Source organism: Fangia hongkongensis FSC776 = DSM 21703, assembly GCF_000379445.1.
GTDB classification, from domain to species: Bacteria; Pseudomonadota; Gammaproteobacteria; order Francisellales; family Francisellaceae; genus Fangia; species Fangia hongkongensis.
This window is the reverse complement of the sequence record NZ_KB902246.1, coordinates 1-56293: the sequence shown is the minus strand read 5'-3', so window position 1 is coordinate 56293 and position 56293 is coordinate 1. Positions and strand designations below refer to the sequence as shown.

The 56293-nt window shown below is 37.9% G+C and carries 49 protein-coding genes and 2 tRNA genes; 30 read left to right on the top strand and 21 right to left on the bottom strand.

Translation table 11 applies throughout. The features are described from left to right. The first annotated feature begins 222 nt into the window (after nucleotides 1-222). The gene (locus tag A37Q_RS0105240; RefSeq protein ID WP_476702575.1) at nucleotides 223-1704 is read left to right on the top strand and encodes a hypothetical protein; all 1482 of its coding nucleotides are present in this window, start codon (nucleotides 223-225) and stop codon (nucleotides 1702-1704) included. 1 nt (nucleotide 1705) lies between these two features. Here the strand turns inward: A37Q_RS0105240 and murJ are convergent, their stop codons facing one another. Next, the gene (gene murJ / locus A37Q_RS0105235) at nucleotides 1706-3250 is read right to left on the bottom strand and encodes a murein biosynthesis integral membrane protein MurJ (protein ID WP_018299230.1); all 1545 of its coding nucleotides are present in this window, start codon (nucleotides 3248-3250) and stop codon (nucleotides 1706-1708) included. A 2-nt stretch (nucleotides 3251-3252) separates the two neighbouring features. Continuing rightward, nucleotides 3253-4656: an asparagine--tRNA ligase gene (asnS, locus tag A37Q_RS0105230; RefSeq protein ID WP_018299229.1), complete on the bottom strand. Its 1404-nt coding sequence runs from the start codon at nucleotides 4654-4656 to the stop codon at nucleotides 3253-3255. Nucleotides 4657-4873: 217 nt separating this feature from the next. Here asnS and prpB point away from each other — a divergent pair, with 217 nt between their 5' ends. Both prpB and acnA read left to right on the top strand, forming a co-directional pair. Beyond that, entirely contained in the window at nucleotides 4874-5737 is an 864-nt protein-coding gene (gene prpB / locus A37Q_RS0105225) for a methylisocitrate lyase (protein ID WP_018299228.1), read from the top strand. Nucleotides 5738-5842: 105 nt separating this feature from the next. Then, complete coding sequence (acnA, locus tag A37Q_RS0105220) at nucleotides 5843-8533, top strand: aconitate hydratase AcnA (RefSeq protein WP_018299227.1); 2691 nt, start codon at nucleotides 5843-5845, stop codon at nucleotides 8531-8533. A 52-nt stretch (nucleotides 8534-8585) separates the two neighbouring features. Here the strand turns inward: acnA and A37Q_RS0105215 are convergent, their stop codons facing one another. The 5 genes from A37Q_RS0105215 to A37Q_RS0105195 form a co-directional block, all read right to left on the bottom strand. Then, nucleotides 8586-8810, bottom strand: a complete 225-nt coding sequence (locus A37Q_RS0105215) for a DUF378 domain-containing protein (protein WP_018299226.1) — start codon at nucleotides 8808-8810, stop codon at nucleotides 8586-8588. A 203-nt stretch (nucleotides 8811-9013) separates the two neighbouring features. Beyond that, on the bottom strand, nucleotides 9014-9502 hold the full coding sequence (gene lspA / locus A37Q_RS0105210; RefSeq protein ID WP_018299225.1) for a signal peptidase II: 489 nt from the start codon (nucleotides 9500-9502) through the stop codon (nucleotides 9014-9016). Further along, nucleotides 9489-12293 (bottom strand): isoleucine--tRNA ligase, encoded by a 2805-nt coding sequence (gene ileS, locus A37Q_RS0105205; protein WP_018299224.1) that lies wholly within the window; start codon nucleotides 12291-12293, stop codon nucleotides 9489-9491. The genes lspA and ileS overlap by 14 nt, the downstream gene beginning before the upstream one ends. Before the next feature lie 97 nt (nucleotides 12294-12390). Beyond that, nucleotides 12391-13344: a bifunctional riboflavin kinase/FAD synthetase gene (gene ribF / locus A37Q_RS0105200; RefSeq protein WP_018299223.1), complete on the bottom strand. Its 954-nt coding sequence runs from the start codon at nucleotides 13342-13344 to the stop codon at nucleotides 12391-12393. Between the two features lie 194 nt (nucleotides 13345-13538). Continuing rightward, complete coding sequence (locus tag A37Q_RS0105195) at nucleotides 13539-15254, bottom strand: NAD-dependent malic enzyme (RefSeq protein ID WP_018299222.1); 1716 nt, start codon at nucleotides 15252-15254, stop codon at nucleotides 13539-13541. A 214-nt stretch (nucleotides 15255-15468) separates the two neighbouring features. On the opposite strand from A37Q_RS0105195, the gene A37Q_RS0105190 reads away from it, so the two are divergent. The 3 genes from A37Q_RS0105190 (at nucleotide 15469) to cmk (ending at nucleotide 18770) form a co-directional block, all read left to right on the top strand. Further along, complete coding sequence (locus A37Q_RS0105190) at nucleotides 15469-16875, top strand: DUF3573 domain-containing protein (RefSeq protein ID WP_018299221.1); 1407 nt, start codon at nucleotides 15469-15471, stop codon at nucleotides 16873-16875. Nucleotides 16876-17071: 196 nt separating this feature from the next. After that, nucleotides 17072-18115, top strand: a complete 1044-nt coding sequence (gene serC, locus A37Q_RS0105185; RefSeq protein WP_018299220.1) for a 3-phosphoserine/phosphohydroxythreonine transaminase — start codon at nucleotides 17072-17074, stop codon at nucleotides 18113-18115. Further along, complete coding sequence (cmk, locus tag A37Q_RS0105180; RefSeq protein ID WP_018299219.1) at nucleotides 18108-18770, top strand: (d)CMP kinase; 663 nt, start codon at nucleotides 18108-18110, stop codon at nucleotides 18768-18770. Before serC ends, cmk begins: the two co-directional genes overlap by 8 nt. Before the next feature lie 39 nt (nucleotides 18771-18809). Here cmk and A37Q_RS0105175 read toward each other — a convergent pair whose 3' ends face one another. The 8 genes from A37Q_RS0105175 to A37Q_RS14670 form a co-directional block, all read right to left on the bottom strand. Further along, complete coding sequence (locus A37Q_RS0105175; RefSeq protein ID WP_018299218.1) at nucleotides 18810-19256, bottom strand: GNAT family N-acetyltransferase; 447 nt, start codon at nucleotides 19254-19256, stop codon at nucleotides 18810-18812. Further along, nucleotides 19219-19836 carry an LPS-assembly lipoprotein LptE gene (locus A37Q_RS0105170; protein WP_018299217.1) on the bottom strand — a complete coding sequence of 206 codons (618 nt, stop codon included), beginning with the start codon at nucleotides 19834-19836 and terminating at the stop codon, nucleotides 19219-19221. The genes A37Q_RS0105175 and A37Q_RS0105170 overlap by 38 nt, the downstream gene beginning before the upstream one ends. 3 nt (nucleotides 19837-19839) lie before the next feature. Beyond that, nucleotides 19840-22278, bottom strand: a complete 2439-nt coding sequence (gene leuS, locus A37Q_RS0105165; protein WP_018299216.1) for a leucine--tRNA ligase — start codon at nucleotides 22276-22278, stop codon at nucleotides 19840-19842. Between the two features lie 129 nt (nucleotides 22279-22407). Continuing rightward, nucleotides 22408-23382 carry an FUSC family protein gene (locus A37Q_RS0105160; protein WP_018299215.1) on the bottom strand — a complete coding sequence of 325 codons (975 nt, stop codon included), beginning with the start codon at nucleotides 23380-23382 and terminating at the stop codon, nucleotides 22408-22410. Nucleotides 23383-23481: 99 nt separating this feature from the next. Then, a complete protein-coding gene (locus tag A37Q_RS0105155) occupies nucleotides 23482-24774 on the bottom strand; it encodes an aspartate aminotransferase family protein (protein ID WP_018299214.1) in 1293 nt (430 codons plus the stop codon). Between the two features lie 40 nt (nucleotides 24775-24814). Then, on the bottom strand, nucleotides 24815-25615 hold the full coding sequence (locus A37Q_RS0105150) for a DUF1338 domain-containing protein (protein WP_154648629.1): 801 nt from the start codon (nucleotides 25613-25615) through the stop codon (nucleotides 24815-24817). Next, nucleotides 25605-27104, bottom strand: a complete 1500-nt coding sequence (gene amaB, locus A37Q_RS0105145) for an L-piperidine-6-carboxylate dehydrogenase (RefSeq protein ID WP_035404788.1) — start codon at nucleotides 27102-27104, stop codon at nucleotides 25605-25607. The genes A37Q_RS0105150 and amaB overlap by 11 nt, the downstream gene beginning before the upstream one ends. 21 nt (nucleotides 27105-27125) lie before the next feature. Beyond that, complete coding sequence (locus A37Q_RS14670; RefSeq protein WP_018299211.1) at nucleotides 27126-28298, bottom strand: saccharopine dehydrogenase family protein; 1173 nt, start codon at nucleotides 28296-28298, stop codon at nucleotides 27126-27128. Between the two features lie 373 nt (nucleotides 28299-28671). Here A37Q_RS14670 and A37Q_RS0105135 point away from each other — a divergent pair, with 373 nt between their 5' ends. After that, entirely contained in the window at nucleotides 28672-30036 is a 1365-nt protein-coding gene (locus A37Q_RS0105135; RefSeq protein ID WP_325148045.1) for an MFS transporter, read from the top strand. A 16-nt stretch (nucleotides 30037-30052) separates the two neighbouring features. On the opposite strand, the gene A37Q_RS0105130 is transcribed toward A37Q_RS0105135, so the two are convergent. Both A37Q_RS0105130 and A37Q_RS0105125 read right to left on the bottom strand, forming a co-directional pair. Beyond that, a tRNA-Arg gene (locus tag A37Q_RS0105130) sits at nucleotides 30053-30127 on the bottom strand. Between the two features lie 45 nt (nucleotides 30128-30172). Beyond that, entirely contained in the window at nucleotides 30173-30619 is a 447-nt protein-coding gene (locus A37Q_RS0105125; protein ID WP_154648627.1) for a hypothetical protein, read from the bottom strand. Between the two features lie 83 nt (nucleotides 30620-30702). Here A37Q_RS0105125 and secA point away from each other — a divergent pair, with 83 nt between their 5' ends. Beyond that, the gene (gene secA / locus A37Q_RS0105120) at nucleotides 30703-33420 is read left to right on the top strand and encodes a preprotein translocase subunit SecA (protein ID WP_018299208.1); all 2718 of its coding nucleotides are present in this window, start codon (nucleotides 30703-30705) and stop codon (nucleotides 33418-33420) included. On the opposite strand, the gene A37Q_RS0105115 is transcribed toward secA, so the two are convergent. Together A37Q_RS0105115 and A37Q_RS0105110 are read right to left on the bottom strand one after the other, a co-directional pair. Continuing rightward, a complete protein-coding gene (locus tag A37Q_RS0105115) occupies nucleotides 33402-34622 on the bottom strand; it encodes an MFS transporter (protein ID WP_018299207.1) in 1221 nt (406 codons plus the stop codon). The two genes, secA and A37Q_RS0105115, sit on opposite strands and share 19 nt — an antisense overlap. A 9-nt stretch (nucleotides 34623-34631) precedes the next feature. After that, the gene (locus A37Q_RS0105110; protein ID WP_018299206.1) at nucleotides 34632-35069 is read right to left on the bottom strand and encodes a nuclear transport factor 2 family protein; all 438 of its coding nucleotides are present in this window, start codon (nucleotides 35067-35069) and stop codon (nucleotides 34632-34634) included. 124 nt (nucleotides 35070-35193) lie between these two features. Here A37Q_RS0105110 and A37Q_RS0105105 point away from each other — a divergent pair, with 124 nt between their 5' ends. Beyond that, nucleotides 35194-36087, top strand: coding sequence for a LysR family transcriptional regulator (locus A37Q_RS0105105; RefSeq protein ID WP_018299205.1), 894 nt, complete (start codon nucleotides 35194-35196; stop codon nucleotides 36085-36087). 15 nt (nucleotides 36088-36102) lie between these two features. On the opposite strand, the gene A37Q_RS0105100 is transcribed toward A37Q_RS0105105, so the two are convergent. Then, nucleotides 36103-37509: a leucyl aminopeptidase gene (locus tag A37Q_RS0105100; RefSeq protein ID WP_018299204.1), complete on the bottom strand. Its 1407-nt coding sequence runs from the start codon at nucleotides 37507-37509 to the stop codon at nucleotides 36103-36105. A gap of 346 nt (nucleotides 37510-37855) precedes the next feature. Between A37Q_RS0105100 and A37Q_RS0105095 the strand changes: the two genes are divergently transcribed. From A37Q_RS0105095 to A37Q_RS14650, 21 genes are all read left to right on the top strand, one after another. Further along, complete coding sequence (locus tag A37Q_RS0105095) at nucleotides 37856-38224, top strand: four helix bundle protein (RefSeq protein WP_018299203.1); 369 nt, start codon at nucleotides 37856-37858, stop codon at nucleotides 38222-38224. A 186-nt stretch (nucleotides 38225-38410) separates the two neighbouring features. Further along, nucleotides 38411-39826, top strand: coding sequence for a mannose-1-phosphate guanylyltransferase/mannose-6-phosphate isomerase (locus tag A37Q_RS0105090; protein WP_018299202.1), 1416 nt, complete (start codon nucleotides 38411-38413; stop codon nucleotides 39824-39826). 12 nt (nucleotides 39827-39838) lie between these two features. Continuing rightward, nucleotides 39839-40948, top strand: coding sequence for a GDP-mannose 4,6-dehydratase (gene gmd, locus A37Q_RS0105085; protein ID WP_018299201.1), 1110 nt, complete (start codon nucleotides 39839-39841; stop codon nucleotides 40946-40948). Between the two features lie 22 nt (nucleotides 40949-40970). Continuing rightward, nucleotides 40971-41984, top strand: coding sequence for a GDP-L-fucose synthase family protein (locus tag A37Q_RS0105080; RefSeq protein ID WP_018299200.1), 1014 nt, complete (start codon nucleotides 40971-40973; stop codon nucleotides 41982-41984). A gap of 4 nt (nucleotides 41985-41988) precedes the next feature. Beyond that, nucleotides 41989-43221: an oligosaccharide flippase family protein gene (locus A37Q_RS0105075; RefSeq protein ID WP_018299199.1), complete on the top strand. Its 1233-nt coding sequence runs from the start codon at nucleotides 41989-41991 to the stop codon at nucleotides 43219-43221. A gap of 31 nt (nucleotides 43222-43252) precedes the next feature. After that, a complete protein-coding gene (locus A37Q_RS0105070; protein ID WP_018299198.1) occupies nucleotides 43253-43993 on the top strand; it encodes a hypothetical protein in 741 nt (246 codons plus the stop codon). A gap of 24 nt (nucleotides 43994-44017) precedes the next feature. Further along, complete coding sequence (locus tag A37Q_RS14665) at nucleotides 44018-44800, top strand: glycosyltransferase family 2 protein (protein ID WP_018299197.1); 783 nt, start codon at nucleotides 44018-44020, stop codon at nucleotides 44798-44800. Nucleotides 44801-45153: 353 nt separating this feature from the next. Continuing rightward, on the top strand, nucleotides 45154-46200 hold the full coding sequence (locus tag A37Q_RS0105060; RefSeq protein ID WP_018299196.1) for an O-antigen ligase family protein: 1047 nt from the start codon (nucleotides 45154-45156) through the stop codon (nucleotides 46198-46200). Continuing rightward, nucleotides 46193-47311 (top strand): glycosyltransferase family 4 protein, encoded by a 1119-nt coding sequence (locus A37Q_RS15810; RefSeq protein ID WP_169710237.1) that lies wholly within the window; start codon nucleotides 46193-46195, stop codon nucleotides 47309-47311. The genes A37Q_RS0105060 and A37Q_RS15810 overlap by 8 nt, the downstream gene beginning before the upstream one ends. Then, complete coding sequence (gene rfbA / locus A37Q_RS0105050; RefSeq protein WP_018299194.1) at nucleotides 47308-48177, top strand: glucose-1-phosphate thymidylyltransferase RfbA; 870 nt, start codon at nucleotides 47308-47310, stop codon at nucleotides 48175-48177. The genes A37Q_RS15810 and rfbA overlap by 4 nt, the downstream gene beginning before the upstream one ends. A gap of 10 nt (nucleotides 48178-48187) precedes the next feature. After that, nucleotides 48188-48763, top strand: coding sequence for a dTDP-4-dehydrorhamnose 3,5-epimerase (gene rfbC, locus A37Q_RS0105045; protein WP_018299193.1), 576 nt, complete (start codon nucleotides 48188-48190; stop codon nucleotides 48761-48763). Between the two features lie 3 nt (nucleotides 48764-48766). After that, a complete protein-coding gene (gene rfbD / locus A37Q_RS0105040) occupies nucleotides 48767-49627 on the top strand; it encodes a dTDP-4-dehydrorhamnose reductase (RefSeq protein ID WP_018299192.1) in 861 nt (286 codons plus the stop codon). Between the two features lie 13 nt (nucleotides 49628-49640). Further along, complete coding sequence (rfbB, locus tag A37Q_RS0105035) at nucleotides 49641-50645, top strand: dTDP-glucose 4,6-dehydratase (RefSeq protein WP_018299191.1); 1005 nt, start codon at nucleotides 49641-49643, stop codon at nucleotides 50643-50645. A gap of 3 nt (nucleotides 50646-50648) precedes the next feature. After that, nucleotides 50649-51440 (top strand): 2OG-Fe(II) oxygenase, encoded by a 792-nt coding sequence (locus A37Q_RS0105030; RefSeq protein ID WP_018299190.1) that lies wholly within the window; start codon nucleotides 50649-50651, stop codon nucleotides 51438-51440. Between the two features lie 9 nt (nucleotides 51441-51449). Beyond that, complete coding sequence (locus tag A37Q_RS0105025) at nucleotides 51450-52262, top strand: glycosyltransferase (RefSeq protein WP_018299189.1); 813 nt, start codon at nucleotides 51450-51452, stop codon at nucleotides 52260-52262. A gap of 176 nt (nucleotides 52263-52438) precedes the next feature. Continuing rightward, the gene (locus A37Q_RS16095) at nucleotides 52439-53548 is read left to right on the top strand and encodes an exopolysaccharide biosynthesis polyprenyl glycosylphosphotransferase (protein WP_205617785.1); all 1110 of its coding nucleotides are present in this window, start codon (nucleotides 52439-52441) and stop codon (nucleotides 53546-53548) included. 28 nt (nucleotides 53549-53576) lie between these two features. After that, nucleotides 53577-54317, top strand: a complete 741-nt coding sequence (locus A37Q_RS14660; protein ID WP_169710235.1) for an HI0074 family nucleotidyltransferase substrate-binding subunit — start codon at nucleotides 53577-53579, stop codon at nucleotides 54315-54317. Nucleotides 54318-54393: 76 nt separating this feature from the next. Next, nucleotides 54394-54795, top strand: a complete 402-nt coding sequence (gene mntA, locus A37Q_RS0105010; RefSeq protein WP_018299186.1) for a type VII toxin-antitoxin system MntA family adenylyltransferase antitoxin — start codon at nucleotides 54394-54396, stop codon at nucleotides 54793-54795. A 24-nt stretch (nucleotides 54796-54819) separates the two neighbouring features. Next, nucleotides 54820-55404 (top strand): M15 family metallopeptidase, encoded by a 585-nt coding sequence (locus tag A37Q_RS14655; protein WP_018299185.1) that lies wholly within the window; start codon nucleotides 54820-54822, stop codon nucleotides 55402-55404. Between the two features lie 67 nt (nucleotides 55405-55471). Beyond that, nucleotides 55472-55549, top strand: a tRNA-Val gene (locus A37Q_RS0105000). Nucleotides 55550-55823: 274 nt separating this feature from the next. Then, nucleotides 55824-56042: a transposase gene (locus tag A37Q_RS14650; RefSeq protein WP_018299184.1), complete on the top strand. Its 219-nt coding sequence runs from the start codon at nucleotides 55824-55826 to the stop codon at nucleotides 56040-56042. A gap of 14 nt (nucleotides 56043-56056) precedes the next feature. On the opposite strand, the gene A37Q_RS0104990 is transcribed toward A37Q_RS14650, so the two are convergent. Further along, nucleotides 56057-56293: IS3 family transposase (locus A37Q_RS0104990; RefSeq protein WP_018299183.1), on the bottom strand; the 237-nt coding region annotated here is incomplete at its 5' end.

The window sequence follows — 56293 nt, the reverse complement described above, 5'->3', positions numbered from 1 at the left end:
AGTGTGAGTGTTTTAAATGGTACGGCCACGGTTAGCTTTAGTGGGGCGAGTTTATCTACNGCTGCAGTTGAGACATTGATTGATGGTTTAGCATTTAGTCATAGCTCAGAAGATCCAAGTACAACAAGCAGAGTAGTAACCATTACCAGTTTGACAGACAGTGGGAGTAATGTTGGAAATAATGATAATGTCTCTGCACCCAATATCAGCTCAACGGTGAGTATGACTGCGGTGAATGATGCTCCGGTGAATACGGTTCCTAGTTCACAGAGTGTAGATGAGGATACTGCATTGAGTATCAGTGGTATTAGTGTCTCGGATGTTGAGGGCATGGCCTCGACACAATTAAGTGTGAATGATGGGACATTAACGGTGAGTTTATCGGGAAGCGCGAGTATTAGTAGTGGTGCAAATGGTAGTAGCAGTTTAACGATCAGTGGTAATCAAAGTGATATTAATGCGACTTTGTCGAGTTTGAGTTATCAAGGGGACTTAAACTTTAATGGCAGTGATACCTTAACCGTATTGTCGACAGATAATGATGGCACGCCTTTAACGGATAGTGATACGGTATCGATTACAGTGAATGCGGTGAATGATGAAAACACTCCACCAACTGCAGAGAATAATACAATCAATATTAATGAAGATCAACGTTATATCTTTTCTGCTAGTGATTTCAACTTCTCAGATATTGATAATGGAGATACGCTTGAAAGTATTCAAATTACCTCTTTGGTAACGCAAGGTACGTTGCAATATGATGTCAGTAACCAAGATGCTTGGCAAGATCTAGTCACTGGTCAAATTATCAGTGCAGATCATTTAAATGAAGGACGTTTTCGTTTTGTGTCAGGTGAAAATGAGCATGCTGATAATTACGCAAGTTTTAATTTTAAAGTAAGTGATGGAGAGAGTTATAGTGAAACAGCCTATCTAATGACAATTAATGTGATAGCTGTGAATGATAGTGCAACTGGGAGTGTCACTATTTCTGGTTTGGTGCAGGCAGGGAGCTTCCTGAGCGGTAGTTTTGACATTGAAGATATTGAAGGTGTAGGTGAAGTAAATTACCAGTGGCTGCGCAATGGAGAAGTGATTAATGGCGCTAGCAGTATAGAGTATTTATTAACAGATGAGGATGTAGGTAAGCAGCTTTCCTTAAAAGTTGCTTTTCTAGACAATGAAGGCTTTTCAGAGAGTGTGATATCATCTTCAACTGATAAGGTGGCTATTCGCTCAGTCATTTCCGATGAAAGTCTTACTGAACTTAAAGTACCCCCTGTAATATCTCATGACTCTGAGCTGCCAATTTTATCTACAGCTAGTAACTTAGGTTTGTTTGAAGAGCGCAATGAAGAAGATGATTTGCTAGAGGTGAGAGTTGAGTCAGAGCTAGAGACTGTGCAGGAGGATGACTTAGACAATCAAACGCTTCCAGAGCAAGAGGAATCTTTAACCGCATCTAACTCTAGTAATGACGGTGAAAATAGCCAAAGAAGTGATCAATTAGCTCAAAAAGATGATTCACTAAAAAATAAAGCAGAGACTGATGCGCAAAAGAGTCTTCAAACTGTTGAAGAAAATACGAAGTCCACTAATGTCCCAGTGTCGAGTATAGCACTTGATAAAGCAATATCAGCAAATGTACAAAGATATGAATTAGCAAAACTAAAAAATGCGCTTTTACGCTACTTTGGATAGACTATGAATGTGCTATGGAGAAGTCTTTTACCTTTATGCCAAGGATGATTAAGCTTAGAAAGTAAATGCATGCGCCAATGAAGATTATTGCAAATAAATACAAAAGCTTGAAAAGCGTACTATGAGATAGCCAAAAGTTGATCTCCCCTTGTATGAATATCAGTACAATACACATAATCATGCTCGCTATGAGAATACGGAGAATTAGTAGTACTTGTGAGCGATGTAGAGAAAAGTGATGTTTTTTGCATAAAACCCAAAGGAGCAAAAGCGCATTTATTGTTGCAGTTAGGCTTGTTGAAATGGCAAGGGCTAAATAGCCAAGGGCGTGTGATTTCAGAAGACTAATTAGAATAAGGTTGCTGATAATATTCACCAGTATACACAATAAACCTACCTTCATTGCCGAGGTAGTGTTTTGTTTGGCATATAGAGCCGAGATAAATATTTTAATAAAAATAAAGCTAATAAGGCCAATGGCAAAGGCAATCATTGCGCGTTGTGATTGCGTAACATCAAAAAAACTAAACTCACCATGATAAAAAAGTGTAATTATAATAGGTTTTGATAATACACAAAGCGCACTTGCTGCCGGTATGGTTAAAAGTAGCGCAAGCTTAATACCCCAATTTAGGATGTTATTATACTCAGATACACTCATTTTTTTAGATAGGTGAGGCAGTAAAACAGTTGCTAAGGCAATGCCAAAAATGCCAAGCGGGAACTGGTTGACTCTATCAGGGTAGTATAGCCAAGATAAGGACCCTGTTACTAGAAAAGAGGCAAAAATAGTATCAAGGAGTAGACTTATTTGAACGATAGAGGCGCCAAAAATAGCAGGGGCAATGCTTTTAAAAAATCGCTTGGTTTTTTTTGAAGGGCGCCTGAAAACCGGTTTCAGCGATATCCCAAGGCGAAGAACAAAAGGGATTTGAATAAGGCATTGGAGCATTCCTGCTAAAGTAACAGACCAAGCAACGGCATAAATTGGGGTATGAAATAAATAAGAAATATAAAGTCCAGTAATAATAGCAATATTCAAGATGCTTGGTGTGATCGCGGGGATAGAAAAGCGCTGAAAAGTTTGAAGCACGCTGGCAAATATTGATGTTATGGACATAAAAAACACAAATGGCAGCATGATTTTTAATAAGTTATTTGCAAGAGTAAACTTCTCTGGTGATTCAACAAATCCAGGCGCAAATATCAAAACAAGTATCGTAGAAAAGACAATGCCAATAATAGTAAGAAGAAAAAGGGCTAACCCTAAGATTCCAATAAGTTGTGCGGTAAAAGCATTGAGCCTTTTTTGACTTATACTTCTTTTATTTAATTCAGGAATAAGTGCTTGTGCGATGGAACCTTCGGTAAAAAGCCTTCGAATAAAGTTGGGAATTCTAAAGGCGACTAAAAATGCCTCCATTGTGCCAGATGCACCAAAAAATTTGGCAAATAGAATATCTCGAATAAAACCTAAAATACGTGATAGTAAGGTGAAAAAGCCAATAAGAAGTGTTGGCTTGATAAGTTTTTTGCTATGTGACATTCCTAGAATTTGGCATTGCCAGGTGTACGAGGAAATGGGATAAGATCACGAATATTAGGCACTCCTGTCAGATACCCTAAAAGACGCTCAAACCCAAGTCCAAAGCCTGCATGTGGCACACTACCATAGCGGCGTAAGTCACGATACCAAGACAGTGAGCTCGCATCAACGCCAGTTTCTTTAATTCGATTATCAAGGACATCTAAGCGCTCTTCACGCTGTGAGCCGCCAATAATCTCTCCAATTCCAGGAACAAGAACATCCATTGCAGCAACGGTCTTATTATCATCATTTAGGCGCATGTAAAAAGCTTTAATATCTTTTGGATAATTCATTAAAATCACAGGAGATTTAAAGTGCTCTTCACATAAAAAGCGCTCATGTTCTGATTGTAAGTCAGCCCCCCATGTCACAGGGAACTCAAATTTTTTCTTAGCCTGTTGTAGAATCTCAATGGCATCAGTGTATTCAAGACGAATAAACTTATTATCAAGTACATTTTTAAGCTTATCAACAAGGCCTTTTTCTACGAACTGATTAAAAAAAGCGATATCATCACTTCGCTTTGCTGTTACCTCAGTAATAACATATTTAAGTAAGCGTTCAGCTAAATCAGCATCATCATTTAAATTGGCAAAGGCAACCTCAGGTTCAACCATCCAGAACTCGGCCAGATGGCGAGATGTATTTGAGTTCTCTGCACGAAAGGTGGGTCCAAACGTATAGACTTTGCTAAGTGCACTACAGTACGTTTCAACATTTAGTTGTCCAGAGACGGTTAGAAAAGTCTCCTGTGAAAAGAAATCCTGTGTATAGTCAACTTTTCCATTATCTGTGACAGGTGGTTTAAGTGCATCTAAGGTTGATACACGAAACAACTCACCCGCGCCTTCGCAGTCATTGGAAGTAAGAATAGGGGTATTCACCCAGAAAAACCCTTCTTGATCAAAAAAGTTATGAATTGTATTGGCCAGTGTATGTCGCATGCGGGCAACAGCGCCAATCAAGTTTGTTCTAACACGAAGATGTGCATGTTCGCGAAGATACTCCATCGTATGTCTTTTCGGTGACACAGGGTAGGTTTCAGGATCTTCTACCCAACCAATTACATTGACTGCTAGAGCCTGAATCTCAACAGACTGTCCTTTTCCTTGAGAGCGAACAAGCTTGCCTGTCACTGTGACAGCACAGTCTTTTGTGAGTTTTAAAATCTCATCTTTATAATTGCCTAAGCTTGAATCAATGACAGCTTGGATAGGGTCAAAAGTGGAGCCATCATGAATGGCTAAAAAAGAAATTCCTGCTTTGGAATCACGCCTGCTGCGTACCCAACCTTGTACACTCACTTCTTGTTCAATGAGCTCAGGTGTTGAAAATAATGCCTTTATACTGTAAGTATTACTCATGATAATCGCCTAAATTTGCCATAGAGATATTGGCTTTTTATTTTAAATTTTGTCACGAGATTATATACATATCGGCCTGTATTTTACAGTGTTTCTTTGAGAGGAAAATAAAATAGCATATATTTTCTAATGAATTCTATACTTTTTCTAATTAGGGTTATTTGTGTATGCAAAGTACACTATGAGCGTAGCTTAAAACTCAAGAGGTAGAAATAAGATGGATTTTAAAACATTACTACATAACAGGCAGAGAGTTTTGCCTATCATTGGCACACCCACAGCGTTAAGTGCGATGATGGTAAAGAAAATGGGTGGAGAAGCAATATACCTATCAGGCGGTGTTTTATCGGCAAATCAGTATGGCTTGCCTGATTTAGGATTGACTTCATTTGATAATGTATTAGTTGAAGTTGATCGGATAACAGATGCTTGTGATTTACCTTTACTTGTTGATATCGATACTGGCTGGGGTGGTTTGCTTGGAACACAAAGAGTGGTGAAAAAGCTTATCAAATCTGGAGCAAAGGGGCTTCATATTGAAGATCAAATAACACAAAAGCGCTGTGGACATCGGCCCAATAAAATGCTGGTTAGCGTAACTGAAATGTGCAATCGCATTAAAGCTTGTGTTGATGCGAAAACAGATAGTGATTTTATGGTTCTTGCCAGAACAGATAGTTTTTCTAAAGAAGGACTAAATGGTGCAATTGATAGGGCAAATGCTTATTTAGAAGCTGGCGCCGATGGCATTTTTATCGAAGCGCTTCACACACTTGATGAGTATCAGTTATTTACTCAATCAGTTAAGGCACCTGTGTTGGCAAATATGACAGAGTTTGGTGAGACACCATACTTTAGTCAAAAAGAGCTGACTGAGGTAGAAATAAGCATGGCACTTTACCCTGTAACATTAGCAAGAATGATGAATCAGGCAGCCGAAAGCGCAATTAATAGCATTCTTAATAAAGGCTCTCAAAAAAGTATTATTGATCAAATGCAAACACGAGAGCAGTTATATGAGATATTAAATTATCAACAATACGAAAATATAATCGATAACATACAAAGAGAAACCGCCTAAAAATGGTTTGCTATCCTCACTTGTCAGTCTGTACAACAGGAGCGAAATCCATTAACATAGCGGCAGTTTTATTGTCCAAATCAAAATAGCAAAGGAGCAATCCGAATGAGCGATTTAAAAAGAGCCTCCAAAGTTGTCATTCAAAGTGCATCTGAAGAATATATTGCCTACAGTCTGCAAAAACTTGCAGCTGAAACAGGTAAAGATATTACGCGTTTGCCTTATTCAATTCGTGTGTTGGTTGAAAACCAACTGCGTAATATCGACAACTATAAAGTCAAAGAAGAAGATGTCAAAAATGTCCTAAACTGGGATGCGAAAGCTAAAGTAAGACCAGAGGTCCCGCACATGCCAGCACGTGTTGTTATGCAGGATTTTACGGGTGTTCCTGCGGTAGTTGATCTAGCAGCAATGCGCCAAGCAATTAAAGATGCTGGTGGCAATGCAGATAAAATTAATCCACTTGTTGATACTGCAATGGTTATCGATCACTCAGTACAGGTTGATTACTATGGGACAAAAGATGCATTAAAGAAAAATGTGGAAAAAGAATTTGAGCGTAATGGTGAGCGTTATTCTTTGTTGAAATGGGGACAAAAAGCATTTGATGATTTTGTGGTTGTCCCGCCTGGAATGGGTATTATTCATCAGGTGAATTTGGAATACTTAGCAAAGGGCATTTTGGTTAAAAACATAGATAATGAACTGGTTGCATACCCAGATACGTTGGTTGGTACCGACTCGCATACAACTATGATTAATGGTGTTGGCGTTATGGGTTGGGGTGTTGGCGGTATTGAAGCTGAAGCTGTGATGTTAGGTCAGCCTTATTATATGGTGCTACCAGATGTTGTTGGTGTTAAATTAACGGGCAAGTTAAGAGAAGGCGTTACGGGAACAGATCTTGTACTTCGTTTAACTGAGCTTCTACGCCAACATGGTGTTGTTGGTAAATTTGTTGAATATTATGGTGAAGGTCTAAAACACTTACCATTACCTGATAGAGCAACCATTGCTAATATGGCGCCAGAGTATGGCGCAACAATGGGCTTTTTCCCAGTAGATGATGTCACCCTTGAGTTCTTCAAAAATACTAACCGTGCGAAATATGTCGATTTAGCTAAGAAGGTATATGAAGAGCAGTATTTATTCCGTCATGATAGTGCTGAAGAGCCTGAGTATTCAACCATTATTGAGCTTGATATGTCTACTGTTGATTCAACGCTAGCAGGCCCTAAGCGCCCACAAGACAGAGTGGCAATGCATGATTTGAAAAAGTCATTTAAAGAATGCTTAACACATGAAGCGGGACTTCATGGTTTTGGCTTAACGGAAGAAGAAACAAAGAAAAAAGTACAGGTAAAGGGTTTAGATTGTGATATTACGCACGGTAGTGTTGCAATTGCAGCAATTACATCTTGCACCAATACATCAAACCCATCGGTATTACTGGGTGCTGGGCTTCTTGCAAAAAAAGCTGTTGAAAAAGGGCTTACAGTTAAACCATATGTCAAAACCTCACTTGCCCCCGGTTCTCAAGTGGTAACACAATACTTGGAAAAATCAGGACTGTTAAAATATCTAGAAGCATTAAAGTTTGATATTGTGGGTTATGGTTGTACAACTTGTATCGGAAACTCAGGACCACTTGATCAGCCGATTATTGATGCCATTAATGAAGGTGATTTGGTTGTGACTTCAGTTGGTTCAGGAAACCGTAACTTTGAAGGCAGAATTAACCCAGATGTGAAAGCAAACTATTTGGCATCTCCAATTCATGTTGTGGCTTATGCTATTGCTGGAACGGTTGATTTTGATCCTGAAAATGATCCAATTGGTCAGGATCAACATGGTGAAGATGTGTATTTAAAAGATATCTGGCCAAGTTCGCATGATATTGCTGAGCTTCAATCTAAGGTAATTAACGCTGAAATGTTCGCAAAGTCTTACGCAACTGTGCTTGATGGAACAGAAGATTGGCAAAAACTCTCTGCCCCTGAAGGCAAGTTATATGAGTTTGATGAAAAATCAACCTACATCCAATGTCCAAGCTTCTTTGAAAACTTTGCAGATTCAGGTAAGGGCTCTTTGGATATCACTGGCGCTAGGACGCTTTTAATGTTGGGAGATTCTGTAACAACAGATCATATTTCTCCAGCAGGTGCTATTCCTGAGGAGTATCCAGCGGGTCAATATTTAAAGGCTCATGGTGTAGAGAAAAAAGATTTCAATTCATATGGCTCTCGACGTGGAAATCATGAGGTTATGATGCGTGGTACGTTTGCTAATATTCGCATTCGTAACTTGTTAGCGCCGGGCACAGAAGGTGGTGTAACAAAATATCATCCAGATGGCTCGATTCAATATGTATTTGATGCGGCAATGAAATACAAAGCATCAAACACACCACTTGTGGTTCTAGCAGGAAAAGAATATGGCACAGGCTCCTCTCGTGACTGGGCAGCTAAGGGGACTTTCCTTTTAGGTGTGAAGGCTGTTATTGCTGAGAGTTATGAGCGTATTCACCGCTCTAATTTAGTTGGGATGGGCGTGCTTCCACTTCAGTATATTGATGGACAAAGCGCAAAAACACTTGGGCTTGATGGTACAGAAAGCTTTACGATCAAAGGCCTGGATGATATTAAGCCGCGTCAAAATGTGGTGGTTGAAGCTGTGCATGATAATGGCCATACGACCGTGTTTGAAGCATTAGCAAGACTGGATGCGGATGTTGATGTTGATTATTTGAAAAACGGTGGTATTTTACAAACTGTTCTTAAAAATATGATGGCATAAAAGCTGCATTAAAAAGGCCGATGATCATCGGCCTTTTTAGTTTCTATTTTATTTATTCTTTATCTTTAGTATCGGAGGAAGATTTCGCACAACAGCTTTTAAGCATAGGGATACATATAAGTGCGCTAATACCAACAATAACATAAATAATCCGCTCAATAACATAGACTTTTGCAAAAATAAAGTGGACTAAGTTGAAGTTAAAGACGCCAATTAATAGCCAGTTAATTCCACCAATAATGATTAAAAGTAATGCTATCCATTTTAAGCCTTTCATACGAATCTCTCCTTTGTTACTAAACATTTGTTTGGATACAAGACCCATAGTAACCATAGACAAAATTATAGAAATTGCAAAATATACAAATAAATTGAAACATTTTTAATCATTTAGAAAGATACTTATAGCATTGTTAAAGTGCTTTATGTTAAATGAAGTAAAAGCTTGAGAGAAAGTATCCTTTGATCTGAGAAGTGATGTTAAGCTTTCTTCTTGCCAAAGCTTAATAGAATAATACCAACAGCGCCGATGCAAATAGCGCTATCTGCGATATTAAAAGCAGGCCAGTGGTAATGTGCAATATGAAAGTCAAGAAAATCCACGACATAACCATGAATCATCCTGTCATATAAGTTGCCAATTGCGCCGCCTAAGATTAAAGCTAAAGAAGCTGCATTAAGGTTATTGGCTTTTTGCTTTGGTAAACGCAAAAGCCAGATAAAAATGACAAGTGCAACAATGATGGCAATGCTGGAGAGTAAAACCACCTGCCATAGTGTATTGGCATTACTTAAAAAGCTAAATGCTGCGCCGTAGTTATGAAGCAAAGTCAGGTTAAAAAAAGGCAATACCTCTACAGGCGTTGCATAGATAAGATACTTGCTTGCTAGGGACTTTGTTAATAAATCGATAGCAATAACGCAAAAGCTAAGAATAATCCAGCGGATTTGTGAATTACGCAAATTCACGCCTCTCTCCTTTTTCAGTGGTAATATTTTCAATACAACGTGAACAAATATCTGGATGCTCCTCAGAGGCGCCAACAGACTCTTGTCTATGCCAGCAGCGCTCACATTTTTTACCTTGTGCTTTTGAGATATCCACTTTCAGTGTGTCAATAGATGTTTGTATTGCACTGTCAGGTGCTTCAAGATACGGCTTGATTGTTGCATTTGATACAATAAGTGCAAAGCGAAGCTCATCTTTGAGTTTATCCAAAGCATGATAAAGCTCATCTTTAACATACAGGGTTATTTCAGCTTCTAAAGATGCGCCAATTTCACCTTCTGCACGTTTTGATTCTAAGAGTTTATTGCACTCAGAGCGTACTTGCTGGATTTGTTCCCAATAAGCCATATCAAAGCCATCTGAAGCGTTAATATCTTCTAATTGATTGTACCATTTTTCTAAAAGAAGCTCCTCGTTTTCCCCTGGAATAGCATCATATATCTCATCAGCGCTAAAGCATAAGATAGGGCTCATCCAGCGTACAAGCGCTTGAACGATATGATACATCGCGCTTTGTGCAGATTTTCTCGGATGTCCATTTGTGCTAGCGGTATATTGTCTATCTTTAATAATGTCAAGATAGAAGCTACCCATTTCAATTGAGCAAAAATGATGGATATTTTGGGTGACAATGTGAAATTGATACTCATCATACGCTTTAATAATACTATTTTGTACATTATGTGCTTTTGCAACAGCCCATTTATCAAGGGCAATAAGTTGATCGAAAGGAACAAGATCTGTCTCAGGATTAAAGCCTTGTAAGTTTGAAAGCAAAAAGCGCGCGGTATTTCTGAGTCGGCGGTAAGTATCGGCTGTGCGCTTGAGGATTTCATCTGAGACGGTCATCTCTGAGCGATAGTCTGTTGAAGCGACCCATAATCGCAAAATATCTGCGCCCAATGTGTCCACTACCTCTTGCGGAGAGACAACATTTCCGAGAGATTTAGACATTTTTTTGCCTTCAGCATCTACGGTAAAGCCGTGAGTTAATACTTGTTTAAAAGGCGCCTCATTTCTTCTTGCAAGTGCGATTAATAGTGAGGTTTGGAACCAGCCTCGATGCTGATCTGACCCTTCTAAGTATAAATCTGCAGGGAAGCGAAGATCTTTAAAATGCTCAAGCACACAGGCATTGGTAGAGCCTGAGTCAAACCACACATCTAAGGTATCAGTTACGCGTTCATAATTAGCGACGTCATCAATAAAATCACTGCTATCAGCATTAAACCAAGCCTCAACGCCACCTTTCTCAATCAAGGCGGCTACTTTTTCCATAATCTCTAATGTATCAGGGTGAAGAGCGCCTGTATTTTTATCAGTAAATAAAGGAATCGGAACACCCCAAGTTCTTTGGCGTGAAATACACCAGTCTGGGCGATCAGATATCATGGCATCAATACGATTTTTTCCCCAAGATGGAATCCACTCAGTGGTATCAATTGCGCTCATTGCTTGATTGCGTAAACCTTTTTTCTCCATGCTAATAAACCATTGTGGTGTTGCACGAAAAATAAGTGGCGTTTTATGGCGCCAGCAGTGTGGATAACTGTGATCAAGCTTATGAATTGCAAGGAGTTTATGATTTTCTTTCAATACTTCAATGACATGCTCATTGGCATCAAAAACAAACTCATCAGCAAAAAGTGGTGTCGATTCAAGGTAATGTCCATTATTATCAACGGGGTTATCTATCGGCAGATTATGCGCTTTAGACAGTGTGAAATCCTCCACCCCGTGAGCTGGTGCGGTATGTACAGCACCTGTTCCTGAATCAGTAGTAACATGATCACCATGTACAATGGGAACAATGCGATCATAAAAAGGATGGTGTGCTTTTAAGCCTGTGAGCTTTTCACCTTTTATTTCATCAATCACAATATAAGTATGAACACCCGCTCGTTTAAGGATAACTTCTATCAGGTTAGAGGCAAGGATAAGATACTCATCGCCAATATCAACAAGGGAATAACCAACATCATTAGAAATGGCAATAGCTTGGTTAGCTGGGAGTGTCCAAGGCGTTGTTGTCCAAATGACAATTGATGCAGGTTTTTCAAGTTTATGGACAGCAAAAGCTTCTTGCCAAGCACTGATATTCTCTAAGGCAAATTTCACATCAATTGCAGGTGAAATCTTATTTTTATATTCCACCTCAGCTTCAGCCAAAGCAGATCCGCAGTCACAACACCAATGAACCGGTTTAAAGCCTTTTGCAAGGTGACCATTTTCAATGATTTTAGCTAAGGTTCTAACCATATTCGCTTCATAAGCAAAGTTCATGGTGAGATATGGGTCATCCCACTGTCCAAGAATGCCAAGACGCTCAAAGTCTTTACGTTGACGCTTGACTTGTTTTAATGCGTATTTTCGACAAGCTTTACGAAAGACATTCGCATCAACATCAACCCCTGGTTTGCCAATCTCTTTTTCAACTTTAAGCTCAATCGGCAGTCCATGGCAGTCCCAACCAGGGATATAAGGGGCATCATATCCTGAAAATGTCTTAGAGCGAACGACAATGTCTTTTAGAATTTTATTGACTGCATGACCAACATGAATATCTCCATTAGCATACGGAGGACCATCATGTAAAATAAATTTCTCTTGTCCTTCATTATGCGCTCGAATACGCTGATAAAGCTTTTTTTTCGTCCATGCATTTAGGCGCATTGGCTCTTTTTGTGCAAGGTTTGCCTTCATTGAAAAAGACGTCTTTGGCAAGTTAAGCGTGCTTTTGTAATCTGCCATTTTATCTGTTGCCCTTTATTGTATATTTAGTATTTATTTCGCAATTAAAAGTTTGCATGCCTGCTTGTTCTTGTCGGCATGTCAGTGTTGGTACTTTTTAACTTCGAATCCAAGTTATATTGTTTGTAATCCAATCTTCTGCGGTTTTTTTGTCTGATTGAATTTGCGCTACAAGCGCATTAAAATTTTCAAACTTCTTCTCGCCGCGGATGAATTTCAAAAACTCAATCGTAACATATTGACCGTATAAGTCATGATCAAAATTGAAAATATATGTTTCAAGCAGTCGTAGTTTTCCGCAAAAAGTAGGTCTGATGCCAATATTTGCGACACCGAAGTGGACTTTGCCTTTTAAGTAAACTTTCACAACATAAACCCCTGAAACAACAACATCCACAGGGATTGGAATGTTGATCGTGGGAAAACCAAGTTTTCGACCATTTTTTTGTCCATGATGAATGCGTCCGCTTAAAGCATAAGGATGTCCTAGGAACTTTTGTGCTTCATCAAAGTGACCATGTGTCAAAAGCTTGCGAATATGGCTACTGCTGACGCGTTGATTGTCAATAAGATAGGGGTTCGTGTTTTGAACTGTAAAGTTTCCCTTTGTACTTTGCTGTTGCAAGAGGGTGTAATCGCCTTCTCTGTTTTTGCCAAATCTAAAATCATCCCCAATAACCACTGTTTTTGCATTGAGTCCCTTGAGTAAAATCTCATCAATAAAATCCTGAGCAGAAAGTTCAGCAAGTTTTTGATTAAAATTAAGCGAGAGCACTGTATCGATGCCTGCCTGCTTAAAAGCCAGCATCTTATCACGAAAAGGGCTAATACGTTTGGGCGCATTTTGCTTCATGAAAAACTCTTTTGGCTGCGGTTCAAAGCAAATCACACAGGAGAGCATGTTAGATGCTTTGGCTAATTGTTTAATCGTGGACAAAATATGCTGGTGACCAAGGTGCATACCATCAAAGTTACCGATGGTGACAATGCTGCCTTTGTTGAAAGTATTTTGATTTTGTCTGTTTAAATCTGCAAGTCGTAGCAGTTGCATATATACAAATGATGTTCTAATTTGGTTGGATATTATGATATAAAAGCCCAGTGTTTTCAATCAAAGCGCTGGATTTTGTGTGTGATCAGTACTGGCTGACATTCAAAGAGCCCATGATCTTATCGAGTCAAGATGTGGGCTATGGGTTTATGAGTTAAAGTATAGACATATTCAAACTTTGCATGTTGGCAACATTAGCCTTTAGTGAGTGGCACATACTCTGGTCTCCACTGTGCTTTTTTAACCAGAGCTTCGGCGTCTGATTCTTTTGCTTTAACAGAGGAAAGTCCTTCTTTAATTGCCTCTTTGGCAACGGCAATAGCAACCGCTGTGCTAATGGTAACGGCATCATGAATGGGTGGTAATACAGGGTTATCAAGACTTTTTCGAAGCGGGGAGAATGCGCTAAGTGTATGGCAAGCTGCGCGAATCATGCTGTCTGACATTTTGGTTGCTTTCACTGCAATGGCGCCAAGTCCAAGCCCTGGGAAGATAAAGGCGTTATTACCTTGAGATACTTCATAAACTTTGCCTTTGTAATGTACCTCAGGAAAAGGGCTTCCAGCGGCAATGATTGCTTTGGCGTCAGTCCATTCAATTAGATCTTTGGGATCTGCCTCACAGCGAGAGTTCGGGTTAGATAATGGCATAATAACAGGGCGAGCAATGTTTTTTGCCATTTGAGTAACAATTGCTTTATTAAAAGCGCCTTTCACCGTTGAGCAGCCAATTAAAATCGTTGCTTTTGCATTTTTGACAACCTCCAAAAGTGAAATATCATCTTGATTGGCTACATCCCACTTTTTCACTTCACTTCGTTTTCTTGCATAAGGCTTTTGAAAGTCAGGTAGATCTTTCATATCATCAACCACTAATCCAAAGCGATCAATGATATAAAAACGCTTTTTCGCTTCGCTTTTGCTCATTCCGCTTGCAACAAATGCATCAAAAATCTGATCCATAATGCCGCAGCCTGCGGTTCCTGCGCCAAACATCACAACAACATGATCTTTATATTTCGTTTTGGTCGCTTCAATGGCTGAAATCACATTGGCGGTTGCAACAATGCCTGTGCCTTGCATATCATCATTGAATGTGCAAAGATCATTTCGATAACGCTCTAAGATGCTTCTTGCATGTGAGCGGCCAAAATCTTCCCAATGTAGATAGACATTAGGAAAGTGTTTTTTGACACTTGTTACAAAGCTCTTGATAAAATCATCATAGTTTTTGCCAGTCACTCTTGGGTGTTTTGACCCTAAATACAAAGGATCATTTAAAAGTTTTTCATTGTTTGTGCCAACATCCAGTTGCACAGGTAGAACATTTGCAGGGTTAATGCCAGCGCAAATAATATAAACCATTAGCTTCCCAATGCTAATATCCATGCCACCAACACCCCAATCACCAATACCAAGAACAGCCTCGCCATCGGTGACAATCACAAAATCAATCTGTTTTTCTTTGGCATGTGAGGCAAGAATTTTATCCATATCTTTTTGTTGATCATAAGAAAGATATACCCCAGCTGGACGCCTAAACTCCGCAGAGTAAGCTTCAACAGCATCACCGACAGTCGGGGTGTAAACAACAGGAAGTACTTCATCAATGTGCTCAGAGGCAAACTTATAAAAGAGGGTGGTATTACCATCGTGAAGGGTGTTTAAAAAAACATTTCTTTGGATATTATTTTCTTTTTCTTTAAACTGTCTATAGACACGCATGAGTTGTAAAGACATATTTTCCACTTGCACAGGGAGCTTACCATTTAACGAAAAAGTATCACGCTCTTTTTGGGTAAATGCAGAGCCTTTATTAAGGATTGGGTTATCTAAAATGCTAGTGGCATCAAGCTTAGTTTTGATTTTTGTAACCTTGCCAGATTTATCTTTTACGATGGTAAATAACATAACGTCTCCTTGGTGATTGTGGGGAATACCTCGTTTATTCACTAAGCTTAGAAGAAATTTTTAAGATGTGAAGCGTGTCATAACTGTAAGATTACGTTTTTGTCAAAAAATTATATTCTTAGGACTTTTCTTTTGTTTTATGTTGAGGTATCTTGTTGTACAAGCACATGAGAAGTGTGTGGTAAATGATCCAAATAAGTAGGAAGGGGATAAAATGTTAAAGAAAATGAGTATGGCTGTACTAGCGACAGCTATGTCTGCAAGTTTATATGCAGCAGACACAACGGCGTCTCAAAGCACTGATAATGCATCAGTTCAGGCGCAAATTGCACAGCTTCAAAAAGATATTGCTAAGTTGCAAGCACAGCAGCAACAAATGCAAAATCAAACAGAAGTAGCAGCACCATCTTCAGGCGTCTCTGGTGCTAATGGCAAAGAGGTTACAGTGCCAACAAATATGGGTGAGATTCAAAACTTCTTGTTCTCAGATGTGACAAAAGGTGTGGTTCCTATGGGAATGCTATCTTCTTCACAATTTGCATTAGGACTATTAAAACAGCGTAATAACTACAGCGATAAAGCGCTTGTATTTGGCGGTTATTTAGAAGCTGATGCGCAGGCGTGGAATGGTAGTACGATTACAAGAGCAACTCAAACAGGCGAGACAAATCCGCCATATACCTACCAATCAGGTCGTGGTATTTATATTACAACGGCAAATTTATACACTGCTGCAAACCTAGGTCGTTATGTTACTACGGAATTAACCTTATCAGCAGATCAGGTAAATGATCCATCTGTCAGTGATGCATTAGTGATCTTCGGTAACTTGGCAGATTTCCCACTTTATGCAACTGTCGGTAAAAACCGTATTCCATTTGGTTCATTTGCTGGTGGTGGTCCATGGACTGGTTCTTTAACGCAAATGTTATTTAGACCATCTCGTGAGTCAAATGTCTCTGTTAACTACTATAAAGATGGCTTAAGCACGAACTTAACGTTATTCCAGACAACTGATCATAGCAGCAACTTTGCATACGCTGTTTTCTATGGCGGTGAGCATGGGAAATGGAGCTATGGTGCAAATGGTGGTTATTTGTATAATGTTAATGGCTCTGGTAATACTTCATTTGATGTAGCAACAGGTGGTTCAGCAAATACTAAGCGCATTGGCGCGGTTAACTTTGAAGGCAGCTTGAACTATGATATCTATGGCGTTGGTGCTGGTTGGGCGCAAGCAACTAATAAATCTGATATGACAAATAATGGCTATGCAGGTGCTTGGTATGTATCAGCGGGTCTATCACCTGTGATCTATGGTCGCTCTACTAACTTTGCGCTTTCTTATAACGGTGCGTATAATACCAATAATCTGCCAATTACCTTAAGTGGTTCAGCGCCAAATGGTTATACGACTGTTAGCTCCACAAGTGGCACAGCAGCAAAAACACCTTCAGCTGTAACTATTCCAGGCTCTGGTGTGAATAAAATGGTGATTGCTTCTGCGCAAAGACCATTCTTTACTGAGAATGTATTGGTTGGTTTGGAATATGCTTATATGCATATGTACAATGGCCAGCACTCAAATGCTTATACAGTTGATTTATCTGTATACTTCTAATAAATCAAATCAATCAAAGACTGTCGTCTATCTCCAGCGACAGTGATGAATTTATCTAAGTGCTATCGAAGTAGACCAAGGTAGTGCTTGGATTTTCCTGTTATCCGCATTTAGATATTAAGTGTTAAAAATACTGAAAAATGCTAAGTGATTGGTATATACTTTTCTCACGATAAAGTTAAATGTTTTAACTTAAATGTCAAAAGTAAATTTATGTGCCGGTCCATCTAAATTGCCAGAAAGTGTTTACAAAGCGCTCTCTGAAATGATTATCAATTATCAAGATCAAGGAATATCCTTGTTATCCATATCACATCGTGATCCAGTTTTTATTGATATCTATCATAGTATCATCAATCATTTACGTTTGCTGATTTCATTGCCAAAGGAGTATGAAATACTGCTAATGGCAGGTGGGGCAACTGCGCAGTTTGCAGCTGTGCCTATGAATCTTAATAATAAAGGAAAGGCGCTTTATCTCGACTCTGGTTATTGGGCAAAAAAAGCCATTAAAGAGGCAGAGAATTTTATTGAGATTGATAAGCTTTCTTTGGATCAAACGATTACAGATTATTCTTCGTATGACTATGTGCATTATACTGAAAATGAAACCATTGACGGCACGCAGTTTAAAAGTGTGCCTGGTGTGGATATTCCGCTTGTTTGTGATATGTCATCGAGTTTTTTATCTAAGCCAATTGAAATAGAAAAGTATGATTTAATTTATGCTGGCGCACAGAAGAATATTGGCTTGCCAAGTATCTCAGTGATCCTGATTAAAAAGTCATTGCTGGCAAAAACACATCGTAAATCGCCAATTCCTCAGGTTTTAGATTATGCTTTAACGGCTAAAACAGAGTCACTCAATAACACCCCTAATGTAATTGGCTGGGCAGGAACTGAGCTTGTGCTAAGGGATTTGTGGGAAAAAGGTGGGCTTCAATATATTGCTAAGCTCAATCAGCAAAAATCTGATTTGCTTTATGATTATATTGATGGCTCAAAGCTCTATTGTAATACTGTTCCTAAGGATAAACGCTCACAGATGAATGTGGTTTTTCAGCTAAACGATCCAGATTTAACGGATATTTTTCTGGCGTATAGTGAGAAGCATAATATTTATGGCTTAAGAGGACACAGAAGTGTTGGTGGTTGTCGCGCTAGTCTTTATAATGCAGTGAGTTTAAAAGATGTTGAGTGTTTGATCTCAGTAATGAAGGATTTTGAAAACTATGCATAATATTATTACCATTGATGGCCCAAGTGGTGTTGGTAAAGGAACATTGGCAAGAAAGTTGGCCCAAAAGCTTAATTACATCTTGTTGGATAGTGGTGCCATTTACCGTTTGGCTGCGCTTTGGTTGCTTGATAATGATGTTGATCTTGACGATGAAAAGGCAGTTGTTAAAGCACTCAGTTTATTTGATATTCATTTTGCGTCACAAGATGGTCAAACGCATGCCTATTTAAACAATCAAGATGTCACAAAAAGAATTCGCCAAGAAAAGGTGGGTATGCTCGCATCAAAGGTGGCAGCGCTTGCAAAGTTAAGAGAAATGTTATTACAAAAACAGCGCGATTTTGCATCGATAGGCAATGGTCTTGTTGCTGATGGCAGAGATATGGGCACTGTTGTATTTCCTCAGGCGAAGCATAAATTTTTCTTAGAAGCATCAAGTCAAATACGCGCCAAAAGACGCTTTGATGAGCTAAGAGAAAAGGGTGAGGCGGCTGATTATGACATCATATTATCAGAGCTCGAAAAAAGAGATTTTCAAGATAGAAATCGTAAAGTAGCACCGCTTGTTCCTGCAGAAGATGCAGTGATTGTGAATACAGATCAGCTTAGTATTGATGAGGTATTTATCACGGTGTATAAAGGAATTAAGGACTAGAGAATTACTCAGCTACGCTTAATATCCCGGTAAAAGTTTTCATGACTTTATTGTATAATATCCCATTCCAACTGATTGTGGTGCAGTGGGTTTAAAGCCAAATTTTTTATAAAGTTTATCCGCAGGAACATCTGCAAGGAGGCTGGTAAGTGTATTTTCAGGTAAAGTCTCATCAATGAATGATATGATTTTGTGCATGATCTTTTTGCCTAGACCTTGCCCTTGGTGCTCAGGGTGAACGGCTATATCAACAACTTGGCAGAAGCAGCCACCATCACCAATCACTCTTCCCATTCCTATGAGTGTGTCATGTTGATAAATGAAAGTGGCAAAAAGTGAATTTCTAAGGGCTATTGTAGCGCCTTTTTGTGAGCGTTTACTCATGCCAGTCAATTCTCGTAGCCTTAAATAATCCTCTGCGCTTGGCGAAGTTTCACTGAACGAATAATCACTCATTTGCGGATTTTTTGCTAGATTTGTTAGCATTATCAGTAGCTTCCTTTGGGCTGTCGACAGTAGCATTTTGCTGCGCGTTTTCATACTGTGTTTGGCTGATGGTTTGAATTTGTGTCACGATATTATTTGCCACTTGAGATTGCAAATCGCTTAGTAGTTGCTGCTGCTGTGTATTGTTGCTAAGCTGCTGAGTTGCATTGGTATTATAACTTTGTGTTGCCGTGGTGATTTGGTCGTTTAGGATAATATGGTAGTGATTATCTAACACCTGATAACTCACCATATAAGTTAACATGTACTGATTAGAGGATGCACCACCTGTAATCCCAATTAACCTTGAGCTGGATCCAGCATTTTGGATGTTGACGATTAAATTAGCATCTTCTGGTGATTCAACAATTTTAGCACCTGTTGAAGTAATCGCTGAGCTCATGGTGTTGAGAAAGCTAAAATCGTTGCCTTTGTATTCAATGTAGACTTTTTGCATGAATTTAGGCATGCCTTCGTTCCAGCCACGAAGATGAAAGCCACATCCATATAACAGTGCAATAAAAGTAACAACGATAATGAGCTTTAATAAAAAGTGTTTTTTAATTGTCTGGTTAAACATATGCTATGCTCCTACAACTATATTCATTAACTTCTTAGGAATATAGATAACTTTTTTGACATCTTTGCCTTCAAGTGCTTTGCTAATACTTTCATGTTTAAGTGCAATATCTTCTAATGTCTTTTGATCAAAGCTACTAGATACATCCATTTTAGCGCGAAGTTTTCCATTAACCTGAATGACTAAAGTGAACTCATCTTGTACCAAAGCTTTATTATCAACTTCAGGAAATGGCACATCAAGGATGTTATTTCCAAAGCCAAGTGTTTGATATAAAAAAGCGCTGATATGCGGTGTAAATGGTTGTAAAAGACGAAGCAAAATATCAAGCCCTTCAGTTTGCACCATTGGGTTTTTGCTAGCTTGAAGCGCATTGAATATCTTCATGCATGCAGATACAACGGTGTTAAGCTGTGTTTTAGAAAGATCATAAAGCGCTTGTTTTAAATTACTATGCATTTCAAAGCGCACCTTTTTATCCTCTAAAGACAGCGTATCGGGATTGATCTGATAGTTGCTTTGGGTATGATCTTTATGCTCAAAGGCATAATTATAAATTTTCTTTAAAAAGCGGTGTGCACCATCAACGCCACTATCAGACCACTCCAAAGATTGCTCAGGAGGAGCAGCAAACATGCTAAATAAGCGAACAGTATCTGCGCCATATTTCTCAATAAGGAGCTGCGGATCAACAGTGTTTCCTTTTGATTTTGACATCTTGGCACCATCTTTTAATACCATGCCTTGTGTTAATAGGTGTGTAAATGGCTCATCTGAGTTGACCAAGCCTTCATCACGCATGAGTTTATGAAAGAAACGCGCATACAAAAGGTGCATGATGGCATGTTCAACGCCGCCGATATACTGATCGACTGGAAGCCAGTAATTTGCTTCATCATCTAACATTTGATCTGCCTTTGGTGAGCAGTATCGTGCGTAATACCAAGAAGACTCCATAAAGGTATCAAAGGTGTCTGTTTCACGCTGGGCATTGGCGCCACAATTCGGGCAAGTTGTTTGATAAAAGCTTTCGGTCGTTTTAAGTGGAGAGCTTGCGCCATCTAAGTGTACATCAGTTGGTAGTTGGACCGGTAGGTTGTCAAGCTTTTCAGGGACCACGCCGCAGCTTTGACAATGAATCATTGGAATAGGGCAGCCCCAATATCTTTGACGCGATACACCCCAGTCTCTTAAGCGATACTGTGTTGTCACCTCACACTTTCCCTTTGCAACGAGTGCTTCAGAGATTGCTTTAAAAGCGGCATCAAAGTGAAGTCCATTAAACTCACCAGAGTTGATAATCACACCTTTTGCCTCAAAGGCGCCTTGGCTTAAATCGCATTTTTCACCGTGATCAGGTGCAATCACTTGTTTGATAGGAAGATTGTATTTTTGTGCAAATTCCCAGTCACGTTGGTCATGGGCAGGCACGGACATCACAGCTCCTGTTCCATATCCCATCAGGACAAAGTTTGCTGCCCATATTTCAACAGGTTCGCCGGTTAAAGGGTGAATGGCTTTAAAGCGGGTTTTAATCCCTTTTTTCTCCTGTGTGGCAAGATCTGCCTCCATGGTGGAGCTTTTTTGACATTCTTTGATAAACTCAGCAAGCTCAGAATTTGTTTTTGCTTCGCTAAGAGCAAGTGGGTGCTCAGGTGCAATTGCTAAATAAGTGGCGCCCATAAGTGTATCTGGGCGTGTGGTAAAGACATGTAGAGTTTCATCTGTATCAGCAACATCAAAAGACACATTCACACCTTTTGATTTACCAATCCAGTTATGCTGCATAGTTTTCACCGCCTCTGGCCAACCATCAAGCTTGTCTAAATCGGCTAAAAGCTCATCGGCATAGTCGGTGATTTTAACAAACCATTGTGGAATTTCTTTTTTCTCAACGGTGGCGCCAGAGCGCCAGCCTTTGCCATCGATGACCTGCTCATTGGCAAGTACGGTTTGATCTACAGGATCCCAGTTGACAACAGAGTTTTTTCGATAGACTAAGCCTTTTTCATATAGCTTGATAAAAAACCACTGCTCCCATTTGTAATAATCCTCATTGCAAGTAGTCACTTCACGATCCCAATCATAGGCAAAGCCAAGCGAATTAAGCTGCTCTTTCATATATTTAATGTTGCTATGAGTCCAGTCGCTAGGGGCTTTTTTGTGTTTAATGGCTGCATTTTCAGCAGGTAAGCCAAAAGCATCCCAACCCATTGGTTGAAGCACATTTTTGCCAAGCATTCTTTGATAACGGGCAATAACATCACCTAGTGTGTAATTGCGAACATGTCCCATGTGCAAGGAGCCGCTTGGGTAGGGTAACATGCAAAGTGCATAAAATTTTTCACGTGAATCATCTTTAATCGCTTTAAATGCTTTGTTTTCTTGCCAAGATTGTTGAATATTTTTTTCAATCTCATAGAAGTTATAATCTTGTTGCACGAAGGTGTCCTAATTCTATTATTTATCCCAATGACAAACTTTTATGCTGTAAATGCCATAAAATGATTTGCCGTTGGTTTGAGTGTCTATTTCATTATCAAATATGGTAACGAAAAAGCGTTTGTGAGACTAGTTTTTTTTGTTTGAATGGCGAAGAGAATACTTTTGTGTGCTACTTAAAATAGCGCTACTAATCACACCGATCACGCCACCAATAATCACATCGACAAAACGTGCACTGCCCGGACCTATAAAGCTTGGGCCCGCAATAGCAATAACTGCAAAGCAGCGAATAGCAAAAGCAAGTGTGTAATGCTCAAAGCCTTTTAAGCTGATGATAACAAAGATAAAGGCAATGCTAGTGATATAAATATTGCTATGAGGGTAAAAATGGATATAAATAAGCCCAATGGCAAGACCAACTACAAGCCCTGTGGTGCGCTGTTTGATTTTGTTAACAGATTGGCGAAAGCTGAAATAAGCCACAGACAAAGAAGACCAAATGAGCCATTGCGCCTCGTTAATGGGAAAGTTAACCCAGATCAAAAGTGTAATAAGAAGAGGAAGAAAATAAATAAAATAACTTGGAATATCCTGCCAGCAAAAATAGATTTGAGGGTGGTAGTGTTTTTCATGCTTAAACAATATGCGATGAGCAATCAGCGCAATAATTACACCGGCAAGACTGACAATGAAAAGTGAAATGACTTTTGAGGCGGTCAGGGTGCCAGTAAAGGGTGTAATCTCAAAGCTGGTATAAATTAAACCAATAAATATCCAAGCGCCGATGGTGCGAAAACTATCATTGTAGCGCTCCATAATGCCAAGAGGTATCGAGAGCACCAGTAAGAAAATGATAAAGTAAGTGACATGATGCTGAGCCCAGTGACTTAGAAGAATCGTCACAAGAAAAAGCACTATTAATTTGATAATAGCAATCACATTGTTTTGATGTTGTGCGTGAGGAATGATAACAACAGCAGAATATAATGTCGCAAGAAGCCAGAAGCTTTGCAAGGTAATGGCAGCAACGATTGCCCCTGGCAGCGATAAAAGAAGGAGTTTTATGAACTCTTTAGTATTAATAAATTGAGTGAGTGCCATGTCTCTTTCCTGTTTATTTATAATGATAGATTGTAGCACTATAAAAGACAGGGGTGTAGGCAGAAAATATATTGCACTATTTAATCTTTCTAAATAGCTTTAGATTGTTTGAGTCGAGTTTAAGTGTTTTTCAGCAAGTAAGGAGAAGCTTTTTGCCATGATTTCAAAAGCACGGTTTAGCTCAGCATCATTGATTGTCAAAGGCATTAAGGTTCTAAGTGTGCTTTTATACTCACCTGAGGCAAGCACTAAAAGTCCATTTTCTAAGCAAATGGATCTAAATGCTTGCAGTAACTCTGGAGCAGGTTGATTATTATCATTAACAAAATGAACCCCAATCATTGCGCCAAGTCCTGTGATCTTGCCAATAAATGGATAAGTTTTTTTCTCCCCTTCAAAGAAGCACCTTACTTTCTCAGCAAGGGTGGCAACTTTGTGTTCAAAGTCTTCACTTTGATAGATATCAAGACTAGCAAGTGCAGCAGCACAGGCAATTGGGTTGCCAGAGTTGGTGCCACCAAGCGTTGCAGGGGTCATTTTTTTAAGGAGGGTCTCTTTGATAGTAAGTGCACTTAATGGCATGCCTGAGGCAAGTGATTTTCCCATTACCAGAATGTCAGGGGCAAGATCAAAATGTTCCACAGCAAAGCATTTCCCTGTGCGATAAAATCCCGTTTGAATTTCATCGGCAATAAAGATGATGTCATACTCGTCACAAAGTGTGCGGATATACTGCATCACCTTTTTATTGGCAGGGATAAATCCGCCTTCCCCTAGTTCAGGCTCAATGATAATGGCAGCAATGTCACTTGCGGCAACTTCGGATAAAATTAATTGACTCCAGTTTCGCTTAAAAGCTTCAAGGGAGGTATCATCACTTGGATAGGGCATGCGATAAATATCAGGCATTAAACTCCCAAAGCCGTATTTGTAAGGCTTGACTTTGCTTGTTAGGCTCATAGAGAGGTAGGTTCTGCCATGAAAGGCACCAGTGAACGTGACAACCGCAGAGCGCCCTGTGCTAAAGCGCGCGACTTTAATTGCATTTTCAACTGCTTCAGCGCCGCTGTTGCAAAGCATGGTCTGTTTGGGGAAAGTGCCGGGGGTGATGTTATTAAGCTGTTTAGCAAGCTCAAGATAAGGAGTATGAAGCATTAAATGAAAGCACGGCTGAATAAATTGATTGGCTTGTGCTTTTATCGCTTCGATTACCTTTGGGTGATTATGGCCAATGTTCATGCAGCCAATCCCGCCTGCAAAATCAATATATTTTTTGCCATCCATATCAATCAAAGTGGCATTGTTAGCAGATTTGAGTGTAACTTTTGTATTATTGGCAAGGGCAAGTGGCACCTCTTCAAGGCGCATTTGCCAAAGATCGGCATTATTCATGGATAGGCTCCAATTAGATAAAAGCGAGAATAGAGTTAGTCTACGCCTTTAGATTTGTGCTTTCAAAGATTTTATCGGCAGATTGTGCAACAAAGCCTTGATAGAGTTTGCCGGTGTGATCTGGGTAGCGTTTCGCAAACTCATAATAGCAGCAAGGAATCTCATATTTGCCTTCTTGAAATGTAACGAGTATCTTGCCAGATGTCGTACTCGATTGTTCCAACAAATCATTTGGAGTGCCTTTGATTTCTCCGCCAGAGCTATTTAACTCAAAGCCTCTGTCTTTAAGAAATTGATTGACTTCAAAGACTTCATCAAACCGCTCAAGCGCATTAATAAAAACAGTAAAATGATTTGCTCTGAAACCAAAGACATAAAACCAAGCGGCATATTCTGATTCTTCAAGTAGTGTTTGATAGACTTGGAAACTTGGTTTGCCCCATGAATTTCCAGAAACCAGCAAGGTAGCGGGGTCTGATAAAAGTGCTTGTGGAATTGCCTCTAAAGTCTCTTTAATCACGCTTTGCGTAAAGGGGCTAAATTTCTCCAGCAATAATTGACTAATAAAAATTTTGGGTTTTGTTGGATCCTCATGCTCAAAGTGCTTGGCATAGAGCTTTTTCACTTCAAAGTGATACTCACCATTTTCAAAATAACCCTCTTTTATAAAAGGTGCAGCAAGGAGATTAATATCAATACGCGGATCGTTAATAGTGCGAAGCGCGATATGATCATTTAAAACCTGCGTGTTATCTAAAGTGAAAAGCTTATAGATTTCGACAACATGCGGATTGTCATCGCTATATTGTTGCCAAAGCTGGTCAATTAATTTACTCATCACTATCTCCTAATGAGAATTTAATGCCTTGTGCTAAAGGTAGCTCAGAGCTCCAGTTCATCGTAACTGTTTGGCGGCGCATATAGGCTTTCCATGCATCAGAGCCGGCTTCTCTGCCACCACCTGTTGCTTTCTCTCCACCAAAGGCACCGCCAATTTCAGCGCCAGAGGTGCCAATATTGACATTGGCAATACCGCAGTCACTTCCGGCATAAGATAAAAATCGCTCAGAATTACGGATATTTTGGGTGAAAATAGCAGAAGAGAGTCCGTGCTCAACTTGATTGTTAATAGCAATGGCTTCATCTAAATCTTTAAATGGCATTACAAACAAAATAGGGCAGAAGTTTTCACGATTGACAACATCCCAGTTTGGATCTGCTTCGACTAATGTTGGCTCAACATAATTGCCGGGCTTCTTAATAACATTGCCACCAAAAGCAATGGTGCCACCAAGCTCCTTGATGCGATTGATTGCATTTTTATAGATGCCAACAAGGTTTTGATCGATTAGAGGTCCCATCAGGTTTTTGCTATCAAGTGGGTCACCAACAGTAATTTGTTCATAAGCACTTTTAAGCTTTTCAACTACCTGAGCGTAGATTTTTTCATGGACAAGAAGGCGTCTTAAGGATGTGCAGCGCTGACCTGCTGTGCCAACTGCACCAAACACCACAGCTGGAATAGCAAGTTTTAGATCTGCTGATTCATCAATAATTGCCGCATTGTTACCACCTAACTCTAATAGGGATTTTCCAAAACGTCTTGCAACTTGAGCGCCAACGTCACGCCCAACCTCAGTTGAGCCTGTGAATGATAAAAGTGCAACACGTTTATCATTAACCAGATGCTTAGAAACCTCTACGCTTTGTGAAATGACAGAGTGGAAAACGTGCGGGAAATCATGCTCTTTAATTACCCTATCGCAAATCTCTTGAATGGCAAGGGCGCAAAGCGGCGTTTTTGGAGAGGGGTTCCAGACAACGGTATTACCGCAAATGGCAGCAATAAAAGCATTCCATGACCATACTGCAACCGGGAAGTTATAAGCGGAAATAACACCAACAACACCAAGAGGGTGCCATTGTTCAAACATTCGGTGATCTGGGCGCTCAGAGTGCATGGATTTTCCATAAAGCATGCGTGCCTGACCAACAGCAAAATCAGCCATGTCAATCATTTCTTGGACTTCACCGTCACCTTCTTGTTTCGATTTGCCCATCTCTAAAGACACAAGGCTGCCGAGCCTGTCTTTATCCTCTCTTAATGCCTCGCCAATTAAACGAATCAGCTCTGCACGTTTCGGCGCGGGAATTGATCGCCATGTGTGAAACGCCTTTTCAGCCTCATTAATGGTGTCATTTAAATGTGAGACATCAAGGCTTGGCACACGTGCTAAAAGCTCACCATTAGCAGGGTTAAAGCTTTCAATAAACTCATTGGATTTGAACTTGCTTGCATATTGGCTTAGCTTTTGCGCATAAGCATTCATAGAACTCATATTGGCTCCTAATTATAGTATTTGGATGTCGTTGATATTATTGTTTATATTATGCTTATGGGCATCAGTGTCACTATCTTTTACGCCCTTTAAGCAATTGTAGCGGTAATAATAACCAAAGCGGTTGTCCATCATCTCATCAAGCGTAATCTGCTCTTGCTCAACGAATCCGGATGTGAATTTATTCTCTTTTAACGCGAGATCAATGGTAACACAAAGCCCACATGCAGTGGTTAGTTGAAGTGCTGTCCAGTTGTGACCAAAGGCATTTAAAGAGTGAAATTTTTTAGCAAAGTGTTTTTCACAAAATGCATCGTTAATATACCCTTCAGTTGACACATAAACCAGCACAACGTCGTTATCAACATGTGGCAGTGCATTTTCAAAGATGTCACAGAGTAGATCTTGCTTATCTTTCAATTTCAAATCGTTGATTAAAAAGCGCAGTTTTTCACAGTGACCTGGGTAGCGCACGCTTTTGTAGTTAATGTTTTTAACTTTGCCTAAATAGGTGTCCTTGAGTGAACCAATGCCCCCTGATGTATTAAATGCCTCATAGGTAAGTCCATCGATTTTAATCGTTTCTAAATCTTCAAGTGGTTTTAATGTTGATAATTCGTAGTTTTCAATAGCAACACAAGGTTTAACATATTCATTAATCAGTCCTGCTGTTGACCAAGTTAGCGCATATTGAAGTGGGTTGCTGATGTTGACAGGTAAGGCGCCAACGCGCATTTTTGCTGTATCAACACGATCAAACTGTTTGATTAAATCATTGGTGACTACGCTGATAAAACCGGGTGCGAGCCCACATTGTGGTGCAAAAATTTGTTTAGCCTCTTGTGCTAAGGTTTTGACATAATTGGTTGTTTCAACATCTTCAGTCAGATCAAAGTAATGTACAGAGGTTGATTTGGCAATTTCAGCGACTTTGCGTGTTAAATAATAAGGAAGTGCCGATACAACAGCAGATATCTGATGTGATGTGATGTAGCTTTCAACTGCGCTACTGTCTGTTACATCAAGTGTATTGGTGGTGAGATTTTTTTGATGCTTTCCAAGTGCCAGTGTGTGTTTGATTGGTGCGACATCAACTAAATGTACATGATACTCTCCACTTGATGCTAATAATGCAGAGGCTAGTCGACCAACACGTCCTGCACCAAAAATTAAAACATTACTCATACATCCTCCTTAAGTTTGGTTATGCGCTAGCGATACGCATTGGCGGCCAGCGGATAAGTTATGGTTATATTTTTTAAAACTAGATTTAATACACAATATCGCCCAAGCATTCCGTGGTTAAGCGATAAATCCCCTACATTCTAGGAGGAATTTTACAAGATGTAAATGATAATAGTAATTAAAAATTATTAAACAAGTTGTGCTGGAGGTGGAAGTTGTTATCAACAGTTAACGAAACACTTAAAAAGTGCTTGTTCTTGGTTGCAATATGTTCTGGAAATCTACAGCATGAGCACAAATAGGACAAAATAACACTTGGCTAACATTGGAATCAGCAGATAAAAATAAACTTAAAATTATTATCCCAATCATTGTGGCTGTGGTTATTTTTATGGAGTTTTTAGATACCACCATTATTAATACTGCGGTGCCAAGTATTGCCAAAGATTTTGCTATTAGTCCTGTGCTTCTTAAATATGCTGTGGCAAGTTATTATGTGAGTCTTGCTGTTTTTATCCCGATTAGTGGTTGGTGTGCAGATCGCTTCGGTACGAAAAAAACACTTCTTATCTCACTTGGGATCTTCACACTGGCCTCTTTAGGCTGTGGTCTGAGTCATAATATTATTTTGCTCACCATTATGCGCTTTATTCAAGGGATTGGTGGGGCGCTTATGAACCCTGTTGCAAGAATTGTCATTCTAAAACTATTTGATCGAAGTGAGCTTGTTAAAGTGCAAAGCGTAATATTTACGCCGGCGATGCTGGGGTTTGTCCTTGGTCCTTTTTTAGGTGGTGTTATTTGTAGCTATTTGTCTTGGCATTGGATTTTCTTCATCAATGTGCCTGTTGGTGTAATCATCCTAGGTTTTGTAGCAAAATATATTATTCAATATGTGGAAGAGAAGCGCCAAGAGTTTGATATTCCAGGATTTATAATGGTAGGGATTTCATTGGTGCTTTTTACTTTTGCGGTACAAATGCTTGGACATTATGATTTTGTTGATAGATGGGTTGTTTATGCAAGTGGCATTGTTAGTATTTTTCTGTTTATCATGCTGTTATTTCACTGTGCTTTTAAGAAAACAGCGGTGTTTGATTTTTCATTAATGCGTATTAAATCATTCAAGCTCAGTATTTTCATGAATGGCATCTTTTTTGCTGTGAATACGGCAGTTGCCTTTTTGTTACCACTTATGTATCAGGCAAGCTTCAACTATACCCCCGCAGTCTCTGGCCTTTTAACCTTGCCGATTGCTTGTGGTTTTATCACAGCGAGAAGCTCGGCGCGCCGTTTTATTGAGCGTTATGGTTTTAAAAAAATGCTGTTAATCAATATGATCTTATGTATGATCTGGCTATATGCAATTGCCAATATCAGTATTCATTCAGATATTATTTACATCATTGTTGTTGAGTTTCTCTTTGGTGTGAGTGTGGTGATGGTGGGTTCCTCGCTTGGCGCCTTAACCTATATGGATCTAAAATCAAATGAAATGTCGAAAGGAACGGCAATTGATATTACCATGAGACAGTTTTCAGCATCGATGGGCGTTGGAATCAGTGCATTTATTTTAAATACTTTAATTTCAAATTTTGGCTTGTCACTGTATAACGTGGATGCAAAGATTTACCATATCAGTTTTTATGTTTTTATTGTGCTGATAGCTGTGAATCTTTCGTTGGCATCAAGGCTTAAAGGTAATGCTGGTGCTGTTAAATGTGAAGCGAAAGCATGATGAGTTTAATACAAAGTGGTGTTCCGAGTAGGAATCGAACCTACATCTAGCCCTTAGGAGGGGCTTATTCTATCCGTTGAACTATCGGAACAAGTACGGGATGTATTTATAACACTTGATATCAATGCTGTAAAGCTTAACGCGATTTTTTAAGAAGCTTATCAATCGCCTGAGAGATGGCTTTATTGTCACTGTAATTAGCCAGTTTTTCAAAGCGCTCTTTTGTATTTTGCGATAAAGGTAATGCGCTGTCTTTGTGTTGCTGGTTTTGGGGGAAATAAAGTTTGGTTTTTATCTCACATAGATCACAAAACAAAGGCTCACTTTTTAGAAGATGGATAAGTGCGGATTCCAGTTCACGAAATTTGCCAATAAGCTCGGGAATTGTGGTGCTGAAAACAAGCTTTTTGCCATCAAAAAAGCTTACTTTAACATGAGCGAAGTAGGGGATATCGAAGTGTGAAAGTGCTTTTTGCGCTTTTTGCGTACGGGCAAATTGCTGTGAAATCAGCGATAAGGTATTTGAGCGTTTATTGTTTAAAATCGTCTTAACACTTCTTTCAGGCTTCTTCGCCATTTTCATGCGCATTACTTTTGTTATGGTATAAGTTCCAGTATAATCCCAAAGCAGTAGATTTGAAATAAACTTATGATATTGGATCTTTAATGATTGTAAAAAAACTCTTTGGTAGTCGAAACGACCGTCTGATCAAAAAAATGAAAAAGACGGTGAACAAAATTAATGCCTTGGAAGCAGATATTGAAAAGCTGACAGATGATGCGCTTAAAAATAAGACCATAGAGTTTAAAGAACGCTTAGCAAAGGGACAAACCTTGGAGCAGCTTTTGCCTGAGGCTTTTGCGGTTGTGAGAGAAGCAGCAAAGCGTGTTAAAGGAATGCGCCATTATGATGTGCAGCTTATCGGTGGTATGGTGCTTCACTCTGGAAAGATTGCTGAAATGCGAACAGGTGAAGGTAAAACACTTGTGGCAACTTTGCCAGCTTATTTAAATGCACTGACAGGTAATGGCGTGCATGTTATTACGGTCAATGACTATTTGGCCTCTCGTGATGCTGAGCTTATGGGCTCAATCTATGGCTTTTTAGGGTTAAGTACAGGGGTGATTGTTGCTAATTTATCCCCAGAGCAAAGAAAAGAAGCCTACAGCTGTGATATCACCTATGGAACAAACAATGAATTTGGTTTTGACTATCTTCGCGATAATATGGCATTTAGCAAAGAAGAGCAGGTGCAGCGCTCAAGAAACTTTGTCATTATCGATGAAGTGGATTCTATTTTAATTGATGAGGCAAGAACACCGCTGATTATTTCAGGTGCCTCAGAAGATAGCTCTGAGATGTATCTTTTATTTAACAAAATTGTTCCAACGCTTAGCAAGCAAGAAAAAGAAGAGCTTGAAGAAGGTGAGGCAGAAGGGGACTACTATGTTGATGAGAAATCAAAACAAGCCTATTTGACTGATGAGGGGCACTCGAAAGTTGAGAGTATGTTGATAAAAGCAGGTGTGCTCGAGGAAGGTGATAATCTATATAGCCCTCAGCATGTCACAAAAATGCATTATCTCAATGCCTGTTTGCGTGCACACAGTCTATACCAGCTGAATGTTGATTATATTATTCGTGATCAAGAGATTGTGATTATTGATGAAAATACTGGGCGGGCAATGGATGGCAGGCGCTGGTCAGATGGTTTACATCAAGCTGTTGAAGCGAAAGAAGGGGTGAAAATTCAAGGTGAGAACCAAACACTGGCATCCATCACCTTTCAAAACTTCTTTAAGCTATATAACAAAATGTCAGGCATGACAGGGACGGCAGATACTGAGGCTTTTGAATTTCATGAGATTTATAAGCTTGAGGTGGTTGTGATTCCAACCAATAAACCACCAAAGCGTATTGATCATCATGATCGCATTTTTGGTGACCAGAAAGATAAGTTCCATGCAATTGTTGAGGACATCAAAGAGCGTGTGGCAAAAGCTCAGCCGATATTGGTGGGAACAGCATCAATTGAAACCTCTGAAATCCTTTCAACTTTGCTTCGAAAGCAAAAAGTAAAACACAATGTCTTAAATGCCAAACAGCATGAGAAAGAAGCCGGCATTATTGCACAGGCAGGTTATCCAGGAAATGTCACAATCGCGACGAATATGGCAGGGCGCGGAACAGATATTATCTTGGGGGGTAACTGGGAAGCTGAAATTCAGGAGATTGAAAACCCAACTGAGGCTGAGATAGCTGAAATCAAAGAGAGTTGGAAGCTTAGAAATAAAGCGGTAATTGAAGCGGGTGGGCTTTGTATTTTAGGTTCAGAGCGTCACGACTCAAGGCGTGTAGATAATCAGCTTCGTGGACGATCTGGCAGACAGGGGGATCCAGGTGAAAGCCGCTTTTATCTATCAATGGATGATAATTTATTAAGAATCTTTGCCTCGCCAACTTTGGCCGCAAGGATGAAAAAAGCGCTCTCTGGTGGTGAGTCTTTACAGTTTGGCATGATGAGTAAGTTCATTGCCAAAGCGCAAGGCAAGGTGGAGCAGTATCACTTTGATATTCGTAAGAATCTTCTTGAATATGACAATGTTGCCAATGAGCAGCGTATGGTTATCTATAAGCAAAGAGAAGATTTGCTTGGTAAGGATGATGTCTCAGAGATTATCGAGAATATGCGCTATGATGTTGCAGAGAGGTTATTTCATAATTTTGTACCAGAGGGCTCGATGGAGGAGCTGTGGGATATTTCAGGGCTTGAGGCTGCGCTTTTAAGTGATTTTGCAATTAAAGTTGATCTCAAGAAGATGATTGCAGAAGATGATACCCTTGCTGATGATAAGCTCAAAGAAATTGTAATTGATGCGATTGTTAAAGAGTACAATGAAAAAACTGAGAACCTTGAGAAAGAGGCGATTCGTCATTTTGAAAAAGTGACGTTAATGCAAGCTTTAGATACACATTGGCGTGAGCATTTGAATGCCATGGATCATTTGAGAAACAGCATTAATCTTAGAGGTTATGCACAAAAAGATCCTAAAAATGAGTATAAAAAAGAATCATTTGAGCTGTTCTCAAGTATGCTTGATAGCTTTAAGTATGAGGTGATTTCTAATTTGGCGAAAATCCGCATTCAATCACCTGAAGAAGCGCAAAAGATGGAAGATGAGTGGAAGAATACCATTACCAATATCGAAGCGCAGCATGAGGATGTGCTAGAAGGTGTAGGCGTGAGTGAGCAAAAAGAAGAAGAGGCAGCTGCAAAAGCGCATGAGCCTTATGTTCGTCCAACGCCAAAAGTAAAAAGGAACGATCCTTGTCCTTGTGGTTCAGGCAAAAAGTATAAGCAATGTCACGGGGCGTTACAGTAAGCAGGTTTGATACCTTTCTCTGGCAAAATTGCAGCGATGATTACAAATGCAATTAAAAGCAAGGTGAGTATAAAGTAGCTGATAACCAGTCCGTGATAGCCATACTCTGCAAGATAGGCGCCCATTGAGCTTAAAAGAAAGGCAATAATGTTTTGCAGTGTTCCAATTGTAGAGGCTGCGGTTCCTGCTCTTTTATGTTGTAGTGATAAGGCATGACCGACTAGTGTTGGCATAAGGATGCCTGCGCCGATGGTCAGTAGAAAAAATGGCGCCATGAGTAAAAATCCATTAAGTGTGAATGCCTCTGCAAAAACACTCAAAATTGGCGCTAAAGCAAAGCTAATAACGCCAATGCTAAGTGTGATCTTAAATTGAATATTGCGTCTGAGGGTGAATTTGGCAAAGGTTCCGCCAAGAAGAAAAGCCACGGATATGGGAATGAAAAATAAGCTTAGAGATTGGGTGTTATAGCCGATTTTTGCTAATAAAAACGGTACTTGGGAAAAATAAACATAGGCGCTACTGTATACCATGGCGCTCGCAAGGGCGTAGAGGACAAACTTGGGATTGCTAAGCGCGCCTTTATATTCCTTTAAGATTGCGATAAAAAGATGGCTTTTCTCATGATCAGTTGTTTGATGTTTTTCTTTTGGCTCGGCATTAAGGCTTTTGCTCAGTACAAAAACAATTACAGCAAGAATAATCAAGAAGATAAAGATCCCTTGCCAGTTGGTGAGTGACAATACACTACCGCCAATAATGGGTGCTAAAGCAGGCATTGAGCCAATAATCATATAACCGCTTGAAATAATATGTTTTGAAGTTTCTTTGAAATATTTGATCGCAATTGCCTGCCAAAGAGATAACGCACTCGCAGCGCCAATTCCTTGAATCAGGCGAGCAATAATGAGCATGGACACTGAATGACTAAAAATGGCAATGATGTTGCCAACAATAAAAAGAGAAATTCCTGTCAATAGGACTTTTTTAAGCGAAAGGTGATCAGATAGCGCGCCATATAAGGGAATGCCAATAGCTAATCCAAGCATATAAAAACCGACCGTTAATGCAATTTCTGATTTTGCTGCATGGAATAAATGCTGCAGTATAGGCATGGCAGGCAGGTAAATATTCACGGTTAAAATAGACAGTAATGCTAGAAGGTAGATAAGGTAGCGGATAAGTGGATGTGTGGATGTCATGTTTGTTCCTTATTTGCTATGCGATAGCGATCTTGTTGCTAAATTGCATTGGTGGTAAATTTGATAGAGTGACTTGTTGTCCTCTAGAACGCGGTAGGAGTGAATCTTTCTATCAATGATCTCATAGATAGAGATGATGTAAGTGTTGAAGATCTCTTGGGTATGAGGAAATTCACAGCTTAGATGCCCGTATTCATAGACATAGTTGGAGTTTTCCCCAGCAACAAGATCATACACTTCCTTTTTAAAAGATTTAGTGTACTTCTTGATGTTCTCTAGGTGTTTTAGAAGCGCTTTTTTACCGTGATGTGTGCCACTCCAAGGTGCGTTGATATTGTCGCTGTGCCATATGGTGTCATCAGCTACATAACTCATAGCAAGTTCAAGCTCTTTATTTTTCAAATGGCTTAGGTAGTTTTTAACAATGTTTAAGTGATTCTCTGACATTTGTTGTCCTTTTGTGGTTTTTGATTTCTAAGTGGGAGTATAATGACATCAAGTGTTTATTAAAATTGAATAATATTTAACTAAATATTAAAATAAAGTTAATATAAATACCTTGGAGGTGTGAATGAGTTTTACATTGCAGCAACTAAAAGTGTTTTCATCGGTGGCTAAAACGCTCAATTTAAGACAAACAGCAGATCAGCTTTTTTTGACGCCACCTGCGGTGACTAAGCAGCTGCAAAACCTAGAGCTTGCGCTTGGGTTTGATCTTCTGGTGAGACATAAAAATCGGGTGAGCTTGAGTGATAAAGGGGAGCGTTTTTATCAAAAAATTATCCCTATCTTGCAAGAGATTAATGTGTTGGAGGAGGTGGAGGTACCAGCAATTCGTGAATCTTATACGCTGGTGCGCTTTGCAATGAGTCATATTTTTGAGCAAAGCTTGCTATCGATGCTTTGCCGACTAAAAAAGGTTAAAAAACACCTTGAAGTTGATGTTGCTGTAATGAGTAAAAAAGCGCAATTAAATGCACTTAAAGCCAATAAGATTGATGTAGCAATTGTTGTTTTATCAGATGATGAGCTAAAAGCGTTGCAAAAGGATGACTTTCAAGCATTTCATTATAAAGCCATTGTTTTTCATCCGTATATTGCGAGAAAGCTCCTTTTAGATGATCATCAACATATATTAGAGGCAAGTAAAAGGCAGAAGATTTTGAGTGGGCAAAAAGCTGTATTGATTGATAGTGATGTTAACCTTCTGCCTATCCCTGAGAGAAATATTCGCTATATGAACTCCTATTTAAGTATTTATAATGCCATCGTTTCAGGCCTGGGATATGGTTTTTTACCGAGCAATCTTATTCAAAATATTGCTAAAGATCCGTCTTTGTATCAATTAGATAAAGAAATAAGTGTAAAGAAGCCGCCTGTTGAGAGCTATTTTGTTTGCTTGAAAGGCGGTAGAGCAAAGAATATTATCGAGGAGTTAATCCAGTTGATAATGAAGAAAGTGTAGTTGAGATTTACCCTATTAGTTAATTTGATCTAGGATATACTGAGTAAGAAGTGGAACGGGGCGACCGCTTGCTGTGGCTTTATCAAATCCGCCCATTGCGCTTCCAGCAACATCTAAGTGTGCCCAGCGGTAATCTTCAGTAAAGCGAGATAAAAATAGCGCCGCTGTAATAGAGCCTGCTGCAGGACCGCCGATGTTGTTCATATCAGCCACTTCACTTTTAAGCTGCTCATGATAATCTTCAAAAAGAGGAAGGTGCCAAGCGGGATCTTTTGCTTCTTTGGAGGCATCTTTTAATGCTTCGACAAGCTTGTCATCATTGCCAAATAAGCCTGAAATTTTACCGCCGAGGGAGATCACCATTGCGCCGGTTAAAGTAGCAACATCAATCACAACTTCAGGGTTGTATTTTTCAATATAAGTTAAAGCATCACAAAGTGCCAAACGACCTTCAGCATCCGTATTGCCAACTTCAACGGTAATACCTTTCATGCTTTTAAGCACATCGCCAGGTCTAAAAGAAGCGCCATCAATAGAGTTTTCAACAAGGGCAACAACACCAATAACATTCACAGGAAGATTTAAATCTGTAATTGCCTTCATGGTACCAAATACAGCAGCAGCGCCGCCCATATCCATTTTCATCGTTGCCATCCCTTGCCATGGTTTCAAGCAAAGTCCTCCTGTGTCATAAACAAGCCCCTTACCGACAAGGATAATAGGCTTTTGTGATTTATCTTCAGCGCCATAATATTCCATGCAGGCAATATAACTTGGCATTTTTGAGCCTTGACCTACGGCAGTAATGCAGCCCATGCCAAGCTCATGCATTTTCTTTTCATCTAAATAGTGTAGAGTAACATTGTCATTTTTCTCAGCAAGTTTTTTTGCCTCATTTAATAAGTAATCAGTGTTACAAACATTCGCTGGGAAATTCTTTAAATCTTTAGCGTAGTTTTGACCATTTGCGATAGCGCTAGCAATTGAAATATCATGCTGTGCCTTTTTAGTATCATCCGCTAGGATTTGTATATCACTTAGCTGGTAACTGTCTTTATCTGATTTAAGTGCATCAAAGTGATAGCTGCTATTAATAAGCGCTTCAGTGAATATGCGAACAGCATCATTTCCAAGTTTATTAGTATCAACAGCAAATTGTGTCACACTAAGTGATTTAAGTGCTTTGAAAAGTGCATCCACTGCCTTTCTCGTAGCGGTTGTTTTAAGTTTATCTTTTTTGCCTAAACCAACTGTGATATAAAGTGTCTCACCATCATTAACAGGTAAGGTGGAGGCAAGTTTGCCTGTGAATAAGCCTTTGGATATGGCTTTATTGATCGCCTCAATTGAGGTGGTTTCATCTTCAAATAAAAACACAGCTTGCGCAGCTGCATTTAAAGATTGTACGGCTGTAATATTCATAAAATACCTCATTTTTGTTCTTTTTATCAGTCTGAAAACGGCATTTAAGCATTTAGTTACTGAGTTTTAGCCCAAAGAGTGTCTCATATTTTAACCGAATCAATCAAGTGGTATTAGCATTTGTAAGAACGAAGAAGCTTAGCTTGATTGGTGATTTGTATGCTGTAAGTGCGGATAATAAAAGACTATTCAATATGTGCGTTAGCGGATAAAATTATGAATTATGAATTATGAATTATGAATTATGAATTATGAATTATGAATTATGAATTATGAATTATGAATTATGAATTATGAATTATGAATTAAAAATTGAAAATTATAAATGAACCCCGGAGGGTGAGCATTGAAAACTGAAAATATCGTTTTGGATAAAGCCTTTGAGTTTGCAATAAGGATTGTGAAACTTTATAGATATTTGTGTGATGACAAAAAAGAGTATGTATTGTCAAAGCAGTTACTTCGAAGTGGTACATCAATCGGTGCAAATATTAATGAGGCGCAGGCAGGGCAAAGCAAAAATGACTTTATAGCTAAAATGAGTATTGCCAGTAAGGAAGCTAGAGAAACTCAGTATTGGATTGATTTACTTATCGCAACAGAGTGCTTGAATATCAAAGATACGCATGTTCAAAGTTTAAAGGAAGATATTGATGAACTTATTAAACTTCTGACAAGTATCGTGAAGTCATCGCGGTTAAATGATAAATGTTAAATTGAGAATTGAAAATTCAAAGGCGAGTAATGTGGCTAATTTGATGGTAGAACGCTATTAGCTGAATGTTGAATTCAAAATTGAGAATTAAAAATTTAAAATTAATCCCCCTTTTTGTCTTGAGTAAATAGTTCTTAATCTTTATTATGTGTTGAGTTTGACAGGAATAAAAGGTTTTAAGGTTTTATGGCGGTAAAAAACAGGCTAAAAGAAGCTAAGATTTACCCAGTAATTTTATCAGGTGGGTCAGGCTCACGTCTGTGGCCATTATCCCGTCAAAAATCGCCAAAGCAGTTTATTCCTCTGATTGATGATAAGAATTTATTGCAGAACACCTGCTTACGTTTTAGTAATAAGTCAATGTTCCACTCGCCTTTGATTGTCTGTAATGAAGCACATCGTTTTCAGGTTGCCGAGTCGCTCCGTGGAATAGGTGTTGAGAATGCAAAAATTATTTTGGAGCCTTGCGCTAGAAACACGGCTCCTGCTATTGCGCTTGCTGCCTTGGCTGTGTTGGAAAGCAACCCTGACGGCATTATGTTGGTTTTACCTTCGGATCATTATATTCAAGATAATTTAGAATTAATGAGTATATTTAAAGGTTTAAACGTTTCTGATCATGAACTTTATACGTTTGGGGTTAAACCTAAGGCGCCAGAGGTTGGCTATGGTTATATTGAAATTGGAGAGAAAAAGAATAACTTTTCTTATTATATTAAACGCTTTATTGAAAAGCCTGAATTAGAAGCTGCTCGAAAATATATTACAGAAGATGGGTTTTATTGGAATAGTGGTATATTTTTATTTAAAGCAAAGGCTTATCTAGATGCAATAAGAAAATACAAGCCCAAGATATACGAGATTTGCTCTTGCGAGTTTAGTAAAAAACAACAAGATTTGGATTTTATCCGTATTCCAAAGGAGAGTTTTTCCCAGTGTGAGGATATCTCCGTTGATTATGCGGTGATGGAAAAGGCTGAAAATGTGCAAGTTATCCCACTTTTAAAAACGAGCTGGTCCGATGTGGGATCTTGGAAAGCACTGTTTGAGCTTGGAGAGAAAGATCAAAATGGGAATATTACAAAGGGAGATGTATATCAAGTCGACTCAAAGAACTGTTATTTTCGCACACATAGCCGTATGCTTTCTGCAGTTGGTGTAAAAGATTTGGTGATTGTTGAGACAGCCGATGCCATTCTTGTTGCCGATGCTAAAAAAGCTCAAGATATTAAATTAATTGTGAATAAACTTAAAAAGGATAATCGCCAAGAGCATATCAGGCATAAGCGGCATTATGGCCCTTGGGGATACAGTGATCAGCTTGTTAAGGGCGAGAAGTTTATTATCAATAAGCTTTATTTCAAAGTAGGGGCGAAAAGCTCTTTACAAATGCATCATCATCGAAGTGAGTATTTTACTGTTTTAAGTGGTGCAGCTAAGGTGATAATAGAAGGAGAAGAGCACTTGTTATCTGAAGGTATGTCGATTAATATTACTCCTTTAAAAAAACATCAGGTATTTGCAATTGGTGTTCTCCCACTTGAAATGTTAGAGATACAATCAGGAAATTATATCTCTGAAGATGACACAATAAGATTTTAGGAAGGTGAATTGATGAAAAAAGCATTAATTACTGGTGTAACAGGGCAAGATGGCTCTTATTTGGCTGAGTTTTTGCTTGATAAGGGTTATGAAGTCCATGGCTTAGTTAGAAGAAGCAGTTTAATGAATACCGATCGAATAGATCATTTATACAAAGGGCATCAAGGCGATAATCACTTTTTTTTACATTATGGTGATATGACTGATTCGCTAAATCTAACACGGCTCATCTCTGAAATTAAGCCAGATGAAATATACAATCTGGCTGCGATGAGTCATGTGCATGTAAGTTTTGAAACCCCTGAATATGTTGCCAATGCCGATGGTATCGGTACGCTGCGTATATTAGAAGCAATAAGGATATTAGGGCTAGAGAAGAAGACACGTGTTTATCAAGCATCTACTTCAGAGCTTTATGGTAAAGTGCAGGAGATTCCTCAAAGTGAAAATACCCCATTTTATCCTCGCTCTCCTTATGCTGTGGCGAAGATGTATGCCTATTGGATTACTGTGAATTATCGTGAAGCCTATGATATTTTCGCTTGTAATGGAATTTTATTTAATCATGAATCTCCAGTCAGAGGTGAGACATTTGTTACGCGTAAAATTACGCGTGCTGTATCTAAAATTGCTTTGGGGCTGCAGGATAAATTATATTTGGGTAACTTAAATGCTAAACGAGACTGGGGTCATGCCAAAGATTATGTCGAGATGATGTGGCTTATTTTACAAGCTGATAAAGCAGAAGACTGGGTAATGGCAACGGGTATTACCACTGAAGTTCGCGAGTTTGTCAAAATGTCATTTAAAGAAGTTGGCATAACACTTGAGTTTAAAGGGGAAGGAGTTGAAGAAAAAGGCTATGTTGTGGCTTGTGATAACCCAGAATATCAGTTACCTATCGGTCAGGAAGTGATAGCAGTGGATCCCCGGTATTTTAGACCAACAGAGGTTGATTTATTAATTGGTGATCCAACTAAAGCGCATCAAAAGCTTAATTGGAGGCCTAAACATGATCTGAAAATGCTCGTTGCAGATATGATGAGTTCGGATATTTCACTTATGAAAAAAGCGCTTTATCTAAAACAAGGTGGCTATGAAATTAAACAGCAATTTGAATAACTGTTACTAGAGAGTGTTATATATGACATACATGGGTAAAGATGCGAAGATTTTAGTTGTCGGCGCAGGAATGGTTGGAAGTGCTATTTTAAGAAGGCTTGAAAAAGACGGCTATGATAACGTTAGTTATACGTTTAATAGCAAAAAACCAATTGAAGAGTTTAATAATTATCGTTCATTGCAAGTTGACTTAAAAGACCCTGTTCAAGTTGAGAAACTATTTAATGAAGTGAAGCCAGAGTTTGTGTTTTTATCGGCAGCTAAAGTAGGAGGTATTTATGCTAATAGTACTTACCCTGCTGAGTTTATCTCGACCAATTTGGATATACAGCAAAATGTCATAAAATTAGCTTTTAAATATAATGTGGATAGACTACTTTTTCTCGGGAGCTCTTGTATTTATCCTAAAGAATGCCCCCAACCCATTAAAGAAGAGTATCTATTAACCGGCCCGTTGGAGTTGACAAATAGACCTTATGCTATCGCAAAAATAGCAGGGATAGAAATGTGTTGGGCATACAACCGTCAATTTGGGACAAAATATTTGTCTGTGATGCCAACAAATCTATATGGACCAAATGACAATTACGATTTAAATAACTCACATGTTTTACCAGCACTTATCAGAAAGTTTCATGAAGCTAAAGAAAATAATCTTGCTAGCGTGTCATGTTGGGGAAGTGGTAGACCTAGGCGTGAGTTTTTGCATGCTGATGATATGGCAAGTGCGTGTATATTTGTGTTAAATTTACCACCCTCTATATATAATGGTTATGTTGAAGCCGTTGACTCCCCGCCTTTGATTAATATTGGCTGTGGTGAGGATGTTAGTATCAAAGATTTAGCTGATAAGATTCGTAAGATTGTAGGTTTCAAGGGTGAAATCTTATGGGATAGTACAAAGCCTGATGGCACTATGAAAAAGCTATTAGATGTGGGGGTTTTGAAGGCTTTAGGATGGGAAGCGGAAATAGCACTCATAGAAGGTGTAAAAGAGATATATACTCATTACACTGCTAAGTTTATGGCTGAGTAACATAGTGAAGATACTTCTTTATAATACGTTAGCATTTTATATTATTCGTGTAATATTGATGCTATCTCCTTTGCTTGTGCTGCCTTTGATAGCTCATTATCTAGATCAAGATGATTTTGCGTATTACCTATATCTCGTAAGCTTAGGAACTTGGATGAGTATTGTTGTTGAGTTTGGATTTATTATTAGTGCAACTAGGGAAATTGCTAAAAATCATTGTGACAAAATTGACTTACAAATAAAGCTTTATTCAGTTGTGTCAGCGAAAATATTGCTATCTGTTATTTTGCTTATCATTTCATTGGCTTTGTCACTTTACTTGTCTTCTATGATTTATCTTCTGAGTTGGGGATATGCTACTATTTTAGGCTTTAATTATACTTGGTTCTTTCAGGGGTTGAGAAAGCTAACTGTGCCATTAGTTTCTGAATTCATAAGTATGCTTTTTTTAATTGTGGGGGTTTATTTAGTAATATATTTTGGTGGCGATATTCAATGGATAGTAGCAATCCTTATGATTTCAAAATTTTTAGGGCTAAGTACATACATCATTTTAATAAGACAGTTCTGGGGGCTACGGGTTTGGTGCTTTAAATGGTCATTTGCAGTGGTTGAGATCAGGAAAACGTTTTCTGCTTTTTTATTAATATCATTCGTTGGCTTCTATACAAGTTTTAATGTGGTGTATCTTGGATGGTTAGCCGTAGGTGTGCAGCTTATTTATTTTGCTGGTGCAGAAAAGTTGGTGAGAGCCGCATGTTCATTGATATCACCTATCTCACAAGCTTTATTCCCTGAGATGGCTCAAAGGTTTGATAAAGATATAAACGCGGGGTTAAAGCTTTTTAAATGGATGCTAGTGCTTATAACTATGATTGGTTTTTTTTTCTATTTAATTATTTTGTTCTTTTCAAATTTACTTATTAATGTGTTTTTAGGGTATCAGTATGCAGATGCTCAAGCTATTCTGATAATACTGGGAGCAATGTTGCCAGCAGTTGCGTTAAGTTCAGTCCTTAGTATGCATTTTTTAGTTCCTTTTGGAAAAGAGAAGTTTTGCACTAGAGTATATTTTATTGCTGGAATGGTTAATTTAGTTTTAGTGCTTTCTTGTGTTAAATTATTTGGTTCAATTGCTATGGCATATTCTGTTGTAATCTCTGAGTATGTGGTTACAGTTCTTATGGCTTTTTTGGTGTTTAAATTAATGAGAGTCACTCAAAAGGGAAAAGTATGATTATAGTAAAAATAGTGAGAGGGGTGTAGAAATGGTTGTTGATACACTATTGATTACAGCAACCATAACCCCTTTTTCTTCTTTTGTTGTATTAAGTTCTTCTGTTGCTCGTAAAAAACAGTATTATGATGCATTATACTATATTTTAAAAAATTCTAGTTTTAATAAAATAATAGTCTGTGAAAATAGTGAGGGATGGGGGCATGAAGCCTTTTGGATTGATTTAGCGGCTACCTATAATAAGGAGATTGAATTCATTACGCACAATCATGCTATGTCAGCTAATAAAAGCAAAGGGTATATGGAGTGTGAGTTGATAAATTATGCTGTTCAAAATAGTAAAATTTTGAGGCAAGGTGTAACATGTTTTTATAAGTTAACAGGTCGACTAATAGTGAAAAATATTAATAAAATATTGAGTTTTCACCATGAGGATGAGAATGTTTTTATTCTAGCGGGTCTATCTTCTCGTGACTCGCTTGATACAAGATTTTTTAAAATAAATGTAAATTTATTTACTAATTACATTTACCCATATGCGTATAAAATATGTGATGAAAAAGGATACTATATGGAGCATTTGTTCCATGATGTGCTAAATCATAAAAGCCAATCTTCAAGGTACCCATCTGTTAAATTTTGTAAGCAAACTTTCAGGTGCCTACCAGAAGTTATAGGGACTTCAGGGAGTACAGGACTACCTTACAATGTAGGTGTGCTGCGAAATTTTATTAGGCGTATTATATTTAAATTGGGGCTATATAAAGTATAACTATATTTAATGCGGTGATAGCGAATGGAATTTAGTATTATTACAGTGTGCTACAATGCAATAACTACAATAGAAAAAACTATATTAAGTGTCAAGAACCAGTCATTTGAAGACTATGAACATATAATCATTGATGGCGGCTCTACTGATGGCACTCTTGGAGTAATAGATAAATATCGTGATAATTTCGCTGTAATTATTTCTGAACCTGATAATGGGATCTATGATGCTATGAATAAAGGTATTTCCCTTTCTAAAGGAAAGTTTATTGCAATGCTTAATGCTGATGACTTTTATTTAGATAATGTCCTTGAGAGTGTATATCTAGGAATTCAGCGATCTGGTGAAAGTGTTGGAGTGATTTACTATGGGAACTTGGTGGTTTTTAACGAAAAAAAAGAAGATGGATACGTAGTTAAACCGTTGCCATTGAGTCAGCTTGCTAATTTTATGTGTTTAAATCACCCCACCTGTTTTGTGTCAAAGGACTTGTATCAAATGCGTTACAATATAATGTATAAATCTGCAGCTGATCAAGACTTGTTTTTGCGTTTTGTGCGCAGTGGTGCTCGATTTATATACTTAAACTCAGAAATTACAGCAATGAGAAAGGGAGGGGAGTCATCTAAATTTCACTCTATCTTGGAGATATGGAAAGTTCAGACACATAATAGAATTTGTGTGCTAATAAGATTGAAATGTATAATTATTAACTCATTAATCTACTGTATACTAAAGATGCCATTCAAATCAATCCTTCAAAGATGGTATAAAAAATTTATAAGTAATAGACATGAAAAATACTGAATATAGATGTTTTTTTATATGTATGTTTAAACTTGGGAATAAGTATAGTGTATAAGAGTATAATTTTACCAGGCATATTTATGACCTTTTCTCTGTGTTTGATTTGTCTAATTTTTCCAGTGAATACTGGGAATCCCTTAGCTATATACATTTGGTTTTTCTTGTGCGCTATTACATTTACTCTTTATAGACTTTTCGCTAAACATGTGATCTTTAGTTTGCTTTGCCTATCGCTAATGTTAACAGCACCCTTGCTAATTTCTTTTGGCTTTGTATATATATGGTATTACGTTAGTATTCTCTTTGTATTTTTATGCTTATACCATAAGTATATAAAACTTAATTGGGGAATAATGATTATATCGATTATTTGGTTTTCATACATATTGGGTTTTTGGCTATTTAATTTTAATGAGCTTGGGGTTTTGTATGGCATAAAATATTATTATGCTCAAATTTTTATCACATATTGTACTTACTTATATGTGAGAAAACATCTTAAGCAGTCTATTGTTATAGCTCTTACTATTTTAGTTTGTATTTTAGCCTTTTCTATAGTGCAGCATATTTTAAATTACTATGATGGCATCTGGGGTAATCCGCTGAACTTATATATGTATAACCTTGAAACACGCCCGGCTGCATTATTTTCAGAAACTACGTGGGTGGGTGAAAGCTCCGTACTGACTATTATTTTACTCTTCTATGCTAAACGAACAAAGTTGCTTATAAATAGAGCATTTATGGGGGGGGTGTTTGTTAGTGTTTGTGCTCTCTTCATTAGTAATACTAGGGCTGCCTACATAGCATTATTAGTGATATTGTTGATGAATTTCAGGTTTTTAAATCTAAAAATTGTAATAAAATTAAGCAGTGTATGTTTATTGTTTATAGTTATTCTGTCTTCATTTTTTTTCAATGAAATTGAGAGCATGTTAGATTGGACAATTGATAAATTTCACTTTCAAGACCTTAGTGCTAAAGGGCGCTGGGATGCAGTAAAGGTGACATTTTTGTCTTTATTTGAAAATGTCAGAAGTTTTTTAGTTGGTCACGGCTTTGCGTGGAGTAATGTGGATGCTATTAAAGTATCAGGGACTGCTATAGGGGCTAAAAGTTTTAGTATATTACTTTTTATCCCTTATGTATTTGGAGTTGTTGGGATGATCGTATTTTTATACCTAATTATAAGGGTTGGTTTACATGCAAGAAGGCAAACTAATCAAGTTGATAGGGTGTACGGGATGGCTTTACTAGTTGCATACCTAGCCATATCTGCTGTCGCGCCCTTATTTCAATATCCTTTAGGTATTATATGGCTGGCTTTTTCCCTAGCAATTATTTATAGTGGGCAGCACAAACAATCTAAGCCTCTTAGTGAGGGTGATGCTAGTGCGTGATAAGTATGTCTTTGTACTCCCCTCTTTGAAAATTGGTGGTGGGAATAAGGTGTTTATTCATTTGGCAAATGAATTGGCTACAAATTCTAAGTATGAGGTTTCTATCTATACAGTTTTGCCAGATTCAGCTGGTGAGACTAATTTAAAGGGAATGATAAACACAGATGTTGTAACATTGATGGAGAGTAAGAAAAGATTAAGTAAAATTGGGGCAGTGATTTATTTTCTTCGTCGATTAAAAACAATGGATGGTTTTTTAATAGTTTCAGATCCTATGGTTTGTTCTTTTTTGATCTTTTCTCAGAAAAAATATATTAGGTTTATTCAAGGAAATGACTATTATTTATTTGATAAACATGTGAAGTTCAATTGGGCTATGCTTCTAATGTATAAGGCATTACAGCGCATGTCATATAAATTAAAAAATAGCTATTATGTGACTAACTCAGATTATATTATGTGCTGTCTTTTTAGTAAGCCTTACTATATATCAGAAGAGAGGGTCTCTCCGATAAAAGTATCTCCCTCACTGTCAGAAGAATATTTTTTAAAACCTATCATCAGAAACACTGAGATGATAGAGAGTTTTGAAGTTATAACTATTGGCACTGTTGGTAGAATCCATCATAAAAAAGGATTTAATTATTTTGTAAGGCTAGCTAATGAACTTTCGAATAGCACTAACCAATTGTTTAAGTTTATTGTGATGTCTCATGATGATTTATCTAAATTTGATTTATCTAACATTAAATTATTTTCTTCAAATACTGATGAAGAAAGTATAAAGTTTTATGATAAGTGTGACATATTTGTTTCAACATCTCTGTTTGAAGGTTTTGGAATGCCACCGTTGGAGGCTATGGCAAGAGGTTGTGCTTGTGTACTTTTTGATTGTGAAGGATATAGAGAGTACGCCACTGATAAAGATAATTCTTTAATTGTGCCTGTTGGAGATTATCTATCATTATATAAAGAAGTAATAGGGCTATCTTCTGATAAGAAACTACAGGAGAAGCTGTCTCAGAAGGGGATTCAAACAGCGCGTAAATTTAAATGGAAAGATGCAGCAAAGCGGTTGCAACAAGCTTTAAAATCATGGGAGGCTAAATGAAAGGAATAATTTTAGCAGGTGGCAGTGGGACAAGACTTTATCCTGCAACTTGCGGTATAAGTAAACAAATGATCCCAATATATGATAAACCATTGGTTTATTATCCTTTGTCGATACTGATGTTATCTGAAATAACAGAGGTTGTAATTATTACAACAGAGCATGATCAAGCTGCTTTCAAGCGTTTACTGGGAGATGGGACTCAATGGGGTATGAAATTTGAGTATATTGTACAACCCTCTCCAGATGGTTTGGCGCAAGCTTTTATTTTGGCAGAAGAATTTTTAGCTGGTGATTCAGCTTGTCTGGTGCTTGGAGATAATATCTATTATGCACATGGTTTGCCTCAGCTTCTGTTGAAAGCAAAAGAAGCGGTATTAAGCTCTGGTGGAGCTTCGGTGTTTGGGTATAAAGTACATGATCCTGAACGTTATGGTGTGGTTGAGTTTGATGATCAAGGTAAAGTACTTTCTATTATTGAGAAACCTGAAAAGCCGAAATCTAACTTTGCTGTGACAGGTTTATATTATTATGATGCTAAAGTGTGTGAATATGCAAAAGAGGTGAAACCCTCAGCAAGGGGTGAGCTTGAAATCAGTAGTTTGAATCAAATATACCTTGAACAGTCACAAATTCAGGTTGAATTAATGGGAAGAGGTTATGCATGGTTTGATACTGGAACGCATGATTCAATGATGGAGGCATCTCAGTTTATTGCTACAGTTGAGCATCGGCAGGGGTTGAAAATTGGCTGCTTGGAGGAAATTGCCTTTCATAAGGGTTGGATTAGTAAAGATAAATTATTAGAATTGGCAGACCCTTTAAAGAAAACTGGCTATGGTCAGTATTTGCTGAATTTGGTTTAGGAAAGTCTAAATGAAAATTATTAATACAACTATTTCCGAGGTTAAAATTATTGAGCCCAAGATCTATGGAGATCATCGCGGCTTCTTTTATGAAAGTTTTTCGCAAAGTCGCTATCAAGAAATGCTAGAGATGAATTATCCGTTTGTTCAGGATAATCTATCGCGTTCAGCTAAAGGTGTGCTACGAGGGCTTCATCATCAACAAGAGCATACTCAAGGCAAGCTTGTTAGTGTGTTAAAAGGCTCAGTCTTTGATGTTGCAGTTGATATACGAGTTGATTCACCAACTTTCGGTCAGTCTGTAGCTGTTGAACTAAGTGAGGACAATAAACGTCAATTTTGGGTACCGCCTGGATTTGCACATGGTTTTATTGTGATAAGTGATACGGCAGATTTTTTTTATAAATGTACTGATTATTATTACCCTCAATCAGAGTTGGCATTGAAATGGGATGATCCTAAGCTTGCAATTGATTGGCCTGTCTCTGAAGTAAATATATGTTTGTCGGAAAAAGACCAAAAAGCACTAACAATTGATCAGCTGCTTGAACAGGGTAAGTTACCAAAGTATCAGGATTGGAGCTAGTCTATGCATATTTTAATCATTGGTAAAAATGGTCAAGTTGGTTATGAGCTGGTTGAAGCTTGTAAAGCACGTAATATTTCTTTTGATATGACAGGAAGAGATGAGCTTGATTTAACGGACTTGACAGCTATAAGACAGTTTTTTGAAAAGCAGCATAATTATAATTTTGTGGTTAATGCTGCAGCGTATACTCAAGTAGATAAAGCGGAAGATGAGCCTGAATTGGCTGATCGTGTTAATCATCAGGCAGTAGGCGTGATTGCAGAAATGTGTCAAAGGTATGATATGCCTCTATTGCATATTTCTACTGATTATGTGTTTGATGGGAAAAAAACAATACTTTATAACGAGCTGGATATGACTAGCCCGTGTGGAATATATGGTTTATCAAAACTAAAAGGTGAACAGCAAGTCCAGAAGTTAGAGAAGCACCTTATTCTTCGCGTAAGCTGGGTTTTTGGGCGTCATGGAAACAACTTTGTCAAAACTATTGCTCGCTTATCAAAAGTAAAAGAAAAGCTAGCTGTGATTGCTGATCAGTATGGTGCACCTACTGCAGCAAGAGATATTGCGCGTGTAATATTAGATATTATGCAACATAAAACACATCATTGGGGTACATACCATTACAGTAGCTACCCCTTAACTACATGGCATCAGCTGGCCTCTGGTATTTTACCCTATGTGCAAGATAGTAAAGTTAAAACAGTTGAGGCAATTGAGACAAAAGATTATCCGTTAAAAGCAAGAAGGCCACAAAATTCAGGGTTGAGTTGTAATAAAATATTGAATGACTATCAAATTACTCAACATCATTGGCTTGACTATATTAAAGAAACAGTAGAAGCAAGTTCAAATATATAAATAGGGTGAAAAAATGTATCAAGCTAACGTGGTTTTAGTAACGGGTGCTGCCGGGTTTATTGGCAGTAATTTTGTGCGATTACTATTGTCAGAAAATCAATGTCAGAAAGTGATATCTTATGATAAATTAACATACGCGGGTAATCTAAAGAATCTTGAGAATTTGCCAAATGCTGAAGATCACATTTTTATACAAGGTGATATTTGTGATGAAAATCAAGTAGCAAAAGTATTAAGGGATTATAATGTTGATACTATCGTGCATTTTGCTGCGGAGTCACATGTAGATAATTCAATATCAGGTCCTAAAGTATTTTTTGAAACCAATGTGATGGGGACTTTTAATCTTTTAGAACAGGCTAAACAGTTTTGGTTGGATGAGAAAAAACTAAATGAAGATCAATGTCGTTTCCATCATGTATCAACAGATGAAGTTTATGGTACTTTAACAAAAGAGGCTCCTTCTTTTATTGAGACGAAAGCCTATGAGCCTAATTCACCTTATTCAGCATCAAAAGCAGGCTCTGACCATATTGTGCGATCATATTATCACACCTATAAACTACCCGTTACAATATCAAACTGCTCAAATAACTATGGACCTTACCAACATCCTGAAAAACTGATTCCTGTCGTGATCAATAGCTGTATTAACCAGAAAAAAATTCCAGTTTATGGTGATGGAAGTAATATTCGTGATTGGCTTTATGTCGCGGATCATTGTGATGCGATTAGTTGTATACTTAACAAAGGAAAAGTAGGAGAAGTTTACAATGTCGGTGGTAAAAATGAGGTGGATAATTTAACTTTAGTGAAAACAATCTGTCATTTGATGGATAAATACCATCCGCATAATGCTCCACACCAGCGACTTATTAGTTTCGTTGAAGATCGTAAGGGGCATGATTGGCGTTATGCAATTGATAATAGTAAGATTCAAGATAAACTAGGATGGAAACCTTCGCAGGATTTTGAAAAGATGTTTAAACAAACGATTGAGTTTTATTTAGGAGTTTAAGGTATGTTAGATCTTGAAGTAAAAGTTTTTTCAGATTTTGGGTCATTGAAAGAGAGCTTTGGTCAAGCAGCTCCATTCCCGCATGTTGTGGTGGATAATTTTTTGGATTTGGAGCTTGCAAGAAAATTAGACCAAGAATTTCCATCTTTAGATAGTGACTTATGGTATAAATACAAAAATGCGATAGAATATAAAAAAACATATAATCATTGGGAGGCATTTCCCAAAACAACATATCAGTTTTTTGCATATTTAAATAGTCAGCGTTTTATAGAAAAGCTAAACAAGATGATGCCAGAAGTTGAGTTATGGCCAGATATGGGGCTTAATGGAGGTGGTTGGCACGCTCATGGGGCTGGTGGAAAATTAAATACACACCTTGATTATTCTATTCATCCAAAGCTAGCGATGGAAAGAAGGCTAAATATTATCTTATATATCAATGAAAACTATGATGCAAAATGGGGCGGCTCTTTGGGTCTTTGGTCTCATGATGAGAAAGAAAATCAACCTAAAGACTTGATTAAATCAGTTGAACCATTATTTAATCGTGCTGTTATTTTTGATACAACATGTAATAGCTGGCATGGTCTACCCGAAGCAATTACTTGCCCAGAGAATGAGGCACGTCGCTCTTTGGCTATTTACTATCTTTCAGAGCCTAGAGAGAATGTTTCGCGAAGAGGAAAAGCACTTTTTGCACCAAGTAACGCTCAAAAAGGAGATGTTGATGTGGTAGAGTTAATTAAGAAAAGAGCAGGTGTTAAATCTGCTGAAGATGTATACCGAAAATAGGGATTATATGTGAATACGATAATAACATCAACGGTTGTGCTTTATAAACACCCATTAGAAATGCTAGAGAATTTTCTATCGTCCTACAGTAGTTCTGTATTACGTGCGCAATCAGAAATGCAAGTCACATTTCATTTATATATTGTTAATAATGACATTACACAAAAAGTTGATTATAAAGCTAATTTATTAGATGCTAAATATTCTAATATATCCTTTGAATTCATACATTCTGAAAAAAATGGTGGGTATGGTTATGGAAATAACCTTGTTATTCCTAGGTTAAAGAGTGATTACCATTTAGTAGTAAACCCAGATATTATCTTCTGTGAAGATACTTTTTTGCAAGCAATAACCATAATGCAAGAAAGAAAAGAGTTCGGGTTGTTAACTCCAGCAGTATACGATCAACATCAGAAACAGCAGTTTTCATGCAAAAAAAATCCAACTTTATTCTCTCAGTTTTTGCGATTCACATTAAAACATAAAAAACCTTTTTTTAAAAAGTATCTAGAAAAATATGAATATCAAGATCATTCATATGAAAAAGAAATTTATGATATTCCCAATTGCACTGGCTGTTTTATGTTTTTTCAAACTCCTATCTTTAAAGAGGTTAAAGGTTTTGATGAACAATTTTTTTATTATATGGATGACTGTGACTTGTCTAGGAGAGCGTTGGAAATTTCACGAATACTTTATACTCCAGAGGTTAAGGTATTGCACGAATATCAAGGAGATGCATATAAAAATAAAAAATTGCGTAATGAAGCAATTAAATCTGCATTTAAGTATTGGCGCAAATGGGGCGGAATTTTTTAAGAGTTGGCTTTCAAAAGTATTTCCCAGCTGTATAATAAGTGTTAAATTTCACAAATTGAAAATTGTTAATGAACAAATCCTCCATTACAGCTTTTATCTTTGAATTTATAGCTTTTGCTATATGTCTTGCTTTATATATGAAAGTTTGGAGTTTAAGCCAGACATCTGTGGTTTTTTTGATAGTAATTTTTGGTTTTTGTTGGGTTTTTCGTTATCAACGAACCATGGTGCTACTTGAATACTACACACATCTTATTGTTGTAACACTATTGTTTTTGGTGGTTGTCATTGCGGTGAGTATTGTACTTAGAAAAGCATCTCATGTGCTTCTGGTGGGTGGGTTTTCAATTGTGAGCTGGTTTATTGTTACTACGCTAGTTAGATTTTTAGTGGTAAGGCTCTTTTCTCAACCTTATAAAATATTAGTTCATCCAGATCTTCAAGAAAGAGTTCCTCAGAGTAAAAAAGTAAAACTAATTGTTAAATCTGATCTAACCCCTCATGATACTAACGCTGTAGATGCAGTTGTGGTTGATCGTAAGTATCAATACGATGATAATTGGAACCAGATGATTTTTCATGCTAATTTATGTGATATGCCAGTTTTAACTCTCAAAGAGTATGAGGAACTGATTGAGCAGCGTCTATCTCTAGAGCAGTTAAATGAAAGCTGGATGTATGCAGGCTTTTCGATTCCGATATGGTACAAATGGCTTAAAAATACAATTGAATTTTTACTATCAATATTGTTATTACCCTTACTGTTAATATTTTTTGTGGCTATTGCATTTATTATTGTAATTACAATGGGGCGTCCCATATTTTATAATCAATATCGTGTGGGGAAAAATGGGAAAGAGTTTAAAATATATAAGTTTAGAAGTATGGTAAAAAACTCTGAGCAAGATGGCGCAAAATTTGCAACACAAGGTGATATGCGTATTACTAAATTTGGTGCGTTTATGCGCAAATTTCGCATTGATGAGCTGCCGCAGTTTTTGAATATCTTAAAGGGTGATATGAGCTTAATTGGACCAAGACCAGAGCAAAAAGTGTTTGTAGATCAGTTTTCTAAAGCTATTCCATTATATCGCTTACGCCATTTGGTGCGCCCTGGTATTACTGGTTGGGCTCAGGTAATGCATGGTTATGCAAGTGATCAAGATGAGACAAAAATTAAGCTCCAATATGATTTGTATTATGTAAAACACTACTCTTTAATTTTAGATATTAAGATTGTCATTAAAACCTTGTATACGATCTTAACCGGGTTTGGTGCGAAGTAACAAATGGAAGTGTTATGAGTAAATGCAAATGAAGCCCTTAAAAATATTCGGACTATCTCCCAATGACTTCATGATAATGATGGGCATTTTGCATCAGCATAGAGCGAGCCTTAAGAAAGTGATTTTATTTGGATCAAGAGCAAGGCGTGATTATTTGACTACCTCTGATATTAATCTTGCCATTGAGTTTAATAGTGACTGTCATCTAAGTGATGCATTTGCAAATAGTGCGCTTAGCCTGAATGTAGATATTGTTGATCTCAATTTTGTGCAGGATAAGAAGATATATCAGCATATATTGTCAGATGGCATTATACTATTGGATGGTTCAAATAAGGAGGAAATGTGGATGTCATTGGCTTTATTAACTGAGAAACTTCAAGATTATAGCTCAGCATTAGCGCGCCTAGATGAGGCTTTGGAAAAGGATATCTATCAAGATGATATGTATTTGGATGCAACAATTCAGCGCTTTGAGTTTTGCTATGAGCTTTGCTGGAAGCTCATGAAGGCTTATTTACGTTACGTTGGTGTTGAGGTTAATAGTCCGCGTTCAGCTTTTCGTGAAGCATTTAAGCAAGGTATTATTGTAGAAATTAGCGTATGGCTCAAAATGCTTGATAAGCGCAATTTAACCTCACATACTTATCATGAAGATATGGCAAAAGAGGTGTATTATGCCATTAAAGATGATTTCTATGACCTATTAGATCGATTTAGAGATAAAATTTCCTTCTTGATGGAGGGTTTATTGAAAGAAGAGCAGTGATTTATGTGGCCTTGTCATTAGGCTGGTAAGTAGTGAGCTTTTAATGTGGTAAGTTAGTTGATGAGTATGTGCTAGGATGAATCAGGTAGATCAAGATAAGATTATTCGCTTTTTACAAGAGCGTATGCCTTTAAAGCTGTTAATTCTATTTGGCAGCTATGCAAAAGGCGAAAATACAGTAGATAGTGATATTGATATTGATTTGGCTTTTATTACAGAGCCTAAAATATCAAATGTTGAACGCTGGGAAATTGCTCAAGAACTTGCAATAATGTTAGATAGAGATATCGATCTGGTTAATCTTGAGCGTGCCTCTGAAGTATTTAGATTTCAGATTGTATCACAAGGAGAAGTCCTTTTTAGTGAGGGGAGTTATGATGCATATTTAGACCGTGCATATACAATGTATTTCCAGCTGAATGAAGATAGAAAGGAAATTCTCGAACATTATGAAGCTGATAACAGGCGATGTGAATAATTTAAAATATAGAGTACGGTAGTGATGAAAGATGATGTTATTTTGAACAATATGTGCATGAAGTTCTCAAGGCAAAATAAAGTGATACTTACTAGAATTTATATATCACTTGGCTTATCTAAAAATAATTTCCCTGAAGCATCCAAGCTTTTTAGCGAGTGTCCTTATCATCTCCTTATCAATGCAGGCAAAGATGTATTTAATCGTGAGATTAAAATGGATAGAGAGACATTTTTTGCTTGGCAGAGAATGCAGCAAGCGGGGCTAAAGGAAGGCATCTATCTATCAATTGTCTCGGCATTTAGAAGTTATCAGTACCAGTATGATTTAATTCAAAGAAAACTGGAAAAAGGGCAATTATTAGAAGATATTGTTAAAGTAAATGTGCTGCCGGGTTTAAGTGAGCATCATACGGGTCGTGCACTCGATTTGACTTCATCTGAGGAAGATGAAGTGTTGACAGAGTCTTTTGAGCAAACTGAAGCCTTTGGTTGGCTCATGGAAAATGCACAGAAATTTGGCTTTTATTTAAGCTATCCAAGAGACAATGACAAAGGGGTTATCTATGAGCCTTGGCATTGGTGCTATCATGGGGCAGAAAACAGCTAAAAAATGAAACAAAACACAAGAAAATACTTGAATATTTACACCATGATCTTATAATCAATTTTCAATTGGTCGCTTAGCTCAGCTTGGTTAGAGTACTACCTTGACATGGTAGGGGTCACTGGTTCGAGTCCAGTAGCGACCACCATCTTCAAAGCCTTTAAATATAAGCTTTCTCGCTTGTTTTCAAAATCTACCATTTAAGAAGTGATTTTGCTTGGGGTAACAAATTAAATACCTCTGAGGTCGCAATAAAGTCGCAAGATATTACAATAGGTCATGATATATTGATGGGTAGGGCAGACTACTTAGTCGCCCCTGAAAAATGCCTTAAAGCTATATAAGCAGTGTGTTAGCACTTGAAATTTCGCAAGATAAATTGCAAGATTTATGGTATCAACCATGCAAAACCTTGCAATTTCATGCGTAATAAAGAGCAAAAATTCAAAGAAACCAAAGACCTATTCAAACCAGAATTATCAGAGCAAATTGATCTTTCTCATAAACTTTGCTTATTAGCTGATTTTATTGATTGGGAGAAGCTAGATGATTATCTATCAAACTACTTTAGTGAAGATTCAGGTCGTCAAAGCAAGCCTTCTCGTTTAATCGCGGCTCTTTTCTTGGAGTGTCAACACTAATCCGGACAGTTTTCTTAAGCAAATTTAGATTTTCTCTCAAACTCTACAGGGGATAAATAATCATTATGTGTATGCCTCCTTTTACGGTTATAAAATACCTCAATATATTCAAAAATAGCTTTTTTAGCTTGCTCTCGTGTCTTAAAGTTTTCATGGTAAGTACATTCAGTCTTTAAGGTTCGAAAAAAGCTTTCAGCCACAGCATTGTCCCAGCAGTCTCCCTTACGACTCATGCTTTGTTTAATTTGATG

Coding starts and splice junctions, on each gene's coding strand:
- A37Q_RS0105240 (WP_476702575.1), top strand. CDS start 223: ATGACTGCGGTGAATGATGCTCCGGTGAATACGGTTCCTAGTTCACAG.
- murJ (WP_018299230.1), bottom strand. CDS start 3,250: ATGTCACATAGCAAAAAACTTATCAAGCCAACACTTCTTATTGGCTTT.
- asnS (WP_018299229.1), bottom strand. CDS start 4,656: ATGAGTAATACTTACAGTATAAAGGCATTATTTTCAACACCTGAGCTC.
- prpB (WP_018299228.1), top strand. CDS start 4,874: ATGGATTTTAAAACATTACTACATAACAGGCAGAGAGTTTTGCCTATC.
- acnA (WP_018299227.1), top strand. CDS start 5,843: ATGAGCGATTTAAAAAGAGCCTCCAAAGTTGTCATTCAAAGTGCATCT.
- A37Q_RS0105215 (WP_018299226.1), bottom strand. CDS start 8,810: ATGAAAGGCTTAAAATGGATAGCATTACTTTTAATCATTATTGGTGGA.
- ileS (WP_018299224.1), bottom strand. CDS start 12,293: ATGGCAGATTACAAAAGCACGCTTAACTTGCCAAAGACGTCTTTTTCA.
- ribF (WP_018299223.1), bottom strand. CDS start 13,344: ATGCAACTGCTACGACTTGCAGATTTAAACAGACAAAATCAAAATACT.
- A37Q_RS0105195 (WP_018299222.1), bottom strand. CDS start 15,254: ATGTTATTTACCATCGTAAAAGATAAATCTGGCAAGGTTACAAAAATC.
- A37Q_RS0105190 (WP_018299221.1), top strand. CDS start 15,469: ATGTTAAAGAAAATGAGTATGGCTGTACTAGCGACAGCTATGTCTGCA.
- serC (WP_018299220.1), top strand. CDS start 17,072: ATGTCAAAAGTAAATTTATGTGCCGGTCCATCTAAATTGCCAGAAAGT.
- cmk (WP_018299219.1), top strand. CDS start 18,108: ATGCATAATATTATTACCATTGATGGCCCAAGTGGTGTTGGTAAAGGA.
- A37Q_RS0105175 (WP_018299218.1), bottom strand. CDS start 19,256: ATGCTAACAAATCTAGCAAAAAATCCGCAAATGAGTGATTATTCGTTC.
- A37Q_RS0105170 (WP_018299217.1), bottom strand. CDS start 19,836: ATGTTTAACCAGACAATTAAAAAACACTTTTTATTAAAGCTCATTATC.
- A37Q_RS0105160 (WP_018299215.1), bottom strand. CDS start 23,382: ATGGCACTCACTCAATTTATTAATACTAAAGAGTTCATAAAACTCCTT.
- A37Q_RS0105155 (WP_018299214.1), bottom strand. CDS start 24,774: ATGAATAATGCCGATCTTTGGCAAATGCGCCTTGAAGAGGTGCCACTT.
- amaB (WP_035404788.1), bottom strand. CDS start 27,104: ATGAATGCTTATGCGCAAAAGCTAAGCCAATATGCAAGCAAGTTCAAA.
- A37Q_RS14670 (WP_018299211.1), bottom strand. CDS start 28,298: ATGAGTAATGTTTTAATTTTTGGTGCAGGACGTGTTGGTCGACTAGCC.
- A37Q_RS0105125 (WP_154648627.1), bottom strand. CDS start 30,619: ATGAAAATGGCGAAGAAGCCTGAAAGAAGTGTTAAGACGATTTTAAAC.
- secA (WP_018299208.1), top strand. CDS start 30,703: ATGATTGTAAAAAAACTCTTTGGTAGTCGAAACGACCGTCTGATCAAA.
- A37Q_RS0105115 (WP_018299207.1), bottom strand. CDS start 34,622: ATGACATCCACACATCCACTTATCCGCTACCTTATCTACCTTCTAGCA.
- A37Q_RS0105110 (WP_018299206.1), bottom strand. CDS start 35,069: ATGTCAGAGAATCACTTAAACATTGTTAAAAACTACCTAAGCCATTTG.
- A37Q_RS0105105 (WP_018299205.1), top strand. CDS start 35,194: ATGAGTTTTACATTGCAGCAACTAAAAGTGTTTTCATCGGTGGCTAAA.
- A37Q_RS0105100 (WP_018299204.1), bottom strand. CDS start 37,509: ATGAATATTACAGCCGTACAATCTTTAAATGCAGCTGCGCAAGCTGTG.
- A37Q_RS0105090 (WP_018299202.1), top strand. CDS start 38,411: ATGGCGGTAAAAAACAGGCTAAAAGAAGCTAAGATTTACCCAGTAATT.
- gmd (WP_018299201.1), top strand. CDS start 39,839: ATGAAAAAAGCATTAATTACTGGTGTAACAGGGCAAGATGGCTCTTAT.
- A37Q_RS0105080 (WP_018299200.1), top strand. CDS start 40,971: ATGACATACATGGGTAAAGATGCGAAGATTTTAGTTGTCGGCGCAGGA.
- A37Q_RS0105070 (WP_018299198.1), top strand. CDS start 43,253: ATGGTTGTTGATACACTATTGATTACAGCAACCATAACCCCTTTTTCT.
- A37Q_RS14665 (WP_018299197.1), top strand. CDS start 44,018: ATGGAATTTAGTATTATTACAGTGTGCTACAATGCAATAACTACAATA.
- A37Q_RS0105060 (WP_018299196.1), top strand. CDS start 45,154: ATGATTATATCGATTATTTGGTTTTCATACATATTGGGTTTTTGGCTA.
- rfbA (WP_018299194.1), top strand. CDS start 47,308: ATGAAAGGAATAATTTTAGCAGGTGGCAGTGGGACAAGACTTTATCCT.
- rfbC (WP_018299193.1), top strand. CDS start 48,188: ATGAAAATTATTAATACAACTATTTCCGAGGTTAAAATTATTGAGCCC.
- rfbD (WP_018299192.1), top strand. CDS start 48,767: ATGCATATTTTAATCATTGGTAAAAATGGTCAAGTTGGTTATGAGCTG.
- rfbB (WP_018299191.1), top strand. CDS start 49,641: ATGTATCAAGCTAACGTGGTTTTAGTAACGGGTGCTGCCGGGTTTATT.
- A37Q_RS0105030 (WP_018299190.1), top strand. CDS start 50,649: ATGTTAGATCTTGAAGTAAAAGTTTTTTCAGATTTTGGGTCATTGAAA.
- A37Q_RS14660 (WP_169710235.1), top strand. CDS start 53,577: ATGAAGCCCTTAAAAATATTCGGACTATCTCCCAATGACTTCATGATA.
- mntA (WP_018299186.1), top strand. CDS start 54,394: ATGAATCAGGTAGATCAAGATAAGATTATTCGCTTTTTACAAGAGCGT.
- A37Q_RS14655 (WP_018299185.1), top strand. CDS start 54,820: ATGAAAGATGATGTTATTTTGAACAATATGTGCATGAAGTTCTCAAGG.
- A37Q_RS14650 (WP_018299184.1), top strand. CDS start 55,824: ATGCGTAATAAAGAGCAAAAATTCAAAGAAACCAAAGACCTATTCAAA.